This window comes from Shimazuella soli, from assembly GCF_022511585.1.
GTDB lineage: Bacteria > Bacillota > Bacilli > Thermoactinomycetales > Thermoactinomycetaceae > Shimazuella > Shimazuella soli.
In genome coordinates this window covers 115343-173013 of the sequence record NZ_JAKWBN010000005.1, presented here as the reverse complement: position 1 = coordinate 173013, position 57671 = coordinate 115343, and the positions used below count along the sequence as shown (strand labels likewise).

The window sequence follows — 57671 nt, the reverse complement described above, 5'->3', positions numbered from 1 at the left end:
TTTTCTCCCCAAGATATTGTTGTAACCATTGGCATCGATGGGTTAGTAGTTAACACAGCAAAATATTTGTCTGGACAGCCCCTAATTGCTATCAATCCAGACCCTGAACATATTGATGGTATCTTACTTCCTTTTCAAGTAAGAGATGCATATGCTGCTGTTGAAAACGTATTCCATGGCAGAGAGACCTACAAGAAAATCACCATGGCAGAAGCCAAACTTAACGATGGACAAACTTTACGTGCTTTTAATGACTTATTTATCGGTGCTGCTACTCATGTCTCTGCTCGTTATCGGCTTGGATATCATCTACCAATGGAAACCCAATCTTCCAGTGGAATCATTGTTTCTACTGGTGCTGGTTCCACTGGATGGATCAGCAGTGTCATTAACATGGCAAACGGTGTTTACCGCTCTTATCAACCCAAAAGTGAGCAACTTACTCCACCAAAGATCAAATGGGAAGACGAATCCCTCCTGTTTGCCGTCCGCGAACCTTTCGTAAGCAAAACAACAACTGCACAGATGGTAACTGGTTCGATTACCAAACACAAACCACTGGTCATCGAATCTCAAATGGAACAAAACGGTGTGATATTCAGTGATGGAGTAGAAAATGATTTCTTGATGTTTAACGCAGGAATGACAGCTACGATTACGATCGGGGAACAGAAAACAAATTTAGTAGTAAAATCATAAATGGATCATCAAAAACAGCCCTAGTATCAGTACTACAAGGGCTGTTTTTACAGTTCTCTTCCAATCTAACATCTATGAAGCTTACAGTTGTCCTTTGACTTTTATAAGTATTTATATATGAACCTAATTATTTTATCCAAATTATACAGAAAGCAGCGACCCAGCCTCCTTGATCAGGGCTGGGTCTGCATGAATCGACCAAGAGGTCTAGTACCACCTGCCGTTGTTGTAGGGTTTCCTTGCGTCACACATCACCGGGCTGATCCAGCCGTTCTTCTTCGCGAGCTTCGTCCACGTCTCGACTGCCTTGTCAGCGTTGACGAGCTCCTCCTTCAAGCCACTCAGCGGAACGGACTTGTCCTTCACCGCGATGCCATCCACCAGGAACCCGACCTCGAACTTGTCGGGGTCGATCTCGTCCTTGTGACGGAAGATCACCACAGGACACTGCCCCAGCCGGGCCGTGACGATGGACGTACGCTCGGTACCGCTTTCGACCGTCTTGACGTTGGTATAGCCGGCCTTGAGGGCCATCCCATTCAGAGAGGGCCTGTGTACCCAAGGCTTGCTGGCGAAGAGTCCGACAGCGGCGAAGACGGCGATCGTGATCACGACAGCCAGAACGGAGTAACGCTTACGCTCACGCATGGCAGAATGCCTCTCTCACTGAAATCGATTCATGCCCGAAACCAGAATCGATCGATACTGGTTATTTTCATTATTGTATCATTTTTCATGAAAACACGAAATCATAAGAATGAAACTTGCTTGAAGACAAACAAAGCTTGGAAGTACACAGGTGTAAAAATTATTCCATCACTTATTATAAAATAGACAAATATTCTCAGATCATATACGATATTCGATATATTTACATACGTACTAATACTAGATGATTCCTTTCCATTCGAATCTGCTAATCGAATGCAAATGCACAGTCCTGTTCTTGAAAAAACAATAGAACTGCAATACAGTATGGAAAATATCGCTAGATAGGAGCCTATGTTCAATGAAAATCGCTATATGCCAGATGAAGGTTGTACAAGGGGATACGGTACAGAATGAACAGCGCGCAGCAACGATGATAGCAGAGGCTGCTGAAAGCGGGGCGGAATTGATCGTTTTACCAGAGATGTGGAAATCCGGATACGATTTTGCCAATTTAGCAAAGCATGCAGAGCCAATCGATGGGGCTACCGCTGTTTTTCTGGCAGAACAAGCTAAATTACATGGTGTGTACTTAGTTGGCGGATCGTTTACCATGCAACAGGCAGGAAAAGTATTCAATACTTCCCTGACATTTGATCCTCATGGGAAACAGATTAATGCATACTCAAAGTTACACCTGATCGGATTGATGGCTGAAGATAAATATCTTGCAGCAGGTACGGACTACCAAGCCTTCCCGCTTGGGGATGTACTGGCAAGCGTGATTATCTGCTATGATCTGCGATTCCCAGAATTAATCCGTACTTATGCAGTCGAAGGTGCTTCAATTTTGTTCGTTCCTGCTGAATGGCCGGTACAGCGTGAGGCTCACTGGCTTGCTCTTCTTCGGGCGCGGGCCATCGAAAACCAAATGTTTGTAGTCGGTGCCAATATCGTCGGTCAAAATGAAAATGACCAATTTAATGGAAACTCGATCATCTTTGATCCTTGGGGTGAGATAGTAGCTCAAGCAGGAACAGAAGAGCAAATCTTGTTTGCAGATTTAGCATTAGAAAAAGTCGCAGAAATCCGTCGAGCCATTCCTGTATTTCAAGACAGAGTACCACACCGATACCGTCTTTCTTAGTCCTTATTGCAAAACCAATCATGGACGATCTTCACATGGATAAAGTGCAACTCGGTTTACTATCAATGTCTCTCTTAAATTAATTTACATACCGGAAACATCTTGTATCTCTTTCTGAAATAATCAGTTTTTAAAATAAGTTTATACACAAATTTAAAGGAGAGATTTAAGATGATGGGACAGAAAAAAAGAGGATTAATCAAAGGATTAATCGCTACCACTTTTGCTGCTGGACTATTATTCACGGGGATTACTCATGTCGGAGGAGTTCATGCTGCTAACAATATCCCTGATATACAAACACCAGCAAACCAAAATCATGCAAAACTATTAAAACATACGAAAGAACTAGCAAAACAAGGAAAAGTGATTACCACTGAGAAATTTGGATTTGGAATCGGCACTCCTCGTAAAGATATTGAAGCAAAATGGGGACAACCTACTAGGAAATGGGATGGGGAATCAGACTATGATAATCGATCCACTGCATTTAACTTCTCATACGATAAAAAACATACCGTTTTTTGGGTATATACCACCGATAAAAGTTATAAATCAGTATCCTATGAAGAAACGAAACGCATCTTAGGTAAACCGACTTCTGAGTCTCATGATGATGAAGACAAAAATGCTTACTCAATCGTTTATAGAACGGGGAAATACGAGCTTAACTTTCACTTCTATAAGAAAAAAGGTAAATTAGGTAATATTCAGAGTGTAGATGTAGTAGATCGAAGCAAAGAGTAAGACGAGTGCTTAACAAGTGATTCCCGAAATGATCGAACGTAAACAGGGAACTCTTTTCTTCTCAGGGGGGACCATCGCTCTTGAACCAAATCCAGAGTATGCCTCGATATCGATAGGCAAATCGGCAGTTCGTTCCCTTGCTCTTTCTTTGGCTGATACATTATTTCCATATGGAATCTATGTAGGACAGGTTTTGATTGCTGATCATGTTAAGCGGGAAACCTATTACGATCCAGATCGTATAGTGGATGTTTTTTGGGATGCGTATATAAAGAAGGATCAAAAAGAAATTATTTTTAAAGAATCATAATCATCAATGATATATATATATATATATATACAACTTTACTGACCATTTCAATCATTTCGTTTTCAATTTGCACTTAGCCCTGCGCATTATGTATGTAACCCAAGTATTAATGCTTGGGTTATTCTTGTCTATAGGTCATCCAAGTAAAATAGCCTCCCATGTTTTCTCGCCTACAATTCCATCGGTAGATAAACCATACGATTTCTGAAATTTAGTAACGAGATTCATTGTTTTGGCATCATAAATTCCATCAATAGGTGCATGAACTTTCTTTTGAACTTCTTTTACATCTTCACCTGTCATTGGGGGATTGGTTAATTTCAAAGTTCTTCTCTTTAAAATTACCTTCCAAGTCTTTTCGCCTACAATCCCATCGGTAGATAAACCATGCGCTTTTTGTAACTTCGTTACTAAGTTCATTGTCTTCGGTCCGAATATTCCGTCTACTTCCGCGCCAACAACCTTTTGAATCACCTTGATATCATTTCCATGCATATAAGGTTTTGTTAGCTTCACTGTTCTTTTGTTAACCGTGTTCGCTATGGGAATTCCGCTAGAATCAGAGCAGGAAATTACAAGATTTAAAAATGCTTGCCATCCGCTTTTTCTTATATTTCGCGGACAATTTTTGCCCGACCAATGATGATGCTGCACTACATTTGAGATAGAAATTCCATGTTTCTTCATCAAAAAAGAAATAAGCTTAGCTGCATTGTGTTTCGCTTTCTCAAAGTCACCGTCAGAATTAACACAAATCTCAACGCTGATACTTTTTCGGTTTCCTGTCCCATTTCTTCCATCTCCACAAGCCCAAGAAACCTCATTGTCGGGAATAGACTGCCAAATCTCCACTTCATCGACCGTATAATGCCAGCTTGCCTTTCTGCTATTTCCCAATGCCTGCAAATTCGCATGTGCCCTTGCATCTGCCCCTTTTTCCGTATTATCTGTTTCGTGCACCGTGATGTAAGAGGGATTTAAATACAGACCTGGGCGTGTGCCAGTTAACGATCTAGGTATTAATTTCTGTTTTATTTCCAATAAAACTATCTCCCCTCGTTTTGATAATATTGAATTGTCATAATATAATGATATCATAAAATAGAAAATATATCCTTGCAAGGATGAAAATTCCTATTCTTTTTTGTAATCTCTATATTGTTTTTTTTTAAATCCACATTCTGTTAATATGTTTCTTCACCTAAAGTTCGATTGCTGCGGCGTACATCTCTGCAAACCTGATTTATGTTTCAGCTACTTGAATCAGCATATCCACCTGGCGCTTAGGAACAAAAAAGGCGTAAACATAAAAACATGTAGAACGAAAACCAGTCAACCTCTTTAAATTTCTAAAGAGATTGACTGGCTATTGTGTGGTAGGAGCTGAATTTAACAGGTAAACTAGGTTAACAGTTTTGCATGTTATTGAAAAATAAATGTTTCAAGTTACTTTTTTGAAGTTGCATATATGGTCATATGTGTTTTAACAGGTGGTTTAGGTTCAGTAACTCTTACTCGATACCAACCACCTTTAGATTTTGCATCAAGAAAAAATGATCCGGCATTACAATAAATTTTAGTGCTATCTACTGCAACCCATTTATTTCCATTGAAATGTTGTAGGTAGCCCGATTGGATATGATTTTTTGCATTCGAACAAGACAGATATACATGAATAGCCTCATTTTTTGTTACTTTGAATGATGAAGTATTATAGTATGAGGTATAAGTGACAAGTTTATCGTACACTACTTTTTCAGCTGCCCATGTCTCCCCATAAAATGAAAATAGACAAACTACAGAAAAAAATACCGCAAAAATGAACATCTTTCTCATTAACTTCACTCCTTGTTACCATTAAATTGAAAATTTTATTATATCAGAATTATATTTGATTTTTCCTGATCATTAAACAGTACAAAAAGAAAAGAATTTACAAAAGTATTACTTTTCAAGAGTAGAACCATCCCCCTCCCCTATTTCTCTCGAGAGGGAAACCGAAAATTTCCAAATAGAAAAATAAATCATTATCCCAATCACAAGTTCGTAGCTTTTATTTTCATTTGATTAATACAATGATTTGATATATACAACACTTTGGCCAACCACTCTAAACCTGAATAGGTTCTCGTGATCGGCCAAAAAGAGTGACTTTTCGATAACTCTGCTTTAAATAAGTACTCCTCTTGAGATAAAAAAGACATGTGCTTCTCTTGTAGAATGTTATAGGATCTCTCCAAATAACTCTACAAAGAAAAACTCATGTCTTGTAATAATTGACTACCCGTTCGAAACCATCCTATAGTCTAATGATTTGATCTCCTTTTTCTAAACATTCGCTTTGACATATGAGATTAGGAAAATGGAGGAAATATTGCCTCTCGCATATATCTTCTTTTTATCAGTCAAATACAATAGCATTTATTGCTCTATATCCAACATTGGTATCAGCAATATTAAAACTTACCGTACCTACAACTGGAACAACACATACATGTAGGGTGTAAGTGATTGGAGAACCTGTGGCTGTATCCGTAAAAGTTAGATTAGGAACGAATGTTTCGATATTAGAATCGTTTTTCACACTGCCTTTTCTTTCAACTAATTGCAGTTGTGTTGCATTCGGATCAGGAAGCAAGGCATTATTTTTTCTTAGTTCATACGTAATCACGTATTGGAATGCGTCATTGTTCGAACCTGATCCAGATGATACCGTTACTTGTACCTTTGCCATCGAATCTACCTTTATTTGTGTTCCCGCAGCTGCTGCTGGAACAGTTAGAGTAATAAGGGCAGGTGAGGGAGGAGTTACGGGACAAGCAGCGATTGCAGTTGGTGTACTGATCTGCACTCCAAAATATCGACCTGGACCTCTAGGGCCGGTTGCTCCTGTTACTCCTTGGAGCCCTTGTGAACCTGTAGCTCCAGTTGTTCCTGTTACTCCTTGGAGTCCCTGTGAACCTGTAGCTCCAGTTATTCCTGTTACTCCTTGGAGTCCCTGTGAACCTGTAGCTCCAGTTGCTCCTGTTACTCCTTGAAGTCCTCGGGGACCTGTATCACCCCGAGGTCCAGTTGGACCTGTTGGTCCTCTATGTGATTTTTTACATTTTTTAAGCCATTCTTTACACGCTTCAAGCGACTCTTCACATTTTTTATACTTTTTCTTATATTTTTTATCCTTATCCGACAAATTAACCCCTCTTTCCTTTTTATAACAATATATGCTATTTAAGAAAAGAAGAATGGACTTTAAACTCTGTGGTCACATTTTTAATGATGAAAAAGAGGATAAACGTGGCGGGGGCGTCAGAACTGTGGACTCTGACGCCGCCGATTGTCACTGATGGTTCAATTCAGGGAAGACCGTTTTTATGAGACCTCGAATCAAACCCATCTTGAGTACCCAAAGAAAGGGGTTTTGATCCCAAATTTGACAAGCATGGGATTCCTCCTCTTGGGGATGTACTTTCCGAAGCCTTTGTGCCTCCCGCAGGATTACTACCTCCTCCCAGAGGTTGGTGATCTCGGCAAGGACATCCTCTTGTTTCTGCCTGGTCATCCCGTCGAAAGGACGTCGATCTTGTTTATCTTTCAAGGGCAAGGTCCAGTCGCTGATTGGAGAGAGCTGAGCGCCAGCGTCTACCGCCTTCTGCAACTCATCCCGGAACCGATCTGAGCATCCTTCCTGACGGAAAATCACTGTCACCTGTTCCCAGTTGGAAGTAAGCTCCTTCAGGGCAGTCAGCAATTCCTCGACGTTGAGTCCATCGAAGGACATCTGTTTACCTCCAGTGACTCGGGGAAGTTCCCGTATTTTTAGTATACTTCTATTCCCAAAGGTGAAAGGAGTATCAGATAGATTCAGACTACGAGAGATCCCCTCCCTATTAATCTCTTTCTCACTTACGCTTGTCTTTCTTAAAGCAATAAGATACGTGGAAACATTAAAGTTTTACCTCTATTTCCACAAATTTATTCCCTACATTTCAAGGTGTTGAAAAAACATTCTTTATATATTTAATAAAAGTAAATAATAAAACAGAATCCCATTTAGGCATAATATAAATGGGATTCTTTCATAAATCTATTTAGTTACAAACCTTAACTCCCTTTTCTGATCCAAATCGATCCCGTAACGTTTATATATTTTGGTCGTATTTTCCCCTGTCAATTGCTCCTCCTTCAAATCTAGCATTCTCCCAACTTCGACTACCCGTTCATAAGAATCAGCTTCGATTTCCAAATATGCCGGGATCAAAGGCCAGTGATCTATCTCTAGTTGAGCTCCATCTAATACAAAGCTTGTCCGATGGTTTTCCTGATAAGCTGAAGGGCTAAAACCCATCAATCGAAGGAGTTGGTTGGTCTTTTCAAAATCCTGTACAACTATTTCCTCCTCTTCTGTTCCACTGATCCCATCATGGTGGATTTTTTTCACTGTTAAGGTAACTTGATCCCCATCATCCCGAAGCCGAATCCAATGCCCTCTGCGATTGGGGTCAATGTCATATACATAGCGTTTCATCAAAGCCTCTCTTACCTTTTTCCCGCCAGCTTGCATTATTTTTTGCTCCATCTCTGCTGGATTTATTTCAATAACTTTGGCTTCAAATTCAATGGACAATGCACTTCTCTCCCTTTGTATTCCATTTTTATCCGATCATACTCTGATTTTTGGAAATTTACAATTTCCTTAGCTTGGTTACTTTCTATAAATTGGTCTAGTGGTTGACAAAAATCCATTCTTTGGATGCAAACACCAATCTGATAACCGCCGATATGATCCTTATACATTCGAATACCATAAAAACCCTCATGACAATCCTCTTCATTATTGTAAATGCAATCTTTACAAGTCTCTGGAAGGCGAACATGTCTTAGTTGTTTAAACCATACACGTCTTCCATTTTCCAGTTCATACTCATGCCTCTCATCCGATACACCTGCTGTGATCTGATGCGATACCAATTTTGCCCCAAGTTTCTCGAATAACTCTTTAATTGCTTTGGTAGCTTCTTGTCTGTTTTCTAGCGAACGCATAATTCGCACACTGATCTCGGGTGGATAATTATTAAGAAGATTATGAATACGATTTATATGTGTCTGATCTACGATTACAATGTTTGTAGACACTTTCACTTTATTTTCAATTGCACATGCAATAGATTTTTTCAATGAATCTATTTTTTTCTCTCCCCAGTCCGAGTCTCGACAAGCTGTATTTTGTACCATGAGCAGTTCTTCCCCAGTGGTTCCAAAAACAGAGAAATTGATTTTTTCTAATCCTTCCTTAGATGCCGAAGGAATACACTTCATACCATTCTCTCCATTAGATGTCATCGCTACTGACAAACCCAGTGACTTTATCATTTTCACTAAATCTGAAAGATATGGATGTAGTGTTGGTTCTCCACCAGTTAAATGGACTTCTTTAAATTGAAATACCTTTTGAAGCTTTTGTAAATTAACCCTAAAATCTTCATCAGGCATAATCATAGCTGGTAGAAAAGTAACTTTATTATTTTCTACATAGATAGAAGTCCTTCCTGATCTCCCATGCTTAATCCATTTTCCATTATTACTTTTGAGATTATCAGATGTAACAGGTGTACCTTCATTATGACAAAAGATACATGTCATTCCACATGAATCAATGATTTTAAGACGCAATGTTCTATCACGTGTTACTTTAGTTTCTATAACTACCACTCCATTTATTAGTCTTAATATTCTGAATTAAAATCCCCTAATGCATTCAACTTTGCTTTGAGCTTTTCATTTCCAAATATCAAGACATGGTAATTAAAGTCAAAGTAGGCTTTCCTCCATTGGTGCTCATCTGTTCGAATCAAATATTCACTTATCTCATTCAAATGCTTCTGTGTTAATACCGTTTGTATCCGTTCTCCATTTTGCAAACAATCATTAACCCATTGGACAAAGCTTTTCCGATCATCCAGCTCTTCGGAGGATAGTTTCTTGTAAATCTCTCTTTCATCACAAGCATAAATTAAATGCCAAGCTAAATATTTTAGAGCTTCCATGGAACTGGAATATTTTGCACATTTTCTTTAGCAGGACAATGAACTTTCTGATCCAGCACCTTTCCTATCACAAACAAATGACCATTTCCCATGTCGATCATTTTAGTATCCCATAATGGAATATCAATCTTTTCTCCATTCTCTAAATGTAAGCGAATATCTTTCTGTACTCTGTTGAGAAAGGAAACGACTTGTATATTTCTGGACAAATCTTTCATTCACTCACTCCTTTACTTTGTACTATTAACATAAAATATTTATAACATTTTTACAAATATTAAAATAATGTTGATTTCTATCACAATTTCTAAAATAACTTGCTTTTTTGTCCAGCATCTTCCATAATCACGATAAAGTACATCCATTTTTTTGCAGAGCTGCCGATTTATGTTTTTGTTATGAGAAAATTAATAACATGGATATGTTTCAATCTTATTCAAAAAAATTCTTCTGGTTATCCTATAATAAAGACAAATGATTTATCTGTGAATTGACTTAGTTTTACCTCAATTATATATTCAATTTGAAAAAACTATTTCATAAGGTCGGTGATTACTTTGTCTACTTATAAACATCTTCTGCTATCCGGTCCCGTTGATCCTGAACTTCCTTAAAAATGTTCACTTGTATGGTACAGAAGCCATCTGTTTTATAAATTTGTTATATGCTCTATTTATTGCATAACCATCTTGGTATATAGATACACATCAAAGACTAGGTGGTAACTCCATTGCATAATGTAAAAAATGTTTTTATAGGTGCTGCCCCTCACGATGTTTAAAATAATTGTATATTATGTAAAACAGTTTTTTCCCACCTAAGTAAAATACATTCCATTTTCCAATCGTCCGCTAACATACGGGCGATTTTTTCATTTCATTTACCTTTTTACTAAAAATGGCTTGTAAATTATCTCAGATTTCTTCAAACAACCTCCATTATATTTTAGTGGAATATAGAAAGAAGAATGACCCAATGAGTAAAATGTTTATCTCAAAGAAAGTCACCTCCATCGTTTTACAATAAGCACCAAAACTCTACCCAGAGCGTCTAAATCCTAACGAAGGAATGGCATGTTTTTTTTGACTTAGATGACTATTTTGTAGTATCTTGAACGGGCTTGTAAGGTGACCCCAAATTCAAAAAAACCAAGAACGATTAATTGTTCTTGGTTTTATTTACATTCCACTCTCAAGTAACCTCAAGAGTGGTGCCTCACCGGGCTCTCTTCGACGTATCTATCCTCAGTTTCCTAAGGCAGGAGTAACCTTCATTCCTAAAGGTATCCGGTGGGGATCAGGGAGCATTCTTTGGACGCTCCTAAAAGTATAGTATTCTATTTTTAGTGAAAATTCAAGATGAATTTTTGCTTCTAGTAAGTTTAGTAGTAAAGAATTAAGAAAAACTTTCAGATTTGGCCCCACATTCCTCAAATCGTCCACATACCCCCATACAGCGCTAGCCTTCACTTTGTTCAGGCTATATTGCCTTTGCCACTTTTGCTGTCCCTAAAGGGACGTTTATATTACCTTAAAAGGGTTCAGATCCTGCTAGTCTTTTTGCATTTGTTTGATTATACTGAGGTTACCAGTCCGCTTAACCAGCTACCGCTGGGGAATGCGAGATTATCGTGTTTAACAACCACCCTGAGCTGTATTTGCTTCTCCCCATGCTGGCGATGCTCCTCACTTGGCTTGTGGTGATCACCATCCAAGGGATTTGTGATAGTCGAGCATCGAACAGAGAAATCGCCCAGTCTCAGGCGAGGGTCCACGAAGCCGAGGAGCGATTCTATGAAGAGCTTCGAAGGGATCTCAACAAGTAGCAAGATCTGGGATGGAAAGGACGATTGTGTGGTTTTGAGCTTCTAGCTCTGAGCTTAGACATATGTCTTCTGCTCCTACCGATCGTCCCCCCGTAAATAATGGAAAAACGGATATAGATTGCACGAAGATTAGCTGTTTTTTGGTATAACCCATTTGTCATCCACCCGCATAGCGGGTGGTTTTCTGTTGTGCACAAAAAACGTGCACAACTGGCTAAAGCCATAAACAAACGAAGTGACAGCAAGGCTAATGGGGACATAAAAGTAATCTAAACAAAAAAATATCCCCTAGAAAGGGGAAGTAAATGAACTATATTTGCTCATCAAACAAACTGGATTTCATACCCAATATTTGAATGAATAACTGCTCCATTTTGCTTCAATCTTGAATAATGAAGAATACATAAAAGAGATATCATATCTTCGATCTTAACAATAAATCGCTGAATAGGGCTGTATTTGTTGCTAGAAGTGATCTGGTTCTCCTAAAATATCAGTGCGGGGTTCGCCTTTCATTATCATTTTGCCTTTCCTCCTCTTAATTCTTTTTCAAGGATGTCCTTCTGGAGTGCAAATTCATTTTTATGATCAGGAAGAGGATCAAGTTCAATAAGATAGGATAATATTTCGTGTTCTAGCTGTCTGAATCCATATTCTTTTGACAAGGATAATGCTTTTATAAAATTTGATTGTAAGTAGGACGTTGAACCAATTTTTACTTCAATTTCCCCTTTTACTATTAGTGCTTTCGTCAACTTGTATATATCATTGCGTTTTCGTGCGGCAAAAATGGCTCGCTGAATTTCCATTTCTGCTTGCCTGTAACGCTTCATAGTCAAATGCAGTCTAGCTATTTCAGTATGAACAGAGGCATCGTTTGGTTTTTTCAAATCAGACTTGAACAACATGGCGGAACGGAAACAACTTTCACTAAGTTGATATTCTCCAACCTCAAAACAATATCTAGCTAAGTCAATGGAAAGTTCAAATGATAGATCTGTAAGATCGTTAATTGCTGCGAGATCAACCGCCTTACTTAATATTTTTATCGCTTCATCCTGTGATTTTCTAGCCCATTTAATGGATGCTTTTAGAACATAAACTCGAATCCGGGTACGCATATCGTCATTTATGTTCATCCGATTCTTCCAAGCTTCTTCAAGAGCATCTTCTGCTTCATCTAAATCTTTCATAATAAAATAGAAAAAGGACTTGTTATAGATAAGGGAATATTTGAGATATCTCCGTTCTCCTTGTTCATCCAAGTGCTCCAAACCTGAGTCTACGTACTGGAAAGCAAGCGGCAAGTTATTTTGTCTATAAGCAATTGCCGATAGATTTAAATAGGAACCAGCAACCAGATTTTCATTTAAAAACTGATCATCCTCGTTTGTATTTACTACTTTTAAGTAGTTTTTCTTCGCCTTATCCAATTCACTTTTCATGAGATGCCGTTTTCCTCGAGCATAATAAATAGCTGCTGGATTACCGATCAAACCTTCGAGTTCCTTAAATTTTTCTCTGTTATAAATTCCTTTGCGAATCATACTTTCCAGTGACCTTAGAGAAAAGAAACTTACTTGTTCTTGACGCTCCATTTCTCGGATTAAATCCGGTATCTTGTTGTGATTGATTTTGAGTTTATTCAGAAGTGCGTCGATATGATTTTGGTCCAAAATAAGTTGCCCTTTTTCAAAACGACTGAGATTACTTTGCGATAAACCGCTTATTCCGTCTACTAGATCCATTTGAGAGATTTTTAAATCGATCCTAGTTTTCCTGATCAGCTTCCTAATGGTATCCATGAAAATCCATCCCTTAATTTTAAGTGTATCCTAAATGGAAAAATATTTAAAATAAGCAAAAATGATACTCTATTCAAAAATATTGAATGAGTAGGCATTTTCCGCCCCTTTATCAGTGTAAAAATAGGACTTCATTCAAGACCGATGAATAAACAGCTGTTTTATGTACTTCTGTCACAATTACAAAAAAATATAAAATATTTATAGCCGATGTTACATTAACAACTAAATTAGAGTATGGCATTGCAAACAAAACGGCCCAAGATATGGCTATCTTAGGCTCACTATGTAAATGCTAGTCTTTAAAAATTAGATTTTCTATACATTCAAAGCCAGTAAATCTATTGATAATACTAATATCCCCAACTTGGACTCAAAAACATAGCAATGGAATCGAAAGAAACAATTTTATAATGCAACACTCCTATTGGTGATAGTTATATCATAACGGGGCAAATTAGGAATGATCGGCTCAATTATGTATATTTTGTAAATAACCCTCTAAGTTTCTATTTTGATATAAATACGGATAATAGATTATTATTTGTTATTTCAGTTATTTTTAATCATAATCTATATTCATTCATTAATAAAATCTTTGTTTTATTTTACACAAGAAAAGAAAAATCCCCCAAGAAAGGGGAAATACATGACCTATATTTGCTCTCCAAACGAACGGGATTCCATACCCAGTGTCTGATTTAAAAACTGTTTCATTTCTGTTCGATCTTGTAGCGGGACATCCAACTGGCTCGACCAATGTTCTTCATGGTCAATATCATCAGCAGATAATAAGACCATTTTCCCCGTTTGAAAGCATGTGACGATATACTTTCCATAGAATAAAGAGGAGTAGATAAGAGAAACATCGTATCTTTTTTCCTCGGTTATCAAACAGACATGGCGTACTAACAGTCTCTCTGTTTCATCTGATAAAATCTCCATTTTCTCTCCACTCCTTTATTTCGATCTCACTTTATTTTTTAGATAATAGAAAAGGTAACAGATAGCGACAAATGGGATGCCATAGTATAAAGCAACTCGTTGGCTTGGATCAAAAGCTAAACCAATACAAGAGGCTAGACATAGGAGAAATGCAACAATAGGTACTATTGGAAAGAGGGGAGTTCGATATTTTAACTTTTGGATATCTCCACCTTGCTTCACATATCTTTTTCGAAACATATACTGAGATGCAGCAATGGACATCCAAACGGCAACTACAGCAAAACCAGAGAGAGCGACAAGAACCAAGTAAATGGTATCCGCAGCATATATACTGGATAAAAGCGATAGACAAGCCACCAGCATACTTACCAGTAATGCGTTAAAAGGAACGCCTTTGGGAGTAACTTTTCCTAGAAAGGGGCTGATCATTTTTTCCTGGGATAAAGACCATAACATCCTTGCCGAAGCATAAAGACCTGAGTTCGCTACCGATACTAACGCCGTAATAATAACAAAGTTCATGATATCTGCTGCATAAGGGATACCAATCTTATCAAAAACCATCACAAAGGGACTTTCGATGACTCCTGCCTGTTTCCAATTGATCAAGCCAGCTAGGACAAATATTGCTCCGATAAAGAAAAATAGGGTGCGCCAAATGATATTTTTAATCGAGCGGGGGATATTTTTTTCTGGATTTTCACTCTCTCCTGCCGTTATCCCAATGAGCTCAGTTCCTGAGAAGGCGAAGTTAACGGAAATCATGGTCATCAGTACTGGGAGTAACCCCTTCGGGAAAAGTCCTCCTGCTCCTGTAAAATTGGATAGCATCGGTGCAGCTGTACCTTTCATGGAAAGAAGTCCAAACATAGCTGCTGCCCCCAGAACAATAAAAACGATAATCGTGATTACTTTAATACTTGCCGTCCAAAATTCCGTTTCAGCAAAGAATTTTGCAGATAAAGCATTGAAGAGAAATAGAATGATCGCAAGTGCAGCACTCCAAATCCATACCGAAACATGGGGGAACCATCTCTGCATAAGTAATCCAACTGCTGTAAACTCTGACCCGATCGTTACAACCCAAGTTAACCAATATAGCCAGCCAACAACAAAACCAGTAGCGGGACCTATATACTCCGTAGCGTACTTATGAAATGAACCTGTAACTGGCATCGCAACACTTAATTCGCCTAAACATAGCATCACAAGGTACATAATGATCCCGCCAACTAAGTAGGCTAAGATCGTTCCACCAGGTCCTGCTTGACTCAGTGTATAGCCTGAACTTAAGAAGAGGCCTGTCCCAATAACACCGCCTAATGAAATCATAAACAAATGTCTGCTTTTCATCGTACGTTTCAATTCATTTTGCTGCTTATCCGTGGGGCTCATCGAATCTCTCCTTTTAAAATGAAATGAAACCAAGCTCATTCACTTCACAAGAAAACGCTTTCTTTCCTATCTGAAAAGACAGAGCCTAACGAGGCAATTTCAAACAGACTACTTTCGGTTCTGTCATTTCTTGGATAGCAAATTTTACACCTTCTCTGCCGATACCTGATCCTTTCACTCCGCCAAATGGCATTGCATCAATTCGATAATCGGAGCTGTCATTTACCATAACTCCACCAACATCAAGGCTTGAAATAGCATGAAATGCTTTATTCAGATCACGAGTAAAGATACCAGCATGCAGCCCAAAATCTACTTGATTCGATTGATTTATCGCAGTATCTAAATCTGCAACACGATATATAATGGCTACTGGACCAAAGACTTCTTCTCGTGCTAATCGACTGTCTGCTGGAACATCTGTCAACACTGTTGGATAATAATAGGCTCCTTTTCGAGTTCCTCCACACCACAGTTTTGCCCCTTTATAGACTGCTTCTTGTACCCATTCTTCTACTCGCTTGGCTTCATTTTCCGAAATCAGCGGCCCCATATCCGTATCTTCCGATAGCTTATCTCCAACTCGATATCGTTTGGTTCGTGATACAAATTTATCTATAAACTCATCATAATTTTTCTCTTGAACATAAATCCGCTGAACTCCAACACAATTTTGCCCAGCAGCCCAAAATGCACCAGAAACAGTGGACTCCACCGCCTCATCTAGATCAGCATCATCTAAGATGATAACAGGAGAATTGGAGCCAAGCTCCATGCTTATTTTTTTTAATCCCGCTTTCTTCATAATCGCTTTCCCTGTAGCTAGTCCACCTGTAAATGAAATCATTCTGATATCGGGATGAGTTACCATTGCATCTCCAATTTCCCCAGCATCACCCGTAATCACGGATAGAACCTTTGGTGGAAGCCCAGCCTGTTCAAAGGCTTCTGCTAATAATAGTGCACTCAATGGTGTAACTGGTGCTGGTTTCACAATAATGGCGTTACCCGACGCAATCGCAGGTCCTACTTTATGAGCCACTAGATTTAATGGATCATTAAAAGGCGTTATTGCACCAATTATTCCAATGGGAAAGCGATAATAGTAACCGATTCGATTTTCGCTTCCCTGTGCTTGATCAAAAGAAATGGTTTCTCCATTGATTCTTCTCGCTTCTTCTGCGCTTATCCGAAGCGTATGGATACAACGAGTTACTTCTTTTCTCGCTTCTTTTATCGTTTTACTGCCTTCTCGGGCAATTGTAGTCGCGTACTCTTCCAGATTTTTTTCGATCCAGCTAGCAGCATCATTCAGAACTTTGATTCGATCATACGTTGGCATTGACGCTGCTATCTTAAAGCCTTCTTTTGCTTCTTCAATGGTATAAAGCATATCTTCTTTTGTAGCTGCGGGAACAGTTGCAATCAAGTTTTTGTCTTGCGGATCATACACATCGATTGTTTTTTCGCGTTTGACCCATTGTCCACCGATATACATCGGTTTTTGCTTTGGCAACGTTTTCATAATCATTTGCTCACCTCATCGGATTTTATCTCATGACCCTATAATTGGCCTCTACTGATGTTGATCAAGTCGATAAGGATAGAAAACCCAGTTTCTGTACGTCCTGCTCCTGCACCAATTAGCGTAATCGGTCCTGCTAAATCACAATGATAGGTGATCGCATTGACTGCTCCTCCTACCCCAGCCAAGGGATCGGTAAGTGGAATCGCTTGCGGGCTGACTTTCGCGATATATTGACCGTTCACTTTTTTACACTCCGCGATTAGTTTCCATCGTTTCCCTTCATTTCTAGCTTGTTCGATGTCCTCTGGCGTCAAATGGCTTATTCCCACGCACTCTACATCTGATCGATTTAGCGGAACATGTAACAAAACGTTGGCTAAAATGGTAATTTTATATTGTGCATCATAGCCTTCTACATCACTTGTTGGATCAGCTTCTGCATAACCGAGCGACTGAGCTTCTGCCAACGCTTTTTCGTAAGTAAGTCCGTCTTCCATTTTGGTTAAAATGTAATTGGTTGTTCCATTTAAAATTCCCCTGATTTCTGTGATTTCATTACCCGCTAAGGAGACGATTGGCATTCGAAGTGCTGGTGTTCCACTCATAACGGTTCCTTCGTATCCCCATCGGACATTATTTTTTTTGGCCAACTCTGATAATTCTTGATACGCCAAGGCAACTGGTCCCTTATTGCTCATCACTACATTTTTTTTACTTTCAAATGCTGCTCTACAGTGATCAATCGCAGGTTGACCTGTTTTCACATCTGTAAAAGTCATTTCCACTATCGTATCTGCATTGGTGTCCCGTATGGTCTGAAAACTATTCCAATCTCTTATAAGACCAGGATGATCTGGATAATCATCCAATTTGCCTGTCTCTTTTACTGCTTGAAGAGCTTTAGAGAGATCTAATCCATCCGGATGATAAATAGAACCTTTCATCACATCTGATATCGCTACTATTTTCGCTTGGAAATCAATATCGTTTTCCAGTAGTTTTTCTTTCTGTAAAATAATTTCGGCTAAACCTTGTCCAACAACACCAAATCCAAGTAATGCGATTTTATGGCTCATGTTATTTCCCCTTATCTGATTGATTGGATTATCTCGTTTTTGGATTCTAAATACTTAAAAGCTTGTTTTAGATCCGCTATCAGATCTTCTGTATCTTCAATACCTACGGAAATGCGAACAAGACCTTCTGATATTCCCAATTCTTGCCGTTCTTCTAACGTGCACTCCACATGGCTTGTCGTTCTTGCCGGTCCGTAAATCGTTTCCACTGCACCTAAATTCCCAGCTCGATTTGCATATTGGAGTTTTGGAAGCAAAAGTCGAACTGCATCCATTTCCCCTTTTAAGTCAAAACTGACAATCCCGCCAAATCCCTTCATCTGTTGTTTGGCAATTTGATGATTGTGGTGAGTATCTAGTCCAGGGTAGTAGACAGATGCTACTAGTTCTTGCTCTTGTAAAAATCTCGCGATTTCCAATGCACTTTTCGCTTGTTGCTGAATTCGTAATTTAAGCGTTTTCATTCCTCTTAAAATCAGATACGCGGACATAGGGTCCATGGTTGCTCCATTGATTTCCCGATAATGATAAACCTCTTCCATTAATTCTTTCGACCCGCATGCTACCCCGCCTAAAGCATCCGCATGACCACTTAAAAACTTGGTAGCACTGTGTAAGACAATATCTGCTCCTAAAAATAGTGGATTTTGATTGATAGGAGTCGCAAACGTATTATCCACTACAACGATGGCTCCAACAGTTTTGGCAGCTTTGGCTAGGCGCTCAATATCCAAAATACGTAAAGTTGGATTGGTGGGAGTCTCCAAATAGAGAATCTTACAACCTTTTCTGATTTCTCTTTCAATCTGATCTTGGTCATTTGTATTACATAAAACAACATCTACATGGATTCTAGGCAAAAACTCAGTAAATATTTTATTTGTTGCTCCATACGTATCTTTTACGGAAACCACTCGATCATTTGGACGAAGAAAACTATACAGCGTACTGCTGATTGCTCCCATTCCCGATGAAAAACCGACTGCTGCTTCTGCACCTTCTAAAATCCTTATCTTTTCTTCAAATGCCTGAACGGTTGGATTTCCCATCCGATTATAGGTATAGCCGGATTTTCTATTCATGGCTACGTCATACCACTCATCTACATCGCTATAATCATAGGCGACACTTAAAACTACAGGCACTTGTGTTGCCCGATAGGCTCTAAATTTTTTCTCCCCTGCCCATACTGTTTTTGTTCCTGGACGCATCTCTTCATATTTTTCTGTATTCATCTTTTGTCTCACCCCATATTTTATCAGGTAAAAATAATATATATTATATATTGTATTTTGTATACAGTATTTTGTATACAGTTTTTGGGGTTGCATCTTTTATATCATAATCCTATTTTTATATCAATATTTTTTCTGTTTTTTAAAAGCCTCTCCTCCCCAAACTTGAAGAAACACCCTTAGTGATGATACATTATCTCTATCCTTTATTGCTGTATATTGTATACTGTATATACTGTAGTTCGTCTTTAGGAGGAAAATATCATCAAAAAATATCAGTCTTTAAAAGATCATGTATATAACTACATTGCCCAAAAAATTCAGAATGGAACATTGCTCCCCAATCAAAAAGTAAACGAAGCATCTATCTGCAAAAATTTAGAAGTGAGCAGAACGCCTGTAAGAGAAGCTTTGATTCAATTAGCTTCAGAAAATTTGTTGGAATATATACCACGCCGAGGGTTTATTGTCAGTGATATGGATACGAAAAAGAAACTAGATATCTTCCAAGTAGTCGGGGTACTCGATGGATTTGCTGCAACACTAGCAGTCGATCACCTTACAGATGAAGATATCCAAACGATGGAAAAACTAGTCGCAAAAATCGACATTGCCATCGATCGACAAAATTATGCGGATTATCAAAAATACCAAACCGATTTTCATTATGTATATATTAATAAGTGCGACAACAGCACGTTAATCGATATGCTCAATTCCCTACAAAATAGTTTTATCCGCCAAGTGTATCTAAGCCAGGATAAACAAAAACTTTTTGATGCATTAAAAGAGATGAATCATCAGCATAAGCAAATCATTGATTTTTTTAAACAAGCAGACAAAGAAAACTTAGAGGATCTGCTAAGAAATGTACACTGGAAAATCACCCATACGGATATGATTTAGTCCTCTTTATCAAACTTCTATGCTCGATACACTATGAAGCAAAACAGCCCGAGATACGATATCTTGGGCTGTTACTATGTAAATGTTCGTTTTTTACCAATTAGATATTCAATACATTCGAGTCTGTTGCTTTATTCGTCTCAAAAGCGCAGATGTGCACCTAAGCCTTGGGCACAAGTCTCGCTTTGTGTGGGTGGAGCGTCCTATGTGTTTTTTCAACAACAGACGCGGAAAAAACACACATCCCGGGTTCCCCACTCGCGAAGCGGAACCGAAGGTTCCAAAGTAATACTTTTTGGGGTGGATCAGCGACCTTATCCAGTGTTCAAATCTATTTATTCAACAACCTCTAGCCCTCAAATAAATCCCAATAAAAGTAAATTATTGTAAATATTTAGAGTTATGTCTTTAAGAGCCTGTTGCATAATATACATCACATCTTAATAAAATATCTATTTTTAATTTCGATATGACAATCCGAACTATAATAACAGACCTTTTTTAGCAGTTCGTCTATACATCTATTGCCAAGTTATTGTATCATCTATCCTGTCGAAAAGATTCGCAATTTCACGAACTAGCTATTCCACTTGCTGAGAATTTGCATATAATCGAAAGGAAGGCATGTATATGTTTAAAATTTATCCTGATGACCTTTCCACTATCGAAAATTATAAATTAATGAGTGGTTCTGTTATTCCTCGGCCTATTGCATTTGTTACCACATTATCCACCGTCAATGGTGTTGTAAATGCAGCTCCGTTCAGTTACTTTAATGCTGTCTCTTCTGATCCTCCTTTGCTCTCTATATCCATTGGACGCAATCAAAGTCAAATGAAAGATACAGCGCGTAATGCGATTGAAAATAAGGAACTTGTCATTCATATTTGTGATGAACAAATTATAGGTGATGTAGACAAAACAGGTGCTCCACTTGAAGCAGATCAAAGTGAGTTAGCTTTGACAAATCTCTCTACCATTCAAAGCGATAGAGTTTCTGTACCAAGTATCAAAGAAGCACGTATACGTTATGAATGTAAACTTCATCAACATCTGCCGATCAAGAACGATCAAGGGGAAATTGTGATGGATTTTCTGCTCGTTCGGATTGTTTGTTATCATTTTAGTGAAGAAGTATTTGATCCTGAAAAGAAGTACATTTTCTCTGAAAAACTTCAACCTGTCAGCCGGCTGGCTGGAAATAATTATGCATCGATTGGAGAATCGTTTACAGTGGAAAAACGTTTCAAATAGGCGTATCTTATACATTTGTGTTAAATACTTTGCCCAAATCGAGATTTACCCATTAAATAGGACAAAACGATTAGAGATATCTCTAGTCGTTTTGCGCGTTTATAACTCTTTAAATGGCAATCTGTTTTTCTACAAAAGAGTAAGAGTTTAATCTTTCCCATACAAAAAACAAAATAAAGTGAAAAGGTTGTTGTCTTTGGCAGAAGAGTCTGATATATTATCAATAAGGAGATTCATCTCCGGAATTTTGGTTGCTGAACCTTGCGCTATGCGCTGGTCATTTGATAGGGTGAAACCCTTCTGATCCCTCTACGGAGGGCGTTGTTGCGGTGTCCCCTGAGGGCCCCGCTGTGTGTTTAGGTGAGCAAGACCAGAGTAACACCAGGCCAATGGCCCGCTAACCCGCGGTTCTGACCGTGGAAGAACCCCGTACAGCAACACGTACGGGACTCAAAAAATAATGAGTTATCTATAGAAAAAAGCACCTGTTATAGGTGCTTTTTGCTTGTTTTAAAAAGAAAAGATCCCTCTATGGAGAGATCTTAAATTTACTCATGTGGGTACTTCTTTGTATCATCATTTCCATCATGATTATCTTCATGATGCTCATCATCTTCATCCGTTTGATTCTCACGTGAAGTGAGATCATGGAAATAAATTTTATCTTCCTCTTCTTCCTCATCGGAAGCCACTTTGCTTCCTTTCGAAGCGGTATATGTCCGCATGAAGCCGCCTGCTAGGTCAGATAACTTATACGTCCGAAACTTATCGGTAATATTGATCCCTACTTGATTGACTTTGCGACCTACTTCTTTCCCTACTCCCATCAATAAGGAGGAAAGGGCACCAAGCCAGCCTCCAACTTTCCTGCGTGCTCGCGGAGAAATAAACAAGATGACGACTGCTGAGATAACTAGGAATATCAAAAAAGAACTGCCTGATGATCTGCGTCTATAGCTATAGTACATGTTACGTCACGACCTCCATTTCTTTCTCCTTAAGAGTTTGTGCTAAATTTGCAACTCTATGCAAACAAACTGAGCTGGTTGCTTTCTGGTAAACCTTTCAAACAGCCCATGCGCTGCAAGCTCTCTACGACTGTACTGGAAATACGGCCGCGGCGTTGTAAATCTTCAATCGATAAAAATTCACCAGCTTCTTGTGCTTCGGCAATTCCCTCTGCTGCACTTTCTCCCACTCCTGCAATCGAAGCAAAAGGAGGAAGTAAGCCGCCGTCGCGAATCAAAAATTTGCTGGCATGGGATTGATGAATATCAATCGGAAGAAATTTAATTCCTCTCGCATACATCTCTTGTGCCAGTTCCAAAACGGTCAACAAGTTTTTCTCTTTTTGAGATGCTCCGTAGCCTTTTTCTTTGATTTCTTTCATCGCATTGGTGATCGCTTGATAGCCTTTTACCATCAATTCGATATCGAAGTTATTGACAGCTTTACTAAAATAAGCAGCATAAAATGCTTCAGGATGATACACCTTATAGTAAGCAATCCAAATCGCAGAGATAACATAAGCTGCTGCGTGTGCTCTTGGGAACATGTACTTGATCTTTTTACAGGACTCGATATACCACTCTGGCACATCATGTTCCCGCATTAAGGCAGTTTGCTCTTCGGTGAGACCTTTTCCTTTTCGCACTGCTTCCATGATTTTAAAGGATGTTTTATTTGGCAGCCCTTTGCGAATCAAGTACAGCATGATATCATCCCGGTTACAAATCGCCTCAGACAGGGTACAAACCCCATTTTGGATTAACTCCCTTGCATTTCCAGCCCATACATCTGTCCCATGGGATAAGCCGGATACACGGGTAAACTCCCCAATCGTCCTTGGACGGGCAATTTCCAAAATACCTTGGGCAAATGCAGTTCCAAACTCAGGTATTCCAAGGGTTCCAAGTGTCACACCACTGATATCTTCCGGCTTTATCCCTAATGACTCTGTACTTTTAAACAATTCGATTACTTTTGGATCATTGGTAGGCAGTGTAACAGGGTCAACACCAGTCATATCTTTTAGCATTTTGAGCATCGCTGGTGCTGTATGCCCCAGCAAATCGAGCTTCAAAATTTTACCGCCGATAGCATTGTAATCAAAGTGTGTTGTAGTCACGGTGGACTTCATGTTATTTGCAGGCCGCTGAATCGGAGTGAAATCTTCTACATCCATCGTTTTTGGTACAACCATCAATCCACCAGGGTGCTGTCCGGTTGTACGTTTTACTCCTATACAACCATTGGCAATTCGCGCTATTTCTGCTTGGCGGAACGTACGATTATTTTCCTCTGCATACTTTTTCACATAGCCAAAAGCTGTCTTTTCTTTGACGGTACCTACAGAACCTGCACGGAAAATACATTCTTTGCCTAGTAGTTCCTCTGTATAAGTATGACATCTCGCTTGATAATCGCTGGCAAAGTTCAAGTCAATATCGGGTGTTTTGTCTCCTTCAAAACCAAGGAAGGTAGCAAATGGGATATCATGACCATCTTTTTTCATCTGTTGTCCGCACTTTGGACAAGCCCGATCTGGTAAGTCAAATCCCGTCTCAACCGAACCGTCTGTGACAAACTCAGTGACAAAACAGTCCTGGCAGCGATAGTGCGGCGGAAGAGGGTTCACCTCAGAAACTCGTGACATGGTAGCGACAAAAGAAGAACCAACAGAACCCCTTGATCCAACCAGATATCCGTCTTCAATCGATTTTACAACCAATTTACTAGAGATCATATAAATAACGGCATATCCATTGCTGATAATCCCGTTCAATTCGGTCTCTAAGCGTTCTGCTACAATATCTGGCAGTGGATTTCCATACCATGCGTGAGCAGTTTCATAACAAATATTTCGCAGCTCGTCTTCTACACCCTCGATTTCTGGAGTGTAGGTACCTTCTGGGAACGGATTGATATCTTCTATTTGATCGGCAATCAACTGGGTATTGGTAATCACCACTTCCCTTGCCTTTTCCGAACCGAGGTAAGCAAATTCCTCTAACATCTCATCTGTTGTCCGCAGATGAGCTCGTGGCAATGCACCTGTAAAACGTGCTCCACCCATTTGGTTGTTGGAGACAATCTCTCGGTAGATCGCATCTTTTTCATCTAAGTAATGTGCATTACCTGTTGCTACAACGGGTTTACCGAGCTTTTCTCCAATTTCCACAATTACCTTATTTGCTTCTTTAAGCCTGTCTATACTATCCACAAGCCCTTTTTCCACTAAGTGTTGGTTGATCTCCAGCGGTTGAATTTCTAAGTAATCATAAAACTTAGCTACTTCTAGCGCCTCTTCAGGTGTTTTATTGAGGACTGTCTCATATAATTCTCCTTTTTCACATCCTGAACCGATGATCAATCCTTCTCGATACTTATCTAGTAAACTTTTTGGAATCCTTGGTACACGGTAAAAATGTTCGATATGCGATAAAGAAACAAGTTCATACAAATTTTTAAGTCCTGTTTTATTTTTGGCAAAAATAATAGCATGAAAAGGTCGAAGTCTGCTGAGGTCCCTGTTTTTACTGACTTCATTTAATTCATTTAACTGAGTGATATCGCGTTTTAATAGTAATTCAAGTAGTTTCCAATGAACATGACCAGTAGCTTCTGTATCATAAATCGCACGGTGATGCTGTTCTAAGGTTACATCGAATTTTTTTGCTAATGTATTTAATCGATGATTTTTCAAGTCAGGAATGAGAAAACGAGCCAATTCCAATGTATCCATTACTGGATTCGCAGCGATAGGATGCCCATTCTTCTGAAAAGCTGCTTGAATAAAACCCATATCAAATCGAGCATTGTGCGCAACAAGGACACTGCCTTCGATAAACTGAATAAAATCAGGTAAAATTTCGTGTATTTCTGGAGCATCCTGCACCATATCATCGGTAATTCCTGTCAGCTCTGTCGTAAAAGCAGATAAAGGCCGGTGCGGGTTGATAAATGTTTCATATCGATCGATGATTTTGCCTCTTTGCATCTTAACCGCAGCTAACTCAATCATCACATCGTGATTGACAGAAAGACCTGTTGTCTCCACGTCAAATACAACATAAATATCATCTTCGAGTTTTCGCTCTGCTGGATTCATCACGATCGAGACACCATCATCGACAACGTTGGCTTCCATCCCCAAAAGCATCTTTATGCCATGGCTTTTCCCAACACCATATGCCTCTGGGAATGCTTGAATCACGCCGTGATCGGTTATTGCTAAAGCTGTATGTCCCCACTCTTTTAACCTTTTGCATACTTTGGAAAACTGAGAGAAACCTTCTTTTTCAAAGCCATATATCCCATCCATCGCTGACATTGCGGTATGAAAGTGAAGTTCGACTCGCTTCTCATCTGATTCATCCATTCGATACTCTTCCACTCTAGGTACTTCTACTATGTCTCTAGCTGTTAAAACCAAATCACGTGAAAAAGTATCATATTGAACAGGACCACGAACTTTCAGCCAAACTCCATTTTTAATTTGCCGTAGTATAGGCATATCTTCTTTGTTAACAAACATTTTCATGGAAATGGAATTGGAATAATCTGTTAGATAGCAAGTGAACAATGTCCTTCCGCTTTTTAAATCTTTCCAGTCTAATCCAAATACTTCCCCAGCTACAGTAATGCGTTTTTCTTCATCTTGAATACTATCAATGGGAACAGGTGAATCTTGAATTTGATTGCCAAGTTGAATTTTGCAGTCAACAGACTCGTTCTCTTCTATTTTTTCTTTTGCTTTTGCTTCTTGCATTTGAGTCTGATACAACTGGCGGCGAAGTACTTGTTCTTCTTGTTGCTTTTTTTCTTCTCGTTCTGCTGAATCCATCATATGTTCATCTGTTTTCAGAGTAACTCGTATCTCTTGACCGGTTAAACTTCGATAATATCCCTGTACCAGAAAGTCCAATTCTTTTTGTCTAGCCATTTTCTCCATCAGCACATTGGGGAAAGTGATTTCTAGACTGCCAGAAACAATCTTCCACTTTGCTTTTCCAAGCCATCCACTAGATGCGACAGCAGACTTTTCCGCTATTTGCTTTTTTATCCAATGCCAATATTTTTCCATGACAACTTTTGTTTCCAGTGGATCATATATGAACTGTACCGTAGCATCGATACTTGGAGCCAAGTAACGTTGAATCTTCTCTTGAACTCCTTCCCATATCTCTGCAGGTACCAGCTCTGGTAAATGGATATGTATCATCCAAGATTTCTTTTGAAGTTGAACGTTCACCTTTGTTATGAATGATTGTGTGAAATAAGCTTGATACCATTCGGAAGGGATTTCAGCGACAGAGAATAATTTCTGTAAAGCTTCATAACCTCTCGACAAATCCCCCACATCCTTTTTTCTCATAGTAGAAATTAGTTTATCAGATTTTGCTTCAGAAGTCCCTCGATTTATTCCTCGATATATAAACAGCTGCTCTACATCTGCCGCCTTCACTTAAATGTCACTTAACCTTTAAAAATAATTAACATTCTCTTTGCAGTTTTATTCTGATAGCAGACTTCATAACTATAGAGAGAGACAATGTTTTCCCATGATCTCAAAAGATTCACGCTTATGACACGTATTCAAACACAAATCTCAGCATACCTGATATAATAAGCAATGGACTAAATCCTTATGATAATAGACAAAGGTGGATACCATGTTAGGTAAGATTATCGCTGGCAGGTACGAAATACTAGAACATATCGCTGGTGGCGGAATGGCAGCTGTCTATCAAGGAAGAGACAATGTTTTAGATCGCATCGTGGCAGTAAAAGTGATGGACCCGCAATTGGGTCAAGACGATGAATTTGTGAAAAGATTTATTCTAGAAGCCCAAGCAACTGGGAGGTTATCCCACCCTAACATTGTAAATGTGTACGATGCTGGAGAAGAAGATGGCATGTACTACATGGTGATGGAGTTTGTAGAGGGCATCACACTGAAAGAATATATTATAGAAAAAGGGTTTCTATCCGCAGAAGAAGCAGCGGAAATTAGTGTTCAGATCTGTGATGGCTTAGCACATGCACACAAGCAAGGCATCATCCATCGCGACATCAAACCGCAAAATATATTATGTACTCCAGATGGAAGATACAAGTTAACTGACTTTGGAATTGCCCGTTTAGTAGACGCAGCTACCCATTTAACCAAAACGGGAACAGTAATGGGGTCTGTTCATTATTTTTCACCAGAACAAGCTAGCGGACACAGCATCTCCTACCCTTCTGATCTCTATTCTCTAGGCGTAGTACTATTTGAAATGTTAACTGGCTCTGTTCCATTTGATGCCAAAGAACATATTTTAGTTGCGATGATGCATCTTCATGACGAAGTACCTGATCCTAGATTGGTACAAGAAGACCTGCCGGAAAGTTTCACCAAAGTATTAAGCCGTGTGCTAGCCAAAAAACCGGAAGAACGCTATCAGTCAGCCGAAGAATTTAAAACAGCATTACTTCAAGCATTTTCTCATAACCCAGAACCTGAAACTCCACTCCGTGCCGAAGTACATTACCAACCTACTAGAGACCAAGAAGTCGCTTGGACTGATGACAATCAAGCAGGATGGAAGGAAGAAAAACCGGAATACCCTCCAAAAAATAACCGGCGGAAATATACCATTATCGGTTTATGTATTTTAATTATCATCGGTTTAGGTTACTTTTTCTGGCAACCAGAAGAACCTAATGCAGATGAAACCAACCCGCCAAAAACGGAGCAATCACCACCTCCATCGCAATCATCTTATATTGTAATAGTTGGACTATTTCAGCATCGTACCAATGCAGAAAAGTTGGTAAAAAAATTAGATAATCATCAATTCAACGCAATGATTTCTCCTAAAATCGTAAACGGAAATAAATATTACAGTGTTTATTTAGGTACTTATTCCGATAAAAACGAAGCACAAGTCCAGTTGGATGAACTAAAACAAACAGATATCAAGAATGTAAAAGATGCCTATATCACAAAATCTGACTCAGACGAAACAAAAAAGAGTGGTTCTTAGGATAGAACCACTCTTTTTTCTATGATTTGATAAACTCAGTAACTAAACAGACAGGGTCGCCGTCTTCGTCATAACCCCAGTAAGTGGGATAAATACCGTGACCATTGCCAGTTTGAAAACTAAACACATTGTATCCCACTTGATTGAGCATTCTCTCACCCCAAGTCATATCATCCTTACTGATTAACTTCATCCAATCACCGCCATCTTCTACTTCATCGCGACGGAACCGCAGTAGATTTGCCGTTTCCAAATCCATAAAACAACCTACTCCAGCGTCTACCGCATAACCAAATATCTCGTTTTCTTTTAGCTCTCTGATATCTTGCCCTTTGGTAGTGGCTAGCTCCCAACGAGCTACGTTCCCATCACCAAAACGCAACATGGCATGAGCAACACGACCATTATTTTCATCTTCGGAAGAGATACGATTCATATACACAGGGTATCTGCCTTGAGGAACAACTTGTACAAATGGCTCATATTCGGGGCCTAAAGGATATATGTATGGATCACAAGCTACAATGCGTCCAGTAGGAAGTAATATAGTGCCTAATTTTTTCCAATTATCATGTGTGAGATTCTCCATGCCGTCAACCTTTATGGATAATTGTCTCATAAAACCCCTCCAAAATTTTTTCCTTATCATAACATATTGAAAATGTTACTAAATTTCAATCATGTTTCATTACGATAACAGATTAGAAAGACTCTAAAGCATAACATCGGACAAATCATCCACCCAACTTGATCAGAAGAATCCCCAAGATCAAAATACCAATGCCAATGTAATGGTTTTTCTTCAACTCTTCTTTAAAAAATAACCAGCCTATCAACGTTCCAAAAGCAATACTCAACTCTCTGGTCGCAGAGACATAACCTACTGGAGTAGATTGTAAGGCAAACTGCGTAACGGCATTTGCTCCGAAAGTCAGCAATGCTCCAACAACCGCTTTACCCTTGTATAAAAGAAAAACTCGTTTATATTCCCGAAAAGAAATACGATCCATCATCATTTTCCCTAACAAAATACCAATAAATACAATGTATTTGAATAACATCCCAGACATCATAGCAGCACCCATGCTGTCGAAAGTGATCGCACCTCCATTGATCGCACCAGCGAGAAAAGCCCAGCCTGCTCCTGTTTCCAAAGTAAACTTTCCGCTAAACTGCATCAATAAAATGCCAGCGACAACGAGGAGAATGCCACCAAAACCAATCCAGGTAAGGGCTGCTCCAAGAAAAAAGGATAAAAACGTAGATACCAAGGGCCCTAATCCTCGAACGATCGGATAAGCATAACTAAACGGCAATTGCCGGTAAGCATGAGCTAAACCCCAAAAGTAGATGAGTTCACAAATAGTACTGCCTGCCATATAAAAATACGCTTCCCATGGGATGGGTTGTTGCAACAAAAGATAGATGGCTAGGGGTAAGTAAAGAATGACAGCAAGGCCTATGATGATCGTGAAAAACGTGTCTTTTTCTGTTACTTGTTTCGAGATAGCATTCCACCCTGCATGACCCAATGCCGAAATCAATAATAAGGACAAAATATACCCAGTCAAACGACCAATCCTTTCTCATTTATTAATACTTTTTTCTTGACAAAAAAATAAATCCATGTTATTTCATTATAATTGTGAAGAATTACAAATAAAAGCACCTTTCTCGCATCCAAACATCATAAAATTCATAAATTTTTATTAAAAATAATAAAATGACTTTATTGATTTTTTATTAAGATTATTATTTATTTTTTAAATTTTAAACTCGCATCTTTACAAAAAATCAACAATTCTCTGGCTTGTTAGTACGTTAAAGCAGAACATCGTCTTATTTTGAAAACGATATCTTTTATGTAAGGAATGAAATCATCATAAAATAAAAAAATACAATCGGCAGTTTTTTTGAAAATTTACAAAAAAGGGGTAGCATAATTTTGATGGTTGGTCTATAATAAAGGTGACTTCACAACCGTGAAGCTACCCGAACACTAGAGGAGCTGAGCTCTATAGTCCGAACCTCTTAGGAGGAAATCATGCCTTCAGAGACCTGCAGCAACTGCAACAAGAACCACGGCGCGGCGGGTTGCACTGACCCCAAGCCTGTCCGTGGGCGCTGAGATCTGAGAGGAATCGGGATTAGGATGGACGATCATCCTAGCACAAGTCCGCGCTCTCATCAATACGTTGATTCGGTAATGATGAGAGTGCGGACGAGCAAAAGCAAACACTTCATGTGTTTTATATAAGAGAGGAAAAGGGCTAGTAGAGATACTAGTCTTTTTTCGTTGCGATCAAACAGTATCAGGATGGTATACTGCGATTTAAATTTGCAAAACGCAAAAAGGATAGTCCTTTTGAGTCATATCAAAAATGAGATGATCTTCTATAATAAAGAAGACAAGTTTTTACATTTAGGTGGTCTTTTCATGCCAAAAAAAGCAGCATTTCTATTATCCTTATTTATTTGTTTCCTTGGATTCCTTATGCCTGGTCGTGTATTTGCCCATGCATATCTGCTCGATAGCAGTCCCAAACAAGGGGAAACGACAAAATTAGCTCCTAATGAGATTCAACTGCATTTTAGCGAGCAAATAACACCCGATGTGCTAAGTCTTACAGTGAAAAATCCAAGGGGACAGTCACTGCCAATCTCGATAAAGCTTGCCCCAACTGATCCATCTCGCGTAATTGCATCCCTTCCCAGCCTTACGAAAGGTACGTATACCGTCAACTGGTCGGTAATTTCCGAAGATGGCCATCCAGTGAGCGGAAGTTATTCTTTTGCATTTGGAGAAAAAGTAGCCACGACAGCAGGAGGAAATGAAACCTCACATCCGATCTCAACAACGATGCTTATTCTGCTCCGTTATCTAAATGAAGTCTGGCTGCTGGTCTGTGCGGGATTTGCCTGGGTTTCTTTTTTTGCGGAAAAACATCAGTTACCTGTCTGGACAGAGAAATCTAACCGTCTTATCAAATGGATTTCGGCTCTTCTTTGGTTTGGATTTCAAATCGCGATCTGGTTTTTGTACGCATCGGAACTGCCGCAAAACTTGTTAAACAAATGGTTATGGCAAGGACAGTTCACATCCCTTGTACTTGTTCCATTTGCAATCGTCTTACTGATACAAGCATTTCTTTATATCTTGCTGTGCCTTCCAAACATGGTCAAAGGCTGGTATCTGACCTTATGGGTATTAATCACAGCAACTAGTGCTTTTAGCGGGCATGCTTGGTCTAGTCAGTCCATCCATTTAGCCTTGATCGTCAGACTCTTTCATATCTGGTCTGGAGCACTGTGGCTCGGAGGGCTCACTTATCTGCTATGGGTCTGTATCCACTATCAAACAAAACTTGGGGAAACGCTGCGAAAGTTTCAACCTTTTTTCTCTCGAACAGCATTCATAGCTGCTAGTTTATTGATTTCAAGCGGCTTATTACTTGTTACGGTTCAAACAGATTGGTCTAAAGTATGGACATTTCAAACATTTTGGAGTCGTTTTCTGATCATAAAAATATTACTTGTCATCGGAATGCTCTTATATGCAGCACTTCAAAACCGCCATTGGATATCCACTGCGCTGCTTGAGCGGGATTCCCTGCGAACAGAAGTCATACTTGGTTGCATCGCATTATTACTTGGTGTTTGGATGAGTCAAATCGCTTATCCCATCTAATGAAAAAGGAGTTTATTTCATTGAAAAAATATCATATCCCTATGACGTTATTCGTTTTATTTACCTTTTTTGGATTTACAAGCATCGTCGATGCACATGTTACCGTTTGGCCCAAAGAATCAACAGTCGGCGCTTATGAAAAGTATACTGTCCGAGTTCCATCCGAAAAAGACAGCAGCACGACGAAAGTACAATTAGAATTTCCAAAAGATGTGCAGGTAGAGACCGTAGAACCTGTATCAGGTTGGAACTATCAATTCGTCAAAGGTTCCGATGGCCGCAATACCGGTATCATCTGGACAGCTACAGGGGATGGAATCAAAGCACATGAATTTTTTGAGTTTCCGTTTATCGGAGCAAACCCAAAACAAGCAACATCTGTCTCATGGAAAGCTCATCAAACGTATGCAGATGGTACCGTAGTTGACTGGACTGGTGCTCCTGAAAGTGAAACACCTGCATCTGTCACCACCATTAGTCCCAAATCAGAAATGAATGAAATGGATCATACGATGAATATGAATCCGCAGACACCAGATAAATCTAGCTCCTCCTATCAGTGGATCGCCATTATCCTTGCTGTTCTATCGCTTTTGCTCTCCCTCATCAGCCTATTTCGTAAAAGAACATAACAAAAAGTCTCTCTTCGATTTAGAGAGACTTTTTACCATTTTGGGTAAAGCTTATAGTCTGTTTTACTTGGTACTTGAATGAATATCATCCGTAACTCAGAATCTGTTTTCAGTTGATAAATACGCTGTTCATCTGCTTCTAAAACAATAAAATCTCTCTCTTGAAAATAAGTCCAGTCATCCTCTTTCCAACTACCCGTTCCCCGCAGGGCTAGTGTCGCTAAAACATATCCTTCTGGAACAAGATGTTCATAAGTACTGCTGCTCGATAGTTGTACATCCCACATTTGAACATCAGTAGTTAAAAGAACAGGTGAACCGCTGCCAATAATATTTTTAATCCGCACACCATCTTGTTCAATAACAGGAAAATCTGTCGATTCAAATTGATGATAAGTTGGTTTCCTTTTCATTGCTTCTTGAATAAAAGGTTCAAACCATATCTGAAATGCTTCCATATCAGGTCCGATGAATCTCTCTTCATGAGATACACCAGATCCCGTCTGCATGACTTGTAATCCACCAGCACCTACGACACTTTTCGTTCCCAACGTATCCCCATGTTCTGCCTGACCATGTACCACATAAGTGATAATCTCAAATGCTTGATGGGGATGCAGCGGAATATACCCTTCCTGCGCTGCTTGAGCCCATGCCCAATAAAATAAAGGACCAATTCGTTTGACTCCTGATCCTTCCCCAGAAAAACCAATTGGTTTTTGTTCTGTAATTTTACCACCATCAAAACTGCCAACAGCTTGTTGAGATGGACGATAAACACTTATACCCATCATGACACCTCATTGTTTTTTATAAAAAATTTAAAATAAGTACAACCACTTACTTTTATTTAGTATATATCATTAACTTACTTTTGTGAAGTTACTTGTTTTATCCAAGAAAAAACAAGCTACAGATCTAGTTAATCTATAGCTTGTTTTGCTATATTTATTCTACTGCATTCAACACAACATCAATATTTCCACGAGTGGCTTTGGAATAAGGACATACCTGATGAGCTGCTTCTAACAACTCTTGTGCTGTCTCTTTATCTACTCCAACGATTTGTACATCTAGCTGCACAGCTAGTCCAAATCCACCATCTGTATCTTTGCCGATGGAAACATTCGCTGTGACTTTAGTACTCTCTACTTCTTTTAAACGTTTTTTTCGGATGACGAGGTTAAGTGCGCTATCAAAGCAAGCAGAATAACCAGCTGCAAATAACTGCTCAGGGTTTGTTGCTTCTCCACCTGGGCCGCCTAAGGACTTAGGCATTTTCACTTCCAAATCAATCACACCATCACTGGATACTACTCGACCATTACGACCACCTTCAGCAGTCACTTGCGCTGTGTATAGAGATTCCATTCTATATTCCTCTTTTCCTTTTGTTAATCTTTCAGATTATGCAATTGCCCAAGCAATGCTTGTAAGCGACGGAGCATATCTTTGGTCTCTTCCACTGTCAATCCACTTTTTGCAATGAGTTCCTCAGGTATGCAATAAGCTTTCTCTTTTAAGGTTTCCCCTTTTTCCGTCAAACTTACTAAAACCGTTCGTTCATCTTCCTTCGATCGAAAGCGATTCACTAACCCATTTGCTTCCATTCGCTTTAACATCGGGGTAAGAGTACCTGAATCTAAGTAAAGTTTCTTTCCAAGTTCTTTTACAGTAGATTGTTTTTGCTCCCATAATACAAGCAGTACCAAGTACTGGGGATACGTTATTTCTAAAGCATCCAATAAAGGACGATAGAGTCCGATAACTTCACGAGAACACGCATATATCGAAAAACAAAGCTGTGAATCCAGCCGAAGCATATCTTCTTTGTTCATTTTCTTTCTATCCTCCAGAAACTGCTTCGTAGTTTATTCCTACTAGCAAAACAGCCACCTTCTTCAAAATAAATTTTAGGCAATTAAGTTGCGCACAATTAAAATATCACGTTCTATTCCTCTTGTCAAGAAAAGGGTTGATGATGGCTAATAATCTTTTCTATTGTTTCCAAAACAAACTAGAAAAAACACCCAATTAGCCTAAAATTAATTAAATTACTGGTTTGATCTAAGTATTTATAATAAAATTAAAATCAACATTTATTTGCAAATCACAAGGGAGATATAAAATGGATCAATTTCATTTTAAAGTAAACCTCAAAGGGATGATTGATCTGCTTTCCAATCATCTATACAGCACCCCGCAGGTATTCGTTCGTGAATTGATACAAAATGCTGTGGATGCGATCACAGCACGTCAAAAAATAGAAGCTTCTCATCAAGGGAAAATTGGATTAGAGTTATTCTCTTCTCCTGGTACTCTCCCCACTCTATATATTGAAGATAACGGAATTGGATTAACAGAAGAAGAAGTGCATCATTTTCTTGCACAGATTGGACAAACATCCAAAAACCGAGCAGAAGATCAAGACTTCATCGGTCGCTTTGGTGTCGGGTTATTATCTTGTTTTATCGTCAGTGATGAAATTGTGTTGCTCACTCGTTCTGCTAAAGAAAACAAAACAATTGAATGGCGTGGTAAGCCGGATGGGAGCTATACCATCCAAGTATTGGAACAGGAAATGGAAACAGGCACAAAGATTTACCTTCAGAGCAAACGCGGCTTTGAATCCTACTTTACAAAAGAAAAAATACAAGAAATGGTTCGCCACTATGGTGAATTTCTTCCTTTTCCCATTCACTTTTATGATGATAAGCCAATTCGATTGAACAGCGATAAAACCCCATGGGAAATGACGACGGAAGAAGCACTTTCTTATGGAAAGAAAAAAATGCAAATCGATTATCTCGATGCGATTCCCTTGTATTCACCTGCTGGAGATGCTAATGGTGTAGCCTACATCCTTCCCTATTCGATAAGAATCAACGCCAAAAAACAGCATCTTGTCTATGTGAAGCAGATGTTATTATCTGAAAAAGTAGAAGGAATCCTCCCAGACTGGGCATTTTTTGTCACGAGTATTCTCAATGTCAATTTACTAAAACCAACTGCGTCCCGTGAAGAATTTTCCAATGATGAACGCCTAAAATTGGTTCAACAAGAATTAGGAGAATGTATCAAACGATATCTCATTCAACTGAGCAAAACCAACGTAAATCAATTTAAAAAAATCATCGAAATTCATTATGAGTCCCTTAAGTTCTTGGCGCAAGAAGATGATGAATTATATACACTCTTCATCGATTGGCTGCCATTCAACACCTCTTTTGGACGACTGGCTATGAAAGAAATTCGAGAGTATTCCAATACCATCTTATATACCTCGAATATGGATGAATTTCGACAAATCCACCAAGTAGCCAAAGCTCAATCCATCTGCGTGGTAAATGGTTCTTACATGTACGACACAGAACTATTAAGAAAACTGCCAAACGTATTTACCGATTATAAAGTAAAACACATCAATTCTAGTTCTTTCATGTATAATTTTACAGAGTTATCGCTGGAGGATCGAAGAAAAGCATATGATTTTATCGAATTAGCAAACAAAGTTCTACAGCCCTACCAATGTACAGCGGAAATGAGAAATTACCAGCCTGATGATCTGCCGGCACTTTATACAACTAATGAGGAAGCACTTTTTATTCGTACAACCGAACAAACAAAAGAAAAAGCCAACGATTTATTTTCTTCGATTATCACTCAACTGACCAATAACAAGATAAAACCTAGTTTTGCCCAATTATGTTTTAACTTTCAAAATCCAACGATCCAAAAAGTGATCCAATCCACCAATACATCCCTCAATGAATTGATCGTAGAGATGCTATATGTACAAGCGTTGCTACTCGGGAACTATCCTTTGAAAAAACAAGAATTTCAATTACTTAACAAAGGTTTGATCTCGTTTATTGAGCGAGGGTTAGGAGAATAACGATGATAGAGAAATTTGAAGATCTTTTGGAGCAATCTTATGATGCACCTCATGGCAAAGTAAAAATCGGCATCTTGGAAGAAGCGATCCGAATTGCAGATGTACACTTAGGTCCAGAGGAACAATTCGATGCGAGAATGTTATTAGTCGATACTGCTATTTTCTCTGGGCATGGTGAGAAGGCCATCGTGGCATTCGCTTGGTGTCTTGCGTATTATGATAAACATCCAGAAATGGCCAATGACCATCAAATGATGTGGAATTATAAATGGGTTGCCGATCGCCTCCTTTTGTTCCCAGATATCGAACTTGCCAAGGTAGAAGCGACACTCGAAGATTTAAGAAAAAGATTTATTCAATCTGGACATGGACCTCACTACTATTACTATCTCAAACATGTTTTAGCGATGAACCTGGAGAAAACAGAGGAAGTAAAACACTATTATGAAAAATGGATAGCAGAACCAAGTGATTCACTGTCTGATTGTCATGCTTGTACACTTGCAAACAAAACGCAGACGCTTCTTTATCTAGGAAAATTAGAGGAAGCCTTAGACGTTGCACAGCCTATATTAGCAGGAAAAGTTTTTTGTCATAGTGTTCCACATCGGACCTATGCTGATTTATTACTTCCTCTTTTAAAGGCAGATCGCAAAGCAGAAGCTGATACCTATTATCAAAAATGTTATGAGCTGATCTATAATCAAACTGGATTTCTTGATACATCTATAAAGCTATTTACGTATTTGGCCATTACCGATACGCCAAAAGCAGTCTCGTTTTTAGAAAAATACTTTAAAGATGCATATGAAACAGATGAATCTATTGTCAAATTTGATTTTTATATCGTTGCGACAACCATCTGGGATATATTAGAGGAACAAGACTCAAAAACGATCCAGTTGCCCGATTCCGTAAAAATAGAAGACATCAAACAAGAAATGGGAAGACTGGCAACCCTATTTGATGAACAGAATCAAACAAATGTTTATACCAACAAAATAAAAAGAGTCCAAACGGAAATACAAGGACTCCAAAAAATATTTCAATAGATCATTCGCCCTGACCATATTTGTCAGGGCAAAACTGTTTGACACTCCTTACGGCTAAAGCCGCAGGATTCTTGGGACGATAGCCTCATGACTATTTCATTACCAAGCTAACCCCGTGAGCCCCACGGTTTGCTTACAGTATGGATAGTCCTACTGCTTGGTTTTCGCATTTCAAACTATCCAATATATGTAATTACAGATAGTTTATCACCAGAATATATGTCTGTAAATATATTTTTTGAAAAAAGTGTTAAACTTGTAAAAACTGACCTTCCAACGCTCGTTTTCATCACACTATTTAAATCAAGGGTTTTCTACTCGCAATTCTAATATAATAAAAGAAAATAGTTAGGGGGAATTACATGCATGTTTGTTACCATAAAGCAATTTCAAACCGAGTTTATCGAACACGCCACCAATACACAAAATCTGTTTAATGCCCTGACAGATGAATCACTCGATCAAAGAATTACAGAGGATCACCGCTCATTAGGAGAACTCGCCTTGCATATTATCGCTTCTTATAATTTCATCGGATTACTTGGATTATCTACACCAACCTTCGAACTAGATGAAGCTAGGTTATCTGCTGAATACATTCAAGCAGAGTACAATAAAATGATAAATGCGGTGTTACGAGCGGTTGTAACGGAATGGAAAGATAAAACATTAAAAAAGAAAGTAAGCATAATGGGAGATGAATTACAGAACGGTGCAGCACTTCGGTTTATCATCAATCATTCTATCCATCATTGCGGCCAAATGACTGTTTTGATGAGACAAGCAGGTTTACGCATCCCAGGATTATATGGTCCAACAAGTGATGATTGGGTAGAACAAGGAGAAACACCTCCAATATAAAAGGAGCCAAGTGACATGGACAAGTTCGGTCAGTATGTGAAATTTATTACGCATGAAGGAAAAAGAGATGAGCTTGCTCAAAATCTACTACAAGTGGCTGAGAACATGCATATGGTAGAAGGTTGTAACCTTTATGTTATCAATTTATCCACAGAAGATGAAAATACATTATGGGTCACAGAGATATGGTCGAATAAAGAAGCTCATCAAGCCTCTCTCTCATTGGAGGGGAGCAAAGAATATATCGCTGCTAGTCTCCCTCTAATCAAACAAGTAGATAAGGTAGAGCTGAAACCATTAGGTGGCTTTGGCTTAAACTAGATAAAACATTTTAAAGAAGTGACAGAAATGGATGACAGAAAATTAAAGAATACCAGTAAGTTCCTCAGTTTAATCCTGCGACACCAGCCAGAATTAATTGGTATAAAATTAGATCAGAATGGATGGGTCAGTGTTTCCGAGTTGTTAACAGCATGTAAAACAAAAGGTAAGCTCATCACCATGGAAGAATTAGAATTTATCGTAGAAACCAATAATAAAAAAAGATTTTCATTCGATGACAAAAAGCTTCGAATACGTGCAAATCAAGGACATTCGATAAAGGTCGATCTAGGATATAAACCCAAATCTCCACCGGATCTTTTGTACCATGGAACTGCAAAACACTATTTAGAGCAGATTTTTAAAACGGGTTTACATAAAAAATCCCGTCATCATGTTCACCTCTCACTATCTCCGGAAACAGCAAAGGATGTAGGAAAACGTCATGGTGTTCCTGTTATCCTCACCATCTATGCCTACCAAATGGCACAAGATGGATATCTCTTTTATGTATCAGAAAATGGAGTCTGGCTGACTGAACATGTACCGCCAAAGTATATTTTACAAAAAGACAAAAGGTAATCAATCACAGCCGATGATTACCTTTGTATTTTTAATTTGGATTCACTTCAGAAAATATGTTGGTGCTTGTCCGAGAATCAGAATTAACAAACTTTAAGCGGTAGTATTGTCCTGAAACGGTATTTGGAATATAAAAATAATTGTACTTCATAAGTGTTCCGTCTGATCCTTTATTGCAATAAACTGTTCTCGTTCCGCGAGTCACCCAACCGCCTGATATTTTCCTCTGCAAATACATCGTTTGATATTTGCCTTTTGTGTTCGTACAATAAGCCCTAATACCAAGTCCTCCTTTGATATATTTAAAAGGAGCTGAGGTATAGGAAGTTTTGTAAGTTTGCATAGCAACTGTTTTATACGCGGCAAACGCTACCGTATGAGGGAGAAAAACAATAACAAATGATAGAAACATTGCCGTCAAATAGGCAGCGAATATTCCTTTTCTTTTGATTTTTTTGTTCATTTTGTAAACTCCATTCTTTGATGAAAATAAAGATGAATGATACACCTTCTAAGAACTATTATAAAAGAAATTCAATTTTCTTACACCTGCATTTATTTCAACGGGATAAAACAGAAACTCCCTTGAAAATAGGGAGTTTCTGTTTCTACTCTGACAAATAAATTGCTTTTTTCTGCTCACTGCTTAACTTTGCCAGCTCTATCAACTTTATGGTTAACAAACCTTCCTCTGCTGTAACAGGAGAGGCTTTGCCTTCTTTTATATGCTCATATACTTTCTGATAATAGGTCAGATAAGAACCTGGAATCGTTTTCACTCTTTGCGTCTCTGATCTGCCTTCTTTTTCTATGGTCAGTTCCCCATATTTGGCGGGATCATCTTCTCCCCAATCACTGCTGTTCGGTTTCTTCCCAGCTTTTAATGCTTCCTCTTGGCAGTCCAGTCCATATTTTATAAAACTACCTTTTTCTCCATGAACAATATATTTTAAATCATGTGCTGGAACTACGGAACCTGCATGTAAAATCACACGCAATGTATCGTAACCTAGCACCACATGAAAATAATCATCTGTTACTGCCTGATCTCGTTGATGAAGAAGATCAGCCTGTACAAACTGAGGAGGTCCAAATAGATGGAGTGCTTGATCGATTAAGTGGGAACCAAGATCATAAAGGATTCCTGAACCTACTCCTTCTTGCTCTCTCCAACGCGCTTGCACATCTGGTCGATATCGATCAAAGTGAGCTTCATACGTACGAATTTCTCCCAATACTCCTTCCGTTATAAGATGTTTTACGGTCAAAAAATCGTTGTCCCATCTTCTATTTTGATAAACACTGAGCATTACATTTCTCTCTTTTGCTACCTCTAGTAACTGCTCAGCTTCTTCTACCGTATTCACCATTGGTTTTTCCAAAACTACATGCTTTCCAGCTAGCAAAGATTGTTTGGCCATCTCAAAGTGAAGTAAGTTAGGAGTAGTAATAACTACCAATTGTATGCTTGAATCATCTAAAATTGGTTGAAGATCAGATACTACTTCAACATTACCAAGGTCTTGATGCACCTTCTCTGGGTTGGATGACAGCACCTTGGTGATCTCAAAGTTTTCCAATACTTCTAGCAAAGGTGCATGAAAGGTAGCCCCTGAAAATCCATATCCAATAAGCCCTACTTTAATCATATAACACCCTCTTTTCTCTTCATTTTTTCTCTTCTACATTTTCTGACAAACCTGCTTTCAAAGCAAATAACGCTGCTTGTGTCCGATCCCGAATTTCTAATTTCTTCAATATAGAAGAGAGATGATTTTTTACGGTACCTTCACTGATATACAACCTACTTGCTACTTCTTTGTTATTAAAACCACATCCCAAAAAACCAAGAACTTCCTTCTCTCTACTAGTAAGCTGGTCTAACCTTTTTTGTGCTGCATCATCTAGTATATTCTCACTTTTTTTATTTTTATCAGTGAGCTCTTTAATAATCATTCCTGTCACATCTTCTTGCATGACTATTCCACCACGATAGACGCTATGAATAGCTTGGACAATGGCATCTGAAGGCATATCTTTCAGCAAATAACCCTTTGCCCCGGCTTGCATAGCCGAAATGATCAATTCTTTATCATGAAATGTTGTTAACATTAATATTTTCGTTTTTGGATGTTCTGCTAAGATTTGAGTTGTTCCCTGTACGCCATCTAATATAGGCATCCGAATATCCATTAAGACCACATCAGGATGGTATCTTTTTACTAATTGCTTCGCTTCTATTCCATTTGAACCAAGAGCCACTACCTCTATTGTTTGCTCTAACTCAAGAATCATGGAGAGACCTTCCCGCATCAGTCGTTGGTCATCTACAATGATAATTCGGATCATCCCTGAACCTCCTCTCTTTGAACGATGGGAATAACAACTCTTGTTTTAAATCCATTCCCTTTTTCAGATAAAAATGAACATGTTCCGTTCAATTCTTTTACACGATTTTGTATATTCCTTAAACCAAAACCCATATTTACTGACTTACAGCCTATTCCATCATCTTTTATCATGAGTTGCAGAAGATTATCTTCATATTCAATCATAATCCATGCTTTATTTGCATTCCCATGTCTTTTGGCATTGGTTAATGTCTCTTGCAGTATACGATATATGGCAAATGTATACATACGTGACAGTAAAGATGGAGAATCACCTTTCCATTCGGAGAACACTTCTAAATGAGTAAGACGAGAAAAATTTTGGATCAAGCCCTTTAGCCTCTCCTGTAAATCTTCTCCTTCCCAGTCACTGACTCCATTTGCCTCAATAGAAAAGCGAATTTCTTGGTAGATCGACCTAGCCAAACCTTCACTCGTTTCCAAAGCTGCTAAACTCTTCGTTTGATCGATAGTAAATAACTTTCGTGCTGCTTCGAGCTGGAAGACAAGTGAAGTGACGGTATGACCAACAGTATCATGAATCTCACGAGCAATCCGATTTCTCTCTTCTTGCATAGCTAGCTGCTCTACTGTTTGGGCATGCGCTTGCAATTTTTCATAAGATACTTCCAGCTCGTGAAATAAATTTAATGTTTTATTTTTCATGCGATAAGCATATTGAAGCAAACCGCCTGTTACACTTGCAAATAAGACAAAAGAATAATTGATGATAATCTGTATCGTTTGATGAAGAATCAACACAAATTCTAGTAAAATCATAATGATGATAAGGAAAGACCATATGAATGTCACTATTTTCCCATCATGGTATAAAAACAGTCCAACCCCAACTAATCCAATTAGAAGAGGATATGGAAAATCTGATTGATAATAAATGATTCCATAAATCAAACAAATGACAAACTCTAATATAAAAAAAGATAATGCCAAAGTCGGTATACGTAATACCATAATGGTCGAAATAATAAATACACATATAGCCAATACATTAAACCAAATGATCACAGTAGGAAGAAAGAAATTTGTCAAACTGATACATATCATTACAATAAGTCGTAAAACCATCAGTGGAGGGTATGGATTTTCCAATAATTTCCTCGTATTCATTTGTGCTTATCCCCTGTCATCCTAAAACATATCAAGCCTTCTGATAACAGAAGGCAATGAATGATCTACTCTCTATTTACTTTATCCTTTTTGCCTAATCATTTTTACTACCGTATAGCACAAAAATCCAAAAGGTCCAAACATCAAGGTGAAAAATAAGAAAATCGATTGAATTGGCAGCGGTATAATACGATGCTTTTGATTATCTGTAAAAATATAGTGACCTACCAATTGGTCAAAGCATAGCAAATGGATCCAACATATAATAGCCATGTCATTTTGGGACATAAGATGGATAACTCCTGCTGCTGAACGGAAATCTTGGACGAAGCCTAATCCATTTTGAGCGATAAACGTAATAACTCCGATAGTATACAACAAAGCGATGTAGACTAGAACAATCTTCTTTTCAACCAAAAATTTCGTAATTTTCCATTTAGGTAAAAACATCATGATAAGCCAAAAATATACTGCTCCATTTGCTAATAAAAATAATGTGTTGGTCATTTTATTTCGACTCCATTTTCATTTTTATTTTTAAATATTTGCAAACCAATGGTTGCAATTTGATAAAACCACACTGCAGCTGCAATCAATGCTGTAACCAAATAAGGCGTAAAATCAAAGGTGTCATGTCCAGCTATGGCTTGAGCAAGCAAGCTGATCCCCAGTACCAACCAAGCGATACCACCTAGATGAACATATTGCTTTGCTTTTTGATATGGAAGTTTCATATATTCCATTAACCATCCAATGATAGAAATAGTTTGTAATCCATGAAAACCAATAAAATGAAGAACCATCTGATTTGGCATTTCACCTTGCGGCCCTGTTATAACTCCTTGGACAATCATCCAAATCCCTGACAAAAAGCCAATCCATAGGGCAGCACATGCATATCGCATTGCTAAGCGTACTGCTGCATACTCATTTTTATCTTGTCGAAAAACAAGAACCATAAAATATACAAGGCTAGCAATAATAAAAATAGAATCAACGCCTAAAAATATACCTATTAGCCTATCGAACAACGTACCAGCATGCGTAAAACGAGGATCAAATCCCCTCGCATTTTGAATCGTCTCGATCAGATAAGCAATCCAAAATGTAGTGATAAGGCCATATATTACTATTTTCCTCTCTTTTAAACTCACTTTTAAATAAGGAAATAAAATAGCAATTGTTAAGCTAAATATACCTATTGCCAGATTAAACGTAATTGCCTTTGTCCACTCTCCTTCTGGAGGAATTTCATTTCCATAGAAAAGATAAAATACAACACAGAGCAGACTAAGAACGATTCCAGTACAACCTGTCCATACAAGTCCTTTCTCTTTTGTATAAATATTTTTTATGACTGACATAAGAACACACCCTCTCTGTTGCTATTTACAGTCTATGAAAAAGAGGGTTTTTGCACATCAACCGATAGATACAAAATGGTATGACAAACATCACTATTTTTCATCCTTCTATGCCAAAAGTCATAGTTTCCATGCAAACAGGAAAATAATGATGAATACTGCAAAGATCATCATACTCAGAAATTACATAAACAATGCCTCTATTTGTACAAATAGGGGGATATAAAAAATACCACCTCATGAGAAGTGGTTTACTTTGCGGTCTATGGTAGCAACCCTGCCACAGGAAGATAAATAGGAAAAAATTCGGAAATATTTCCAATGGACACGGAAAGTCCAACAACCGTTTTGGCACGTATGGCTCATTTCATTCCCTAAAATTGGGGAATTAGAGAACCTTCCAGAACCCCGATTTTCTTACTCTCGATTGTTTCCTATTTATTCTCCTTAAATCTAAGGCTATAATCAAGATAAAATACGGAATATGCTCGTATGTCAGCTGCGCATCAAAATTTAGAAGTACAGATCGAAGAATAGCAACGTTATGGCATCAATAAATTATTTAACGAAACAATGTCAGGCAAGAATATAAATGACCGCACTGAGTTTAAGCGACTTCTTGAAGTGGTACAACCTGATAATACAGCGGTTAGTTACAAATTGGATGGATGGACGATCTTTAAGAAAATATAGAACAGTAAACTGTCCTGTTTGTAATGATGAACTCCATTTTAGGTTTGGTTATGTTAAGAGTAAAACTGGTGAAGATGAATCAAATGCTATACCGGAAATAGAGGAATAGCAAACTTCCCCTCTGAAATGCTAAATTTCTCAGAGCCTTATTCCACCTTTTCGGGGGGAGGTGTGCAAAAATACCCATGATAGTTCATCCCTGAACCCATTTATTCCTCGAATAGTTCACATACCAAGACTAGGGTTGATTCATTTTACCCCTAGCTTTTTTATTTTAATCTAGTTCTCCGAGTTAAGAAGGAGGAACAGCTATGGTTGACTCTCCTGAACGCTCGTTAACTACCTCTTTATAAAAGATGTAGTTCTACTTCATCATTGAGATTTGGTTCTAATGAAGCATATAAACCCACCAAATAGTGCTGTCGCACCACAAAGAAGCGGAAGTATTCCAAACCCCCAGTTAGTGATCACCCAACCGCCAAATAGGGAACCCAATGTGATTCCTATATACAACGCTGTACTATTCCAAGCCATAGCCATGCCCCGTTTGTCAGAAAATCGTTGCACCAACCAGGATTGAAACGCTGGAAAAAATGCATATCCTGCAAATGCCCAAAAGAAAAGAAGAAAGAATAACCATATACCTGATTTGAACAATAATGCCATCGCTGTAAGTAAAATTCCCAATCCAAGTAGACTGATCATAGAAATCCGACCTGCCTCCCAGCGATCTGCAAATCGCCCACCAGATAAACTTCCTGTTGTCGCACCAATTCCATATGCAACAAGTGCACATGTGATCAAAGTAGGTGAAAAGTTGTTATACTGCCTTAAAGCAGTTCCTAAATATGTGTATAATCCATACATGGATATACCCCAGAGCAATGTGACAATTACATCAGCTATGACCGTTCGGTGAGAATAATATTTTTCACTCTTCCAATGCTCTAATTGAATTGATTTCTTATTTGGCCACACTTTTTGATTCAAGATTGCTAATCCTAGACTGACAACAGACAATCCTCCAAATACAACTTTCCAGCCCACAATCTGAGAAACTAATGATCCAATAGGAGCTCCAGCCCAAAGGGCCATTAGAAGACCAGATCCAACAATAGCAATCCATTTTCCACTTTGTTTTGGTGGAGCAATCTCTCCCGTAATGGCATTAATCGAAGGAATAATTGCTGCTGCTGATAGTCCAGCTAGGATACGACTTGCTATAAGAAAAGGGAATGAAGGCGCCAAACTCGTTAGTGCATTCCCTACAGCAAAACCTAGAAGTCCGATAAAGATCATGGTTCGTTTTCCTATTTTGTCAGCAAGAAAGCCGATCCAAGGTGCTCCAATCACATACATGACTGTGAAGGCAGATACCATCGACCCTGCAATCGAAGGAGTAATTTTAAACTGATGTGCTATGAGTGGAAGTAACGGTGAGACAACAAACAAATCTGTTCCCATGATAAATAATGTAAGCCAACCTATAATCATTCTCCATCTTTGAGTATAATTTATCATCGTTTTTCCTCCGTACAATGAAAATATCATAGTTATATATTTCCTATAATTTGGAAAAATCACTACTGAGCCAATGCAATTACTCGACCTTGAAATCCATTTTCAACTCATACACTTGACATGCCCTATTATGCTCATCCATCTGGATATACCTCCCAATAATAACTAACCCCGCATTTTCCTCCTTCAATTACAGATAAAAAATATAGCCGATATTTTTTATCTGTAATTGAATCCAAAAAAATTACCTGTTGTATAATTTCTCTTTAAACCAACGCTTTTGTTCTTGCTGAATTTCAGGGATATGCTTATCTAAATTTTCGTGAAGCCAGGCTATCGTTTTTGTGCATAGATAATTTTTCAAATGCGACTCAGCTTCAAGCATGACAGAATTAATGAGACACTTTTCACTATAACATTGAAATTTGTTTTCCCGAAAAGGTAAAGTATTATGTCGAATCTCTTTACATTGAAACAGAGAAGCTTCCCCTTGAATGGCTGTTACAACATTCCAAAAGCTAATATCTTCGGGTTTTTTAGCTAGTTCATATCCGCCTTTTACACCAGGGACTGAACGAACAATGCCAGCTTTCACTAATTGTGTGAAAAACTTGGATAGATAACTGTCGGATACTCCTTGGTAAGCTGCTAAATCTTTAATGCCAATCGGAGAATCCGGGGGTAAATTAACCAAATAAACGAGACAATGCAATGCATACTCTACTCCAACACTAAATTGCAATTAGCAATCACTCCTGATTATAGATGATTTTTATCTATAATTAGATTATATACAATCCTCATTTATACCACAATCACAAGATGATACACAAAAATTCGTTCTTTAATAGAAGGAACACTCGCAATTTCGTCTCACCCATACGCACAAGGCTATTACTTACCTGATCTTTGCACAAATCCTTCTACTTCTACTCCTATTCCTTCTATTAGAGAAAAATGGGCGAAAGTCTCACCGCTATGAGAAAAAACGGTCTTTGACATACTGGATATTGCCTATGAGCATACCATGTTGTCTAACAAAGTAGCATAATTTTCAAAAATACGTCTACCTATGCTTATTTGGTTGATTATTTATTTCAAACATAAGATTTTCATCCTTGTTTTAAACTTTTTCCTATCCTAGCTTGATAGGTATGTGGCATACCCCTAACTCTCTAATGCATATGCCACTACCTGTTCTTTTGTCATAGCTTTCCCTAAGTTCCATGCTTCTACAAATAGATCATGATCATAATTTGATTTTATCGTCTTGATTGTAACATCATAGGCTTTCTGAAATTGGGGCATAATAGATGAACCAATTTTCTCACGAATCATTTCCGCAGCTCCCAATAAAATTGCGGTTTTCCGATAATCCCCTATGGTACAGGCCGCACTAGCAAGACCTTCTAATCCTCTAGAGATTACCCAATCTCCTTGATAGCTTTGACAAACTGCAATACTTCGCTTGAAATAAGCCACTGCTTGATTACTATCCTGTTTGTCTAAAAAAATATATCCCAACCCCCGAAGAGGTCCAGATAATTCCCAGTAATCTTTTATCTCCTCAAACAGGAGTACACTCTCTTTGAGGATTTGTTCAGCATGAACTAATTTTCCTTGGATAAAAAGAACATTGCCCAAACAACTTAACGAGCTTGCTAAATTCCATTTATCATTTTGTTCTCTATAATACTGTACACTTTGTTCTGCTAAACTTTCTGCCTTATCTTTATTGCCTTGATGAAGTAAAATTTGGGCAAGTAAGCGGAGATTTGTCGATAGTAAATCATAATATTCAAGTTTTGTGGATTCTTCTACGCTTTGTTTTGCATAAGTATATGCGTCCTCCAGATCTCCCCTTACCCAAAGAAGAATTCCTAACCCATGAAGAATACGAATAGAATCGGATTGGAAAGTTCCTTTATGTAATTCCAATACTTTTTTTAGCCATCTAATTCCTTCATCTAGACTCCCTTCATGTAGCCAATAAAAATACAAACAAGCAGCCATCTTTGAACTAGTACTAATTTGCTTAGGTTGACTTAAAGACCACCCTAATGCTGAGCGAATATTTGGATACTCTCTTCTTATCGTTTTTAATGCAGCATCCCTGTCTTTACTGCGGAATTTTTTTTCTTCCTGTTCTAAAAAACGATGATAATAACGTAAATATCTTTCTAAAACCGACGATTGTTCTTCTTGTGAAGTGTTCCATGTTTCCTTCGCGAATTGCTTAATTAAACCCAATAAACGATAGCGAATTCCTTTATTAGCATGTAACTTATCAATCGAAACAAGCGATTTATTAACTAATTGCCAAACTAAATCTAGCACTTCTTCCTTGTCAATTCGCTCAACAGTATGTCCAGTATCACCTTGTGAGGAGCATACTTCTTCCACTGCCTCTAGACCAAATCCATTTGTAAATACACTCAGCCTTTGTAGTAGCAATTTTTCTTTATTCGTGAGGAGAGAATAACTCCACTCGATGGTCGCTCGAAGTGTTTGATGACGAGAAATCGCCGTCCGTTTTCCAAAGTTAAGTAGTGTAAATAGATTCGATAAACGTTTTTCAATTTGCTTTAAGCTTAATACTGGAGTACGAGCTGCAGCCAGCTCAATAGCTAAAGGGATACCCTCCAATCGTTCACAGATTCGAGCAACTAGTATCCTCTCTTCTAGTGATATCTCATAGTCAGGAATCATAGAGGTTGCTCGTTTCATAAAAAGTTGAATCGATTCATACTCCATTATATCGGTAGAATTTATCTTTTCCTCTTCATTAAAAGTAGGGAAGGTAAGCGGCGGCACTCTCCAAACCGTTTCTGTCTCAATATTCAACGGTTCTTGGCTTGTTACTAAAATCGTTATCTTGGAAGAAACGGTCAATAAGCTCTCAATAAGTTCCGCGCATGGATTAATCAAGTGCTCACAATTATCCAGCACCAATAGTATCTTTTTATCCCGAACCTTTTCCAGAATAGATTCAAGTAACATAGACTCCGGTTTGTTTGTTACACCCAATACAGAAGCAACGATACTCATCATCGATACTAAATCGGTAGCGGAAGATAATTCCATAAGCCACACACCATCTGAATAGGTAGGTACTGCCATAGAGGCTATTTGAAAAGCCATGCGGGTTTTACCTATACCTCCTGGACCAGCAAGGGTAACGACAGGGACATTTGCTAATAATTCCATAATGCTTTGCATTTGTTTTTCACGACCGATAAACCCGTACATTTGAGCGGGTAAATTGGTTTGGACTTTTCTATCCACTACGTTTTTTGTTTTTGGATAAGGTTCTTCTAGTTTATCTATCTTTGATTCTCTATTTATTTTTAGCGAATCAAACCACTGCTCATCAAATTTCGGGTAAACTCGATAATTTTCTTCATTATTATTATAAAACTGACTTACGGTTTTCCATAATTTCATTGCTTCTTGTTTTTCTTGACCAGTTAAAAATATATCTTCCTCTAAAAACAATTGGATCAATTTTTGCAGATTATGAGCACTTGGTAACCGTTCGCCATTTTCCCATTTTTGAACGGTGCGTGTTTCAATACCTAGTTTTTTAGATAGATCAATTTGACGAAGTTTAGTTTGTTTGCCAGGTCTTGCTCTTAATCGTAATCTGCGAATCATTTCCTCTGGCCACTCGTATTCACTATCCTTTCTAGACAAATGCTCTTCCTCCAATCTATGTCAAAAACCATGTATTCTACATCAAGACGAACTAACACGAACTCTCGAAACGAACTTTCATACATTCTAGCATAGTATTCTACTCTGCTACAATCTAGACAAGCAAGAGAGAAGAAATGAAAAACAAAAACAAAGGGGAAATAAAAAATGCCATTCACACGAATTTCACTTATGAAAGGTACTTCTGCTGATTTTCGAAAAGAGATTGGGAATATCGTCTATCAAGCGATGATCGATACCCTAAATGTTCCAGAAAAAGATCGTTTTCAAGTTATCACCGAACATGATCCAAGCGGTTTGATCTATGATCCTGAATATCTCGGAATTCAGCGTACAAACGATATTTTGTTTATTCAGCTTTTCCTAAACGAAGGACGTACTGTCGAAGTAAAAAAATCATTCTACAAAGAAGTGGCGGATAAGCTGCATGAACAACTAGATATCCGGCGAGAAGATATATTTATTAATCTTGTTGAAGTGAAAAAAGAAGACTGGTCTTATGGGAATGGTATTGCTCAGTATGCTATTTAGATAATTTATCCTCTGAATTCGAGAATTTCCAATTATCCCGATATTCAGAGCGACTTTTACAACGTGAACTTATTTGATTACTTGTTCAAATGGAGGTTGAGACTCATGGAAAAGTTGCGAGGTACTTCGCTTATATCACTAATTATATTGGCATGTTGTACGTTTTGCATTGGCATGACGGAATTTGTGATTATGGGTTTGTTACCAAATGTGGCACAAGATTTACACGTTTCTATTTCAGACGCTGGTCTTTTAGTAACGGGATATGCTCTAGGTGTTGCACTGGTTTCGCCAATCATTAGTATGCTTACAACCCGCCTTCCAGTTAAGTTACAACTCTGCTTACTTATGGCTATTTTCGTATGTGGAAATGCTTTGGCCGCTTTTGCACCAAACTATGAGGTATTAATGGCAGCCCGTATTGTCGCCTCCATTACACATGGAGCGTTTCTTGGACTTGGGATAGTTGTCGCTTCGAAGCTTGTCCCTGAGGGAAAACAAGGATCAGCAGTGTCATTGATGTTTGCCGGAGGGACGTTTGCAAATGTATTAGGTGTTCCCTTTGGAACATTTTGGGGTCAAGAATTTGGATGGCGTTCGACGTTTGAAGTCATTGCAATCTTAGGATGTGTTTGCTTGGTAGCATTGATGCTATTTGTACCTAGAATCCAACATCTTGCCCCTCTGAAATTACGGACAGAGGTAAAAGTATTATTTCGACCTAATGTCATTCTTGCATTGCTAACTACTCTTTTCAGTTTCGGTGGAGTGCTCACCACATTTACGTACATCGCTCCGCTTGTTGAGCGCTACGCTCACGCTACACCAAGTAACGTGTCCTGGATATTCCTTATTTTCGGCGTAGGAATGACTTTGGGGGCAATACTGGGGGGAAGACTCGCGAACGTCGGACTTCGTCAGGCCACATTAGGAAGCGTGATATTTCTAGCTGTAACACTTTTCGTTACGTATTTTTCAGATAAAAACACGTTCGCTTCTTTCTTCACAGTGTTCTTATTGGGAGCAGCATGTGGTGGAAGTATTTCCTGCCTACAGTTAAATGTATTAGATAAGGCGAAGGATGCACCAAACTTATCATCCACACTCAACATTGGTGCGTTTAACCTCAGTAATGCTTGCGGTGCATTGATTGGAAGTTTAGTCATTAAAAGTACGTTAGGATTAGGTGATGTTCCACTGGTATCGACACTAGTTACGATAGTTGGGATTGCGCTCATTTTCTATCAAAACATATTGGAATCACGGAAGAGCAATACCTAATGAGGGTTGAACCCTATAGCCATTAAGCTAAGGTTTTCCACAAAGTCTTATCCCAAGAGAGCCACGCTACTTGAAAAAGATAGGGCACACTAAATAAACCTAGGTAAGGCTTATTTTTGAAAATGAGGGGTCACCGTACCCAAAGAAGAAAAACCACGTTAAACATATTTTAGACGCAATTAAACCGACTGCCTACACGTTAAGGTAAATAGTCGGTTGTTTGCATTATTCACTTTTTATTTACATTCTTTTGTCTCGTAATGTTCGAAGGTTATCAAGAGAGATGCAGTGCTTTAAATTCCATACATAATCACCTTTGGGATTGATGTGTTCCCAACTAACAGAGAAAGATGTTTCAAATATTAATTGCGGAAACAATCAATTGTATATCACTCATTCAATTGTTTGAGTCGGAAAACAAAGTGCTTATAAAAAGTTGTCCGGTGTACCATAGCCCTTTCACATATTTGATTTACTGTAATAGTATTAAAAGATTGACTAGGTTCGGAAAGTAATTCTTCCAATGCATTTTTGACTTATGGAGGGAATATTCGGTAAAGTTTTTATGTTAGGGAGATATATCTATTATATTATTTTTACATGCATCATTCTGCTACCTTAGAAGCCGGTGTCAAACGAATAAAAATTGTAAGCTAGGGAGAAGTTCGGCAAATAGGAACACTCCCTAGCTTATTTGTAAAACATTTGCAAATAGCCCCATATTTCGCTTTTGGTACCAAACCCTTTGTCAGATGCTTTAATTAGCAATCGTATAAATCGCTTTTTATGTTGTTTATCCATTATTCGAACTTTACAGGGTTAAATTCAACAAAACATGTATAATAGTAAATCTTCATTTATATAATTTAAATCGCTTAGAACGAAAAATAGAGGGGGATTTTGCATATTTGAGACTCCACACGACTAAAGTCGTGGGATTCTAAGGTAGGAATCAAACTCGCTAGGAAAAATAGGCTTTAACAATTTATTCGATATTAATGAGATGGGAGCTTATGAATGAAAAACGAAGACAACAAAAATGAAAAACGAACATCAATGAAGAGAAAATCATTAGAGAAGCAGATTCCAAATAAAATCGGACAAATGAGTTCCTTAAATTCTGGCAACAGACTCGCAGCCTTTACTTTAGTAGTACTCACTCCTCTAATCGCTGAACTTGCATTGGGAAGTACACCGATTAGGATGGCTTGGCTGATTTTACTATGGCTTCCAATCTATGGGTCTGGAATTTTGCTCGTACGAGAAGCAGTTCGTAGGACAAATCGTAGTTGGCCAAGTATTGTGCTTCTTGGCTTAGCATATGAACTCGCCGAAGACGGTATTGGTCTTCAAGCACTCACTAGCCCGCATCTCTACGGAGCAGCTGACTGGGGCGCTCGCATCTTGGGACTGAATTTCCCTTATTGGGAAGCAAACGCGATGTATCATATCATTTTCAGCTCAGTTATACCAATTTTTTTGACTGATTTGCTTTTCCCTTCTCATCGTAACTTCCCCTATTTAAAGAAGACAGGTATGATAACCACAGGAATTGTAGCAATATTCGGGGTAGTTATACTACGAATTACTGTACCACCTACCCAAGATCCTGGATACACAGCTCCACTGCCCGTTATTATATGTTTCACTATCGCTATTCTCATTCTTTCGTTCATTGCTCTTAAAGTTATTCCACCTCAAAAACCTATGCCATATACTGCAAATTCTGTACCACCTATCTGGCTTTTATCTATCATTGGTTTTTTTGGTGTTATTTTTCTACTTGCATTAACTTTTCCATTTGGCAGTGCTAAGCAGCCGGGTTTTACAAAAGGATTATGGGTATTATTACCAATGATACTTGCATTAATATTGGCTTCTAGTATGTACCTCATTATCAAATATTGGAGTAAATCAATAAAATGGACAAATGTCCACGCATTATCCTTAATTGGTGGTGCTTGTGTAGGCCATACTGTTGCGGGTATCTTTGTCGCCAACACTTACGTGGATCGTATCGGCTTGATCATTATCGCTATTCTCACTACTGTTTTGCTCTTTCTACTCGGTCAGCGGATTCAACGTTCTAACTAATAGGAATGAAGAAATTGCTGGATAGTCAACATCACTCTTGGATTAACATCTCTTCAAAAAGGTTCGCACAAGGGATTAGCTTGGTTATGAAATAGTCATGAGGCTATCGTCCCAAGAATTCCACGCCTTTAGCCGTGTGGGGTGCCGATTAATCAGTTATCAACAATGACTAGTCCTTTTATCAAAAACAGTCTTATGAACATGTTTTACACTACCATCCGAATATTTTGCACCAGCATTTAGAAATAAATTCGGTATCATACCGAGCCAATATCGATTTGCAAAGTAACCTAAAATAAGGTTGCTTTTTTATTGCTCCCGATTGGATTCAAAGTAACCCCATATGGAGCTGTTCTGATTCCATTAATCATCGATAATGACAAGAGTGTGTCTAATTCGATGAATCCAAAATGGATTATTTTTTCAACTGTCCTTAGTAGTTGGATTGGAATTAATGGCAATCGAATAGCAGCATCCAAATACTTCTTACCAATATTTATTCAATTGTAAGTAAACAAGGTATTGTGGCTGTCTGTGCTGACAAGGCTCAAAAAATTAAACATAATCTATACAAACATTTAGACTACTTTAAAGTGGGAAAACGTCATATAGCAATATTAGCTCCACTATGATTCCTCATGTACAAGCTATATCCGTAAAATGATATTCAGAATAAGAAAGGATTCCCATGAAAGCATTCCAGCAAGAGAAAGGATTTAAAATGGGTACCATACTAGGTATTTTTGTCCAATCCTCGAAAAAAGTACAATAGCAAAAACAACCCTTTTGTAACCATTACATCTTTGTGGGATGCTGGTTAGAACAGGCATCTCACGGAGTCTGTTCTAACCTGACACCCCTAGTTGAAAGTACAATGCTGTTTACTCAGCAGGTATAATGTGAGGATGTCCAGCTAGAAATCCTCCATCGACAGGCAAGGCCACTCCTGTTATAAACGAAGCCGCGGATGAAGCCAAAAAGCACACTGCTTCTGCGACTTCCTCAGGCTTCCCGAACCTTCCTTGGGGAGTCTTTTTTAGAAGGTTGTTGCTATATTCCGGCAGTTTCATCACATTTGCCGATAACGAAGTTTGGATATATCCCGGACTAACCGCATTCACTCGAATATTATGCTTTGCCCATTCGACAGCAAGAACCTTTGTGTACTGGAGCAACGCCCCTTTTGACGCAGCATAAGCTCCTTGGTAAGGTGCCGTTATATGGGACATCATCGATGTGATATTGACTATGGAACCATTGCCATGCAGGATCATTTGCCTTCCCACCTCTTGGCACATTCTATATGTTCCTGTTAAGTTAATATTTAGAATGGATTCCCATTTATCTTCGGGATAATCTTCAGCAGGAAAGCGCGAATTAATGCCAGCGCAGTTAACCAGTACATGTATCCGATTGTACTTCGAATATACTTGCTTGACGAATTCGGAACAGCTTACACGTTCGCCAACATCCAGTGCATATCCCTCCGCGAGACCGCCGTTCTCTCGAATATGTGCTACAGTATTGTCAACTTCTGAAATTGTGCGGCTGCCAATCACCACTTTGGCTCCGTAGACAGCAAATTTTTCTGCAATAGATCGTCCAATTCCGCGTGAACCACCGGTTACAACTACAACTTGGTCTTTTAGCTCCTTCATCTAAATCACCCCATTAATGTTTTCTTGAAATATGTGGCGGATTCATGATACCCAATGGCGCTGTAAAAATTCCTGGCTCTTCTAGTAGCAAGTGCAACCAATTTTGAACCACGCTCGATAGCTTTCTCTGCAATAAATAAATCAGCATTTTTGTTGCTCAAAACCTCTTTGAAAACGGAAGCACAAATATCCAGTCAGTATAGTACGCTGAATATTTTCTCATTCTTCGATAATGAACTCTACATCTCTGCTCTTTAATAAGTTGAAGTTTATTTTGGATTGGTGTTTTGGTTCTAAGATAGATAGCAAAGGTTTACATAAACAGTAGTTTTCGTTCATATATAACATCGTACTCTATATTTTTTGATCTGTAAAACTGGAAAAACGCATAGCCCTTTTTCCGAATTTGATTCAATTGTTCCTTATAATGTTCCTTTGTTTGAATAAAACCATTGGTATAGTGAGACAATGATTGTTCTTTCGAAATGTCATTCAAAATATTTTTGACTTGATCGTTTGGTTAATAAGCCATATATGTCTTGGCAAGCTTGGAAAACAACTATTACTTGCATTATGTTTTCACCTGTTCTGTTCATGGTTACCAGCTATCCTCAAAGGTTACTTCTGTTTCATTTATGCTTTCTTTAATGCCGAAGGCGGGTAGCCAAATCGATTTTTAAATACTTTTGAGAAATGTGCCACATTCTCAAAGCCAATCGTAAAACAAATATCTGTAACGGATAAATTCGAATGAGTTAGCAGTTCTTCTGCTTTATCCAAACGACGATTGCGTATCCATTGTAGAGGAGACGTATTGTACATGGCTTGAAACTCTCTTTTAAAAGCAGATAAACTTCTTCCAGATAAGTATGCAAGGTCACTTATCGATACAGGGTTCATATAGTTTTCTTCCACAACTTCGGCAATATCTCTTCTCTCTTTACGTTTGAGCTGTAAAAACTGAAGTAGAAACTGCTCGTCTGCATCTGCTACATCAAATAATAACTCAAGAAGCTTCAGCTTTACCAGCCCATCATTTATTTTCTCAAGTTCTTTGAAGTAAGGATTAAGCGAATGCAAATAGCTGACTAGTCTATCATTTACTTGATGAACGGACACTGGAACAAGAAGTGCCGGATAGACTGGTTTATAATCTGCCATCTTCAGAAATTCACGGAGCACGTCTTCTGCTAGGAAAAATATCATGTAATCCAATTTATATTCAGCATCTGGATCCCCTGATTTTTCATATTCGACAACAATTGATTTTTGTAAAAGTAACATTTCATTTTTACGAACGGTATACTCCTGATTTCCAAACCTCACTTTATATATTCCTTCAAGTACGAAGAGGAGCAGATGATCCTCTAAAAACATACTTCCTTTTGCACCTTGAGTATGGGTACAGGATTCAATCACAGACAATCCATTCAATTTTAAAATACTTTGGTTATATGGAGGCTTGCTCAGAGCTTGAGGAGCCTTGACAATCACACTGTTTCTTACATCCATCATCTATTCCTCCCAACTGTTCGAAATCTAAATGAACGAAATAAACAAAAGTATCGAGCTTTATAACAAAGTAAAGGATGTAAAGCTAAAGTAAACTTACTTCATCAGCAAAAAACAAGCAAGCTAAACAGAAAGGAAAGAAAAAAGAAAATGACA

54 protein-coding genes and 1 pseudogene (2 of these 55 running past the window's edge) are annotated in these 57671 nt (G+C 38.4%); 20 read left to right on the top strand and 35 right to left on the bottom strand.

What is annotated here, in order from left to right:
• Positions 1 to 699, top strand: partial view of an NAD(+)/NADH kinase gene (locus tag MK805_RS12780; RefSeq protein WP_240876282.1) — the 3' portion only. 270 nt of this gene lie to the left of the window's left edge; 699 of the gene's 969 nt are visible here — the last part of the coding sequence; its start codon lies beyond the left edge, outside the window; its stop codon occupies positions 697 to 699.
• Between the two features lie 207 nt (positions 700 to 906).
• On the opposite strand, the gene MK805_RS12775 is transcribed toward MK805_RS12780, so the two are convergent.
• On the bottom strand, positions 907 to 1347 hold the full coding sequence (locus tag MK805_RS12775; protein ID WP_240876281.1) for a hypothetical protein: 441 nt from the start codon (positions 1345 to 1347) through the stop codon (positions 907 to 909).
• 361 nt (positions 1348 to 1708) lie between these two features.
• Between MK805_RS12775 and MK805_RS12770 the strand changes: the two genes are divergently transcribed.
• The 3 genes from MK805_RS12770 to MK805_RS12760 all read left to right on the top strand — a co-directional run bounded on the left by MK805_RS12770 (position 1709) and on the right by MK805_RS12760 (position 3551).
• Positions 1709 to 2494 carry a carbon-nitrogen family hydrolase gene (locus MK805_RS12770; RefSeq protein ID WP_255724636.1) on the top strand — a complete coding sequence of 262 codons (786 nt, stop codon included), beginning with the start codon at positions 1709 to 1711 and terminating at the stop codon, positions 2492 to 2494.
• 171 nt (positions 2495 to 2665) lie between these two features.
• The gene (locus tag MK805_RS12765; RefSeq protein WP_240876279.1) at positions 2666 to 3241 is read left to right on the top strand and encodes a DUF4309 domain-containing protein; all 576 of its coding nucleotides are present in this window, start codon (positions 2666 to 2668) and stop codon (positions 3239 to 3241) included.
• A gap of 28 nt (positions 3242 to 3269) precedes the next feature.
• On the top strand, positions 3270 to 3551 hold the full coding sequence (locus MK805_RS12760; RefSeq protein ID WP_240876278.1) for a Rossmann-fold NAD(P)-binding domain-containing protein: 282 nt from the start codon (positions 3270 to 3272) through the stop codon (positions 3549 to 3551).
• Between the two features lie 135 nt (positions 3552 to 3686).
• On the opposite strand, the gene MK805_RS12755 is transcribed toward MK805_RS12760, so the two are convergent.
• The 15 genes from MK805_RS12755 to MK805_RS12685 form a co-directional block, all read right to left on the bottom strand.
• Positions 3687 to 4592, bottom strand: coding sequence for a peptidoglycan recognition protein family protein (locus tag MK805_RS12755; RefSeq protein WP_240876277.1), 906 nt, complete (start codon positions 4590 to 4592; stop codon positions 3687 to 3689).
• Positions 4593 to 4997: 405 nt separating this feature from the next.
• Positions 4998 to 5387, bottom strand: coding sequence for a hypothetical protein (locus MK805_RS12750; protein WP_240876276.1), 390 nt, complete (start codon positions 5385 to 5387; stop codon positions 4998 to 5000).
• Between the two features lie 200 nt (positions 5388 to 5587).
• Entirely contained in the window at positions 5588 to 5755 is a 168-nt protein-coding gene (locus MK805_RS12745) for a hypothetical protein (RefSeq protein ID WP_240876275.1), read from the bottom strand.
• A gap of 197 nt (positions 5756 to 5952) precedes the next feature.
• A complete protein-coding gene (locus tag MK805_RS17955) occupies positions 5953 to 6741 on the bottom strand; it encodes a hypothetical protein (protein ID WP_275092335.1) in 789 nt (262 codons plus the stop codon).
• Positions 6742 to 6888: 147 nt separating this feature from the next.
• Positions 6889 to 7329 carry a hypothetical protein gene (locus MK805_RS12735; RefSeq protein WP_240876274.1) on the bottom strand — a complete coding sequence of 147 codons (441 nt, stop codon included), beginning with the start codon at positions 7327 to 7329 and terminating at the stop codon, positions 6889 to 6891.
• 306 nt (positions 7330 to 7635) lie between these two features.
• Entirely contained in the window at positions 7636 to 8175 is a 540-nt protein-coding gene (locus MK805_RS12730; protein ID WP_240876273.1) for a class IV adenylate cyclase, read from the bottom strand.
• On the bottom strand, positions 8139 to 9260 hold the full coding sequence (locus MK805_RS12725; RefSeq protein ID WP_338057504.1) for a radical SAM protein: 1122 nt from the start codon (positions 9258 to 9260) through the stop codon (positions 8139 to 8141). The genes MK805_RS12730 and MK805_RS12725 overlap by 37 nt, the downstream gene beginning before the upstream one ends.
• A 14-nt stretch (positions 9261 to 9274) precedes the next feature.
• Complete coding sequence (locus tag MK805_RS12720) at positions 9275 to 9595, bottom strand: hypothetical protein (protein ID WP_240876271.1); 321 nt, start codon at positions 9593 to 9595, stop codon at positions 9275 to 9277.
• Complete coding sequence (locus MK805_RS12715) at positions 9583 to 9813, bottom strand: hypothetical protein (RefSeq protein ID WP_240876270.1); 231 nt, start codon at positions 9811 to 9813, stop codon at positions 9583 to 9585. The genes MK805_RS12720 and MK805_RS12715 overlap by 13 nt, the downstream gene beginning before the upstream one ends.
• Before the next feature lie 2125 nt (positions 9814 to 11938).
• Entirely contained in the window at positions 11939 to 13225 is a 1287-nt protein-coding gene (locus MK805_RS12710; protein ID WP_240876269.1) for a hypothetical protein, read from the bottom strand.
• 654 nt (positions 13226 to 13879) lie between these two features.
• On the bottom strand, positions 13880 to 14170 hold the full coding sequence (locus MK805_RS12705) for an SAV0927 family protein (protein ID WP_240876268.1): 291 nt from the start codon (positions 14168 to 14170) through the stop codon (positions 13880 to 13882).
• Between the two features lie 15 nt (positions 14171 to 14185).
• Entirely contained in the window at positions 14186 to 15568 is a 1383-nt protein-coding gene (locus tag MK805_RS12700; protein ID WP_240876267.1) for an amino acid permease, read from the bottom strand.
• Between the two features lie 85 nt (positions 15569 to 15653).
• Positions 15654 to 17093: an aldehyde dehydrogenase family protein gene (locus MK805_RS12695; protein WP_420833077.1), complete on the bottom strand. Its 1440-nt coding sequence runs from the start codon at positions 17091 to 17093 to the stop codon at positions 15654 to 15656.
• 38 nt (positions 17094 to 17131) lie between these two features.
• Positions 17132 to 18172, bottom strand: coding sequence for a homoserine dehydrogenase (locus MK805_RS12690; RefSeq protein ID WP_240876265.1), 1041 nt, complete (start codon positions 18170 to 18172; stop codon positions 17132 to 17134).
• An 11-nt stretch (positions 18173 to 18183) separates the two neighbouring features.
• On the bottom strand, positions 18184 to 19407 hold the full coding sequence (locus MK805_RS12685) for a cystathionine gamma-synthase family protein (RefSeq protein ID WP_240876264.1): 1224 nt from the start codon (positions 19405 to 19407) through the stop codon (positions 18184 to 18186).
• Between the two features lie 261 nt (positions 19408 to 19668).
• Here MK805_RS12685 and MK805_RS12680 point away from each other — a divergent pair, with 261 nt between their 5' ends.
• Positions 19669 to 20313, top strand: a complete 645-nt coding sequence (locus MK805_RS12680) for a GntR family transcriptional regulator (protein WP_338057506.1) — start codon at positions 19669 to 19671, stop codon at positions 20311 to 20313.
• A 624-nt stretch (positions 20314 to 20937) separates the two neighbouring features.
• Positions 20938 to 21567 carry a flavin reductase family protein gene (locus MK805_RS12675; RefSeq protein ID WP_240876262.1) on the top strand — a complete coding sequence of 210 codons (630 nt, stop codon included), beginning with the start codon at positions 20938 to 20940 and terminating at the stop codon, positions 21565 to 21567.
• Between the two features lie 548 nt (positions 21568 to 22115).
• On the opposite strand, the gene MK805_RS12670 is transcribed toward MK805_RS12675, so the two are convergent.
• Both MK805_RS12670 and MK805_RS12665 read right to left on the bottom strand, forming a co-directional pair.
• On the bottom strand, positions 22116 to 22535 hold the full coding sequence (locus tag MK805_RS12670; protein WP_240876261.1) for a hypothetical protein: 420 nt from the start codon (positions 22533 to 22535) through the stop codon (positions 22116 to 22118).
• A gap of 56 nt (positions 22536 to 22591) precedes the next feature.
• On the bottom strand, positions 22592 to 27034 hold the full coding sequence (locus MK805_RS12665) for a PolC-type DNA polymerase III (protein WP_240876260.1): 4443 nt from the start codon (positions 27032 to 27034) through the stop codon (positions 22592 to 22594).
• 208 nt (positions 27035 to 27242) lie between these two features.
• Here MK805_RS12665 and MK805_RS12660 point away from each other — a divergent pair, with 208 nt between their 5' ends.
• On the top strand, positions 27243 to 28598 hold the full coding sequence (locus tag MK805_RS12660; RefSeq protein WP_240876259.1) for a protein kinase domain-containing protein: 1356 nt from the start codon (positions 27243 to 27245) through the stop codon (positions 28596 to 28598).
• Between the two features lie 19 nt (positions 28599 to 28617).
• Here MK805_RS12660 and MK805_RS12655 read toward each other — a convergent pair whose 3' ends face one another.
• Both MK805_RS12655 and MK805_RS12650 read right to left on the bottom strand, forming a co-directional pair.
• On the bottom strand, positions 28618 to 29217 hold the full coding sequence (locus tag MK805_RS12655) for a DUF4241 domain-containing protein (RefSeq protein ID WP_240876258.1): 600 nt from the start codon (positions 29215 to 29217) through the stop codon (positions 28618 to 28620).
• 115 nt (positions 29218 to 29332) lie between these two features.
• Positions 29333 to 30169 (bottom strand): EamA family transporter, encoded by an 837-nt coding sequence (locus MK805_RS12650; RefSeq protein ID WP_240876257.1) that lies wholly within the window; start codon positions 30167 to 30169, stop codon positions 29333 to 29335.
• 866 nt (positions 30170 to 31035) lie between these two features.
• Here MK805_RS12650 and MK805_RS12645 point away from each other — a divergent pair.
• Positions 31036 to 32286 (top strand): copper resistance CopC/CopD family protein, encoded by a 1251-nt coding sequence (locus MK805_RS12645; protein WP_240876256.1) that lies wholly within the window; start codon positions 31036 to 31038, stop codon positions 32284 to 32286.
• 20 nt (positions 32287 to 32306) lie between these two features.
• Positions 32307 to 32918 (top strand): YcnI family copper-binding membrane protein, encoded by a 612-nt coding sequence (locus MK805_RS12640; RefSeq protein WP_240876255.1) that lies wholly within the window; start codon positions 32307 to 32309, stop codon positions 32916 to 32918.
• A 32-nt stretch (positions 32919 to 32950) separates the two neighbouring features.
• Here the strand turns inward: MK805_RS12640 and MK805_RS12635 are convergent, their stop codons facing one another.
• The 3 genes from MK805_RS12635 to MK805_RS12625 form a co-directional block, all read right to left on the bottom strand.
• The gene (locus MK805_RS12635; RefSeq protein WP_338057503.1) at positions 32951 to 33712 is read right to left on the bottom strand and encodes a pirin family protein; all 762 of its coding nucleotides are present in this window, start codon (positions 33710 to 33712) and stop codon (positions 32951 to 32953) included.
• A 154-nt stretch (positions 33713 to 33866) separates the two neighbouring features.
• Positions 33867 to 34289 (bottom strand): organic hydroperoxide resistance protein, encoded by a 423-nt coding sequence (locus MK805_RS12630; RefSeq protein ID WP_240876254.1) that lies wholly within the window; start codon positions 34287 to 34289, stop codon positions 33867 to 33869.
• A gap of 23 nt (positions 34290 to 34312) precedes the next feature.
• Positions 34313 to 34756, bottom strand: a complete 444-nt coding sequence (locus MK805_RS12625) for a MarR family winged helix-turn-helix transcriptional regulator (protein WP_240876253.1) — start codon at positions 34754 to 34756, stop codon at positions 34313 to 34315.
• Positions 34757 to 35046: 290 nt separating this feature from the next.
• Here MK805_RS12625 and MK805_RS12620 point away from each other — a divergent pair, with 290 nt between their 5' ends.
• From MK805_RS12620 to MK805_RS12600, 5 genes are all read left to right on the top strand, one after another.
• Positions 35047 to 36813 (top strand): HSP90 family protein, encoded by a 1767-nt coding sequence (locus MK805_RS12620; RefSeq protein WP_240876252.1) that lies wholly within the window; start codon positions 35047 to 35049, stop codon positions 36811 to 36813.
• A gap of 2 nt (positions 36814 to 36815) precedes the next feature.
• Positions 36816 to 37865, top strand: coding sequence for a hypothetical protein (locus MK805_RS12615; RefSeq protein ID WP_240876251.1), 1050 nt, complete (start codon positions 36816 to 36818; stop codon positions 37863 to 37865).
• Positions 37866 to 38231: 366 nt separating this feature from the next.
• The gene (locus MK805_RS12610) at positions 38232 to 38726 is read left to right on the top strand and encodes a DinB family protein (protein WP_240876250.1); all 495 of its coding nucleotides are present in this window, start codon (positions 38232 to 38234) and stop codon (positions 38724 to 38726) included.
• A 15-nt stretch (positions 38727 to 38741) separates the two neighbouring features.
• On the top strand, positions 38742 to 39047 hold the full coding sequence (locus MK805_RS12605) for a putative quinol monooxygenase (RefSeq protein ID WP_240876249.1): 306 nt from the start codon (positions 38742 to 38744) through the stop codon (positions 39045 to 39047).
• Between the two features lie 27 nt (positions 39048 to 39074).
• On the top strand, positions 39075 to 39629 hold the full coding sequence (locus MK805_RS12600) for an RNA 2'-phosphotransferase (protein ID WP_240876248.1): 555 nt from the start codon (positions 39075 to 39077) through the stop codon (positions 39627 to 39629).
• 31 nt (positions 39630 to 39660) lie between these two features.
• Here MK805_RS12600 and MK805_RS12595 read toward each other — a convergent pair whose 3' ends face one another.
• The 9 genes from MK805_RS12595 to MK805_RS12555 form a co-directional block, all read right to left on the bottom strand.
• The gene (locus MK805_RS12595; protein WP_240876247.1) at positions 39661 to 40092 is read right to left on the bottom strand and encodes a hypothetical protein; all 432 of its coding nucleotides are present in this window, start codon (positions 40090 to 40092) and stop codon (positions 39661 to 39663) included.
• 145 nt (positions 40093 to 40237) lie between these two features.
• Entirely contained in the window at positions 40238 to 41278 is a 1041-nt protein-coding gene (locus MK805_RS12590; RefSeq protein WP_240876246.1) for an oxidoreductase, read from the bottom strand.
• 19 nt (positions 41279 to 41297) lie between these two features.
• Complete coding sequence (locus MK805_RS12585) at positions 41298 to 41978, bottom strand: response regulator (RefSeq protein ID WP_240876245.1); 681 nt, start codon at positions 41976 to 41978, stop codon at positions 41298 to 41300.
• On the bottom strand, positions 41975 to 43147 hold the full coding sequence (locus MK805_RS12580) for a sensor histidine kinase (RefSeq protein ID WP_240876244.1): 1173 nt from the start codon (positions 43145 to 43147) through the stop codon (positions 41975 to 41977). Before MK805_RS12580 ends, MK805_RS12585 begins: the two co-directional genes overlap by 4 nt.
• Positions 43148 to 43228: 81 nt before the next feature.
• Positions 43229 to 43654, bottom strand: a complete 426-nt coding sequence (locus tag MK805_RS12575; RefSeq protein WP_240876243.1) for an ABA4-like family protein — start codon at positions 43652 to 43654, stop codon at positions 43229 to 43231.
• Entirely contained in the window at positions 43651 to 44511 is an 861-nt protein-coding gene (locus MK805_RS12570; protein WP_240876242.1) for a hypothetical protein, read from the bottom strand. Before MK805_RS12570 ends, MK805_RS12575 begins: the two co-directional genes overlap by 4 nt.
• Positions 44512 to 45576: 1065 nt before the next feature.
• Entirely contained in the window at positions 45577 to 46725 is a 1149-nt protein-coding gene (locus MK805_RS12565) for an MFS transporter (RefSeq protein WP_240876241.1), read from the bottom strand.
• Positions 46726 to 46969: 244 nt separating this feature from the next.
• Positions 46970 to 47467 carry an RrF2 family transcriptional regulator gene (locus MK805_RS12560; protein WP_240876240.1) on the bottom strand — a complete coding sequence of 166 codons (498 nt, stop codon included), beginning with the start codon at positions 47465 to 47467 and terminating at the stop codon, positions 46970 to 46972.
• 425 nt (positions 47468 to 47892) lie between these two features.
• Positions 47893 to 50418 carry a tetratricopeptide repeat protein gene (locus tag MK805_RS12555; RefSeq protein ID WP_240876239.1) on the bottom strand — a complete coding sequence of 842 codons (2526 nt, stop codon included), beginning with the start codon at positions 50416 to 50418 and terminating at the stop codon, positions 47893 to 47895.
• Positions 50419 to 50586: 168 nt separating this feature from the next.
• Here MK805_RS12555 and MK805_RS12550 point away from each other — a divergent pair, with 168 nt between their 5' ends.
• The gene (locus MK805_RS12550; RefSeq protein WP_255724634.1) at positions 50587 to 50970 is read left to right on the top strand and encodes a tautomerase family protein; all 384 of its coding nucleotides are present in this window, start codon (positions 50587 to 50589) and stop codon (positions 50968 to 50970) included.
• Between the two features lie 105 nt (positions 50971 to 51075).
• Positions 51076 to 52251: an MFS transporter gene (locus tag MK805_RS12545; RefSeq protein WP_240876237.1), complete on the top strand. Its 1176-nt coding sequence runs from the start codon at positions 51076 to 51078 to the stop codon at positions 52249 to 52251.
• A gap of 419 nt (positions 52252 to 52670) precedes the next feature.
• Here the strand turns inward: MK805_RS12545 and MK805_RS12540 are convergent.
• Positions 52671 to 52781: pseudogene (locus MK805_RS12540) on the bottom strand (TetR/AcrR family transcriptional regulator); the annotation flags it as partial.
• Between the two features lie 487 nt (positions 52782 to 53268).
• Here MK805_RS12540 and MK805_RS12535 point away from each other — a divergent pair.
• The 3 genes from MK805_RS12535 (at position 53269) to MK805_RS18165 (ending at position 54977) form a co-directional block, all read left to right on the top strand.
• Positions 53269 to 54345, top strand: coding sequence for a hypothetical protein (locus MK805_RS12535; RefSeq protein WP_240876236.1), 1077 nt, complete (start codon positions 53269 to 53271; stop codon positions 54343 to 54345).
• 312 nt (positions 54346 to 54657) lie between these two features.
• Positions 54658 to 54855 (top strand): hypothetical protein, encoded by a 198-nt coding sequence (locus MK805_RS12530; RefSeq protein WP_240876235.1) that lies wholly within the window; start codon positions 54658 to 54660, stop codon positions 54853 to 54855.
• The gene (locus MK805_RS18165; protein ID WP_420833076.1) at positions 54819 to 54977 is read left to right on the top strand and encodes a hypothetical protein; all 159 of its coding nucleotides are present in this window, start codon (positions 54819 to 54821) and stop codon (positions 54975 to 54977) included. The genes MK805_RS12530 and MK805_RS18165 overlap by 37 nt, the downstream gene beginning before the upstream one ends.
• 249 nt (positions 54978 to 55226) lie before the next feature.
• On the opposite strand, the gene MK805_RS12525 is transcribed toward MK805_RS18165, so the two are convergent.
• Positions 55227 to 56003 (bottom strand): SDR family NAD(P)-dependent oxidoreductase, encoded by a 777-nt coding sequence (locus tag MK805_RS12525; protein WP_240876234.1) that lies wholly within the window; start codon positions 56001 to 56003, stop codon positions 55227 to 55229.
• Between the two features lie 633 nt (positions 56004 to 56636).
• A complete protein-coding gene (locus MK805_RS12520) occupies positions 56637 to 57518 on the bottom strand; it encodes an AraC family transcriptional regulator (RefSeq protein ID WP_240876233.1) in 882 nt (293 codons plus the stop codon).
• A gap of 147 nt (positions 57519 to 57665) precedes the next feature.
• Between MK805_RS12520 and MK805_RS12515 the strand changes: the two genes are divergently transcribed.
• Positions 57666 to 57671, top strand: the beginning of a protein-coding gene (locus MK805_RS12515) for an oxidoreductase (protein ID WP_240876232.1). It continues 846 nt past the right edge of the window; 6 of the gene's 852 nt are visible here — the first part of the coding sequence; it begins with the start codon at positions 57666 to 57668; the stop codon falls past the right edge of the window.

Bases quoted from the DNA above. Each gene is read 5' to 3' on its own strand.
- MK805_RS12775 (WP_240876281.1), bottom strand. From the start codon at position 1,347: ATGCGTGAGCGTAAGCGTTACTCCGTTCTGGCTGTCGTGATCACGATC.
- MK805_RS12770 (WP_255724636.1), top strand. From the start codon at position 1,709: ATGAAAATCGCTATATGCCAGATGAAGGTTGTACAAGGGGATACGGTA.
- MK805_RS12765 (WP_240876279.1), top strand. From the start codon at position 2,666: ATGATGGGACAGAAAAAAAGAGGATTAATCAAAGGATTAATCGCTACC.
- MK805_RS12760 (WP_240876278.1), top strand. From the start codon at position 3,270: ATGATCGAACGTAAACAGGGAACTCTTTTCTTCTCAGGGGGGACCATC.
- MK805_RS12750 (WP_240876276.1), bottom strand. From the start codon at position 5,387: ATGAGAAAGATGTTCATTTTTGCGGTATTTTTTTCTGTAGTTTGTCTA.
- MK805_RS12745 (WP_240876275.1), bottom strand. From the start codon at position 5,755: ATGTCTTTTTTATCTCAAGAGGAGTACTTATTTAAAGCAGAGTTATCG.
- MK805_RS12735 (WP_240876274.1), bottom strand. From the start codon at position 7,329: ATGTCCTTCGATGGACTCAACGTCGAGGAATTGCTGACTGCCCTGAAG.
- MK805_RS12720 (WP_240876271.1), bottom strand. From the start codon at position 9,595: ATGGAAGCTCTAAAATATTTAGCTTGGCATTTAATTTATGCTTGTGAT.
- MK805_RS12715 (WP_240876270.1), bottom strand. From the start codon at position 9,813: ATGAAAGATTTGTCCAGAAATATACAAGTCGTTTCCTTTCTCAACAGA.
- MK805_RS12710 (WP_240876269.1), bottom strand. From the start codon at position 13,225: ATGGATACCATTAGGAAGCTGATCAGGAAAACTAGGATCGATTTAAAA.
- MK805_RS12705 (WP_240876268.1), bottom strand. From the start codon at position 14,170: ATGGAGATTTTATCAGATGAAACAGAGAGACTGTTAGTACGCCATGTC.
- MK805_RS12700 (WP_240876267.1), bottom strand. From the start codon at position 15,568: ATGAGCCCCACGGATAAGCAGCAAAATGAATTGAAACGTACGATGAAA.
- MK805_RS12695 (WP_420833077.1), bottom strand. From the start codon at position 17,093: ATGAAAACGTTGCCAAAGCAAAAACCGATGTATATCGGTGGACAATGG.
- MK805_RS12690 (WP_240876265.1), bottom strand. From the start codon at position 18,172: ATGAGCCATAAAATCGCATTACTTGGATTTGGTGTTGTTGGACAAGGT.
- MK805_RS12685 (WP_240876264.1), bottom strand. From the start codon at position 19,407: ATGAATACAGAAAAATATGAAGAGATGCGTCCAGGAACAAAAACAGTA.
- MK805_RS12675 (WP_240876262.1), top strand. From the start codon at position 20,938: ATGTATATGTTTAAAATTTATCCTGATGACCTTTCCACTATCGAAAAT.
- MK805_RS12670 (WP_240876261.1), bottom strand. From the start codon at position 22,535: ATGTACTATAGCTATAGACGCAGATCATCAGGCAGTTCTTTTTTGATA.
- MK805_RS12660 (WP_240876259.1), top strand. From the start codon at position 27,243: ATGTTAGGTAAGATTATCGCTGGCAGGTACGAAATACTAGAACATATC.
- MK805_RS12655 (WP_240876258.1), bottom strand. From the start codon at position 29,217: ATGAGACAATTATCCATAAAGGTTGACGGCATGGAGAATCTCACACAT.
- MK805_RS12645 (WP_240876256.1), top strand. From the start codon at position 31,036: ATGCCAAAAAAAGCAGCATTTCTATTATCCTTATTTATTTGTTTCCTT.
- MK805_RS12635 (WP_338057503.1), bottom strand. From the start codon at position 33,712: ATGATGGGTATAAGTGTTTATCGTCCATCTCAACAAGCTGTTGGCAGT.
- MK805_RS12630 (WP_240876254.1), bottom strand. From the start codon at position 34,289: ATGGAATCTCTATACACAGCGCAAGTGACTGCTGAAGGTGGTCGTAAT.
- MK805_RS12625 (WP_240876253.1), bottom strand. From the start codon at position 34,756: ATGAACAAAGAAGATATGCTTCGGCTGGATTCACAGCTTTGTTTTTCG.
- MK805_RS12620 (WP_240876252.1), top strand. From the start codon at position 35,047: ATGGATCAATTTCATTTTAAAGTAAACCTCAAAGGGATGATTGATCTG.
- MK805_RS12615 (WP_240876251.1), top strand. From the start codon at position 36,816: ATGATAGAGAAATTTGAAGATCTTTTGGAGCAATCTTATGATGCACCT.
- MK805_RS12610 (WP_240876250.1), top strand. From the start codon at position 38,232: ATGTTTGTTACCATAAAGCAATTTCAAACCGAGTTTATCGAACACGCC.
- MK805_RS12605 (WP_240876249.1), top strand. From the start codon at position 38,742: ATGGACAAGTTCGGTCAGTATGTGAAATTTATTACGCATGAAGGAAAA.
- MK805_RS12600 (WP_240876248.1), top strand. From the start codon at position 39,075: ATGGATGACAGAAAATTAAAGAATACCAGTAAGTTCCTCAGTTTAATC.
- MK805_RS12595 (WP_240876247.1), bottom strand. From the start codon at position 40,092: ATGAACAAAAAAATCAAAAGAAAAGGAATATTCGCTGCCTATTTGACG.
- MK805_RS12590 (WP_240876246.1), bottom strand. From the start codon at position 41,278: ATGATTAAAGTAGGGCTTATTGGATATGGATTTTCAGGGGCTACCTTT.
- MK805_RS12585 (WP_240876245.1), bottom strand. From the start codon at position 41,978: ATGATCCGAATTATCATTGTAGATGACCAACGACTGATGCGGGAAGGT.
- MK805_RS12580 (WP_240876244.1), bottom strand. From the start codon at position 43,147: ATGAATACGAGGAAATTATTGGAAAATCCATACCCTCCACTGATGGTT.
- MK805_RS12575 (WP_240876243.1), bottom strand. From the start codon at position 43,654: ATGACCAACACATTATTTTTATTAGCAAATGGAGCAGTATATTTTTGG.
- MK805_RS12570 (WP_240876242.1), bottom strand. From the start codon at position 44,511: ATGTCAGTCATAAAAAATATTTATACAAAAGAGAAAGGACTTGTATGG.
- MK805_RS12565 (WP_240876241.1), bottom strand. From the start codon at position 46,725: ATGATAAATTATACTCAAAGATGGAGAATGATTATAGGTTGGCTTACA.
- MK805_RS12550 (WP_255724634.1), top strand. From the start codon at position 50,587: ATGCCATTCACACGAATTTCACTTATGAAAGGTACTTCTGCTGATTTT.
- MK805_RS12545 (WP_240876237.1), top strand. From the start codon at position 51,076: ATGGAAAAGTTGCGAGGTACTTCGCTTATATCACTAATTATATTGGCA.
- MK805_RS12535 (WP_240876236.1), top strand. From the start codon at position 53,269: ATGAAAAACGAAGACAACAAAAATGAAAAACGAACATCAATGAAGAGA.
- MK805_RS12525 (WP_240876234.1), bottom strand. From the start codon at position 56,003: ATGAAGGAGCTAAAAGACCAAGTTGTAGTTGTAACCGGTGGTTCACGC.
- MK805_RS12520 (WP_240876233.1), bottom strand. From the start codon at position 57,518: ATGATGGATGTAAGAAACAGTGTGATTGTCAAGGCTCCTCAAGCTCTG.